Source organism: Rhodococcus pseudokoreensis, assembly GCF_017068395.1.
Taxonomy (GTDB): Bacteria; Actinomycetota; Actinomycetes; order Mycobacteriales; family Mycobacteriaceae; genus Rhodococcus_F; species Rhodococcus_F pseudokoreensis.
Genome location: NZ_CP070619.1, coordinates 4870080 through 4925888, shown reverse-complemented (window position 1 = coordinate 4925888; position 55809 = coordinate 4870080). Strand labels below are relative to the sequence as shown.

Below are 55809 nucleotides of genomic sequence, written 5' to 3'. Positions count from 1 at the left end.
ACGCTGGCAAATCCCCAGACGTCCTCGCTGCGCTGGTCCCACAGGGCACCGGAGACCATCGCCGAGGCCTCGATCCGCAGATCGCTGCGGTCGCCGCGGTCGCCGCCGACGATGGCGGCGCCGGCCCCGTCGCTGGTCGGGCAGCACTGCAGGAACGTCAACGGTTCGGCGATCATGCGGGAGTCGAGCACCTCCTGAACCGTGGGCACCGTGTCACGCAACTGGGCGCGGGGGTTGTCCATCCCGTTGGTCTTGTTCTTGACCGCGATCGCCGCGAGTTGTTCCGGGGTGACCCCGAATTCGCCGACGTACCGCTGCGCCTGCAGAGCGTAGAGCCCCGGCAACGGCAGCGATGCAGCGCCTTCCGGGTCGGTCGCCTCCGGCACGATGGCCCCGGAGAACAGGGTCGACATCTGATCGACCCCGAGAACCAGAACGCATTTGAATCGGCCGTGCCGCACGGCCTCCACTGCTTCGTGGTAGGCCGCGGTGCCGCTGGCGCAGGCATTTTCGACTGTCCACATGGGCACGGAGGGAATGCCGAGTCCGCGTTGGATGCGGGTGGCCACCCCGGGCGGGCCGAACACCGACCCGACTATGATCGCGTCGATCTCGTCGGGCCGGATGCCGGCGTCCTGGACTGCTTCGGCGACCGCGGTCCAGGCGAGTGACTCGACTCGCTGGTCGGGGAATCGGCCGTAGGACGAGGTTCCGACGCCCCACAACATGGCCTGGTTCATCACTGCACCTCCGTAGTGGCGACGAGGTCGCCGTCGTCTGTTCCGGTGATCTCGAGGCGAGTACCGAGCGCGAGTACCGCGGGTTCGTCGAGATGAGCGAGTACCCTTGGGCCGTCGTCGAGATCGACATACGCCAGCCCGAACGGCGGACGGCGGGTGCCCACGGGGATCGCAACCACGGTCGATGACCAGGTCTTGCCCGTGCGGGCGAAGCGGGCCGGTTCGGTGGCGCCGTAGCACACCGGGCACCACGGCAGATGCTGCTGCGCGGTCGGGTACCGGCACACCGTGCACCGGGACCCGAGTACGGCATCGCCGTCGAGGACAGGACGCGAGTCTGCGACGGGCAGCCCCCCGACGGCGGACCCGGCGCGGCGCTTGGTCGGCCGCCCCACCCCCAGCTCACTCATCGGTGATCGCCTTCCAAAGTCAGGGAGAAGTCGTCCGCCTCGATGTGCAGGTAGGCACCCACGGATGTCTCGACCAGGTCCCTGATGTACTTCATCTGCTTGCTGGTCGGGGCGAAGTCGCGGTTGCGTTGCGGGGTCGCGCGCATGACATCGATGTCGTTCTCCGGGACGAGGAGTCGCAGAAGCAGTTCGTCGTCGCTGATCGACCCACCGAACTTCTTGCGCAGTTCGTCCAGGCTCGGCTGCGGGGGCTCCCAGTTCTGGTAGCTCTTGGCCTTGGGTGAGCTCATGATGGTGTCGAGCACGTTCGGGTCCATCGGCGCGGCCGGTTGGCCGTAGAAGCCGTGCGCGTAGATCATCACCTCGTCCGGCACCACCGAGTACCGCGACCCGGTCACCACGTTCAGCACCGCCTGGGTGCCGACCAGCTGGGAGAACGGGGTGGCCATGACGGGGTAGCCGAGTTCTTCTCGCACCCGGGACATCTCGTCGAGGACCTCTTCGAAACGATCCTCCATGCCGCGGTCCCGCAGCTGCGCCTTGAACGTGCCCGCCATGCCGCCGGGAAGCTGGTGCCGGTACTGGAACAGGGAGTACTCGGCCGGCTGGCCGACGGGCAGGTCCTCGTACTCCGCGACCCGCAGCAGGTGCTGTTCGACTGCGGCGAAGCGGGACTCGTCGACGTCGACGTCGAATCCGGCGTAGCGCAGGTTCGCGACGGTGTTCTCCGTCGAGGGCAGCGACACCCCGGCGGCGAGCGGGCGGCTTGCCGTGTGGACACGATCTGCGCCGGCGAGGATGCCTTCGAGATAGTTCAGGGGTGCGAGGGCGTTGTTGCTGTGGAAGTGGATCTCCACCGGCAGGTTTCCGGCCGCGCCCTTGATGGCCGCGACGAGGGAACGGGTGCGTTCGGGGGTGAGTAGTCCGGCGGCGTCTTCGAGTTCGATGCCGTCGGCGCCGAGACCGACCAGCTCCCGTGTGCGGGCGGCGTAGTACTCGTCGGTGTGGTACGGGGTGTCAGCGAAGAGGATGCAGGGCAGTGCCTTCGCGCCCTCGGCCTGCACGGTCTTGACCAGACGGCCGATCTTGTCGATGTTGAACAGGCCGTCGTAGATCCAGAAGCTGCCGATGCCGTGGGCGATCAGTCGCTGCACCCACAGGTCCATCACGCTGTCGGCAGTGAGGCCGAACGTGACGATGCCGTTGCTGCGGGTACCGGCGCGAACCGTCGTCTCCGGCATCGACTTCGACAGCGAGATCAGCTGCTCCCACGGATCTTCCTTGCAGTGCCGCACGAGCACCTCGAAGAGTGAGCTTCCGGCGAGGTCGATGGTGTGGAAGCCGGTGCGGTCCAGCTCGGACGCCATGGGCAGACCCATGTCCTTGCGCAGCCGCATGCCCCACCAACTCTGGGGGCCGTCGCGCAGCGTCTGGTCGACGATGTCGATCTTGCGCTTGCTGCCGTCGGCGTTACGCGGGGCACAGTCGAGGTAACTCATGAGATCTTCTCCAAGTAGTCGGGGAGGCCCCGAGAGGCGATCCAGTCGGTGGTGACGGTGCCGGCCCGGAAGTCCGGATGGTCCAGGGCCACCCGGGCGAAATCCGCGGTGGTGGGAACTCCGGTCACCCCCAGTCGGCCCAGGGCAGCGACCATCCGGTCCGCTGCGACGTCACGGTCGGTCCCGTGTGCCACGATCTTGGCGAGCAGGGAGTCGTAGTAGGGCGTGACGACGTAGCCGGTTTCGCAGTGGCTGTCGACGCGAATGCCCTCCCCCTCCGGGGGATCCCACGTCTGCACCGTGCCCGGGTTGGGGATGAAACCGCGGGCCGGATCCTCGGTGGTGATGCGAACCTCGATGGCGTGCCCGGTCAGGGCGATGTCGTCCTGGGTGAAGCGGAGCGGTTCGCCGGCCGCCGAACGCAGTTGCTCGGCGACCAGGTCCACGCCGGTGACCATCTCGGTCACGGGGTGTTCGACCTGGATTCGGGCGTTGAACTCGAGGAAAGCGAACTCGTGGGTGTCTGCGTCGTAGATGAATTCGACGGTTCCGGCGCTGTCGAGCCCGAGCGCCTCGGCGAACAGAACTCCGCTGCGTCGGATGTCCTGACGAATCGTCTCGGGCAGGTTGGGTGCCGGCGATTCCTCGACGACCTTCTGGTGACGCCGTTGCAGGGTGCAGTCGCGTTCGCCGAGGTGGATGACGGAGCCGTGTTTGTCCCCGAGCACCTGGACCTCGATGTGGCGGGCGTTGCGGATGAATCGCTCGACGTACAGTCGTCCGTCGCCGAACGCCGACTGGGCCTCCGCCGCAGCCGACGACCAGCGGGCCCTCAGCTCGGACTCGTTCTCGACCACCGACATTCCCCGGCCGCCGCCGCCGGCGGCGGCCTTGACCAACACGGGATAGCCGAGCTCGGCGGCCGCGGCGACCGCGGCCTCGGTCGAGTCGATCACCGGCGATCCCGACAGCACGGGGATACCGGCCGAACGGGCGAGTTCGCGGGCGCGGGCCTTGTCGCCGGCCTGGGCGACCGCTTCCGGCCGCGGTCCGACGAAGGTGAGGCCCTCGGCGACGCAGGCGGCGGCGAATTCCGGGTTCTCCGACAGGAACCCGTAGCCGGGGTGCACGGCGTCGCAGCCGGCGCCGAGCGCGGCGCTGAGCACTGCGGGGATCGCCAGGTAGCTCTGCGCTGCCGGGGCGGGGCCGATGCACACCGCGCGGTCCGCCATCCGGGCGGCCAGTCCGTCGCGGTCCACGGTCGAGGTCACCGCGACCGTTTCGATGCCGAGGGCGCGGCAGGCCTTGATCACGCGGACCGCGATCTCCCCGCGGTTGGCGACCAGGACCCGCCGCAGCGGGGTGCGGCGCGGTGACTCGGTGGTCAGGGTCGACGGGCTAGCCATCGGTCGGCCTGATCAGGAACAGCACCTGGTCGAATTCGACCAGGTCCGCGTTGGTGGCGCAGATCTGCACGATCTCCCCGCCGTGGGGGGTGACCACCGGGTTCATCAGCTTCATGACCTCGACGATGGCGATCTGCTGCCCGGCCTCGACGATCTGCCCGACCTGCACGAACGGCGGCTCACCGGGGCCGGGGGCCACCCAGAAGGCGCCGACGGTCTGGGATCGAACCTCGATGCAGCCGGCGGTGTCCACGTCGGCGGCCGGTGCGGGCGGTGCAGGCGCGGCAGGGGCGCTCGCGGCCGGAGGCACGGCGGTGGCGGGGGCGGCAGCAGGCATCGGGGTCGAGGCCAGGGCCGGGACCGGGGCCGGGGCCGCCGACTGGCCCGCTGTGGCCGGAGGGCCGTCCTTGCCGACGGTGATACGCATGCCGTCGAGTTCGAGGGTCATGGCGGCCCATCCGGAGTCCTGGAAGGTGCGCAGGATCTCCCGCACCTCGCGGTGGGTCACCCGTTCCGGCGTGGTCATGAGGTTCTCCTTTGGTGTGCGATGGCGGCGAGCAGCACCGGCAGCCGGTGTGCGGTGACGATCGCGTCGACGCCGGCGTCCAGTGCGGCGCGCACGCCGTCGGGGGCGCAGAACACCGCGCCGCGTACGGTTTTGGTGCCGGTCGGGATGTCGGGCAATTGCTCACCGAGGTCCTCGGCGGCGAGGGTTTCCGCGTCGAAGATCGGTGGGGCGGCGACGTCGGGACCCACCCGCACCGGGGTGGCGCTCTCGGCCCACCGGGTGAGGCGGCGCAGGTCCTCGTCGTCGCTCTCGTCGATCGCCGACGTCGGCAGTGCGCCGGCGTAGACGTGGCCGGTGGTCGCGTCGACGGTGACGGTGCGGCCGACCAGGCCTGCCACTGTGTCGGTGCCGCAGCCGACGACGCAGGGGGTGTCGAGGGCTCGGCTGACGACGGCTGCGTGTGAGGTTGCGCCGCCTTGCTCGGTGACCACTGCGGCGGCCGCGATCATGCCGTGGACGTCGTCCGGGCTGGTCGATTTGCGGACCAGGATGCTTCCCGGGTTCGCCTGTGCCGCTTCGGGAGTATCGACGACAACACCGGTGGCGACGCCCGGGCTTGCGGCCACCCCGGTCACCAGTACGTCCGCGGTGTCGGCGGCGCCGGGTGCGATCTCCGGGCGCAGGAGAGTGCGGATCTGCTCTGCGGTGACCCGGGACAGCGCCTCCTCCGGTTCGAGTACACCCTCGTCGACGAGTTCGACGGCGATCCGCACGGCGGCGCGGGCGGTGCGCTTCGCCGGGCGGGACTGCAGCAGGAACAGCTCGCCGCTCTGCACGGTGAACTCGATGTCCTGTGCGTCGCGACCCTCACGGTCGAGTTGCTCGGCGGCGTCGAGCAATTCGGCGTGCACGGTCGGCCAGCGCTCTTCCAGGTCGGTCAGCGGTTTCGGGGTGATCCGGCCGGACACGACGTCCTCGCCCTGCCCGCGCTGCAGATATTCGCCGTAGGGTTCGCGGGCGCCATCGACCGGGTTGCGGGTGAACAGCACCCCGGTGCCGGAGTCGTCGTCGAGGTTGCCGAACACCATCGCCTGCACGGTGACCGCGGTGCCGAGATCGTCCGGGATGCCGTAGTGCTTGCGGTAGGCGAGGGCGCGCCGGGATCGGCTCGATGCGAACACCGCGGCCACCGCGGCGCGGAGCTGCTCCCACGGGTCGGCCGGCACGGCGTCACCGACGTCGGACGAGATCGCGGCCCGGACCGACGCGGTGTCGGGCAGGTCCTCGAGTTCCTCGGTGCAGCCGAGGACGAGGCGGCCGTAGAAGCCGGTGAAGCGGCGATGCACCTCGGCGGCGAAGTCGCGGTCACCGCTTTCTGCGGCGAGGGCGGCCTCGACCTCGTCGTTGCAGCCCAGGTCGAGGATGGTGTCCATCATGCCGGGCATGCTGATCGCGGCGCCGGAGCGGACCGACACCAGCAGCGGGCGTTCGGTGCCGCCGAACGTGCGGCCGAGTTGCTTCTCCAGCAACCGGATTCCGGTGATCAGTTCGTCGGCCAGGCCCTCGGGCAGGCCGCCGTCGGCGAAGTATGCCTCGCAGGCCGCGGTGGTGACGACGAACGCCGGTGGCACCCGCAGGCCCAGGGACCGCATCCGCCACAGGCTCCATGCCTTCCCGCCGACCAGATCGCGGCTCGGCTCGGCGGCGTCCTCGTCGGGGACGACCAGCCAGCGAAAACCCGTTGCGGTGCTCATTCGGGGCGCTCCCGTCCGGTGAGGCGGAGGATGTGTTCGTGCATCTGGAACCACACGGTGTGGACGGAGTCGACGCGGACGCCGCTGACGTAGTCGGTCTCGCCGCCCTCGGCGCGGATCAGCGCCGCGCCGATCCGGTCGAGGAATCGATCGACCAGCGGGTTCTGCTGGGCCAGGGGCTGCAGGACCTTCTGGGTCTTCTCGTGCACGCGGCCGAGTTTCTCGACGATCTTGGCGTCGTAGTCGGCGTCGGCGTGATCGTTGCTCACGCGGGCGCCGTCGACCTCGATGGTCTGCCAGTCGGTGGTCAGGCTGAGGACCTGCTTGTTGACGCCGGTCTCGAAGGAGTCCATCGCGTCGGTGACGGCGGGGTCCGCGCGCAGACCGGCGAAGGCGCGGAGGTACACCTCGTCGAGGAACTCGCGGCCGGCCGGGGTGATCATGTAGTTGCCGCGTGCGGCCATCACCGCGCCGTCCGCGACGGCCTTTTCCAGCGCCGCCTCGACGTCGGCGATCGGGAGGGCGTTGATCTCGGCGAGCTGTTCGGCGGATCCGAGCTGACGCAGGGTCAGGGTGTGAACGGTGAGTTCGTTGGGGTCGAGCATGATTGGTCCTTTCGGTGTCTCGGTCACACCTGCGCGGCGACCATGCGGTCGCGCACTTCGCGGCGCAGGGATTTCCCGACCGGACTGGTGGGGATGTTCGGCCAGATCTCCAGGGAACGGGGTCGTTTGAAACCGGCCAGCCGATCGGCGCAGAACTCGAGGATCTCGTCGGGTTCGGCGGTGGTGCGGGTGACCACAGCGGCGGCGACCCGTTCGCCCCACTTCTCGTCGGGCAGGCCCACCACCGCGGCCTCGACGACCGCGGGGTGTGTGAGCAGGGCGTCTTCGACCTCGCGGGGGTAGACGTTGAAGCCGCCCGAGATGATGACGTCGTGCCTGCGGTCGAGCAGGTGCAGGTATCCGTCGTCGTCCCAGCGTCCGATGTCTCCGGTGTGCAACCAGCCGTCCGGTTCGATCGTCTCGGCGGTGGCGTCCGGGCGACGCCAGTACCGGCTCATCGTGTGCGGTCCCCGGGTCAGGACCTCCCCGACCTCGTCCGGTCCGAGCACCGTGCCGTCGGCGGCCCGGACCTGCACCTCGACGAACGTGTAGGGCTTGCCGGCGGAGGTCAGCCGTTCCGGGGTGTGCTCCCACGGCTGCAGGCACGTGATCGCCAGTGGCGCCTCCGCCTGACCGTAGAGCTGCGCGAAAACCGGTCCGAGGATGTCGATTCCGCGTTGGAGCACACTGGTCGCGATCGGGGCGCCGCCGTAGCACAACCGCTCGAGGGCGAGATCCGCTGTTGCCGTGGCGGGATCCTCGAGTAGCATCGCGATCATCGTCGGCACCATGAACGTCGACGTGGCCCGGTACTTCTGCGCGGCGTCGAGGAAGGCGCCGGGCGAGAACTTCGACACGATGACGTTCGGGGCGCCCTTGACCAGGTGCGGCAGGAAGAACGCGCCGCTGCCGTGGGTGATCGGTGCGGCGTGCAGCATCACCGAGTCCGGTCGCAGGTTGGGCAGCAGGTCGACCAGGAAATTCGCCACTTCGGCGAGCTCGCTGCGCGTGGTGAGGACCACCGCCTTGGGCTTGCCGGTCGTGCCGCCGGTGTAGGCCAGCCGCAGCGGTTCGTCCTGGTCGCGCCGGACGTCGCACGGGCCGTCGGGGGTGCCGGCGACGAGTCCGGGCAGCTCGTCGGCAGTGATCATCAACTCGACCCGGGCGGGGGGCTCCCCTGCGTAGACCAGGGCCCGCGCCTGCGAGTCCTCGACCTTGTAGGCATGCTCGTGGGCCGTCTCACGCACGTTGAGCGGGACCCGGACCAGCCCGGCCTTCGCGAGGGCGTAATAGACGACGACGCCGTCGATGCCGTTCGGCATGAGCACCGCGACACGGTCACCGGCGTCGAGGCCGCGGGCCAGCAGTGCGTGGCCGAGCCGGTCGGTGAGTTCGTCGAACTCGGCGAAGCTGACCACTCGATCGCCGTCGATGAGCGCGGGTGCGGTGCCGAACTGACGCCCGGCGCGGCGGATCAGGTCACCGATCTGCATCGTCGGTTCCCTTCGTGCCATCGGCGGCGGGCAGGTCGGCGCGACGCAGCCCGGACCCGCGGCCCTCGATGTTCCGTGAGCCTCGCTGCGCGAGGCGGTACAGCTCGTCCGCCTGCGGGGTCCCGTGGTTCCACTTCACCCATTCCTCGTCGAGGTAGCGGTTGCCGCCGTCGAGCACGGCGGGCGTGAATCCCTGTGCGCGCGTGTTGTAGTCGTCGATGTCGATGCGGCCTGCGCTGGTGGTCCACAAACCGGTCTTGCCGGGCAGGCTCGACGATCCGGTGAACCGGTCACCGGCGGTCGGTGCGTAGTCGTCGTCGGTGAGCACCGAGAAGGGGATGCCGGTGAGCATGTTGCGGTTCAGGTCGGAATAGCGGGCCATGGTGTACTCGTTGCTCGTCTGGTGGGGCAATCCCAGTAGACCCACCATCTCGCCGAGGTTGTCGCGTCCGTATTCGTCGTTGAGCAGGGGCTTGAATCGCTGCACTCGTTCGTCGACCTGAAACCAGTCGTCCTGCCGGTAGGTTCCGGCGAGATGAGCGAAATCCTTGCCGACCGAGGAGTAGACCAGGGCGCCGGCGTCGATCATCTGCTCGCGTGACCAGGTCGCGGTCCGCTTCCACAGGTCGGTGGTCGCCTCGTTGAGGATCTCGCGGTACTGCTCCATGGTGTCGGCCAGGGTGTCGGCGTTGTCCATGCCGACCGGAATGTATCCGTCGGTCAGCGCATCCGAGGTGTACATCCCGACCGCTTCGATGTTGGCGGCGTTGTATCCGGGTTCGGCCTCGAAGGACGCCCAGTCGTCCATCAAGTGGAAGTTGGTGCCCTTGAAGACGATCGGAATCGTGAGATTATTGAACGGCAACTGGGTGGCGATGCCGTCGAGCCACGGGTAATCGCCCTCGGTCAGGTCGAAGAAGTCCCGCATGATCATCTGCCGGTTGTTGCCGAAGTCGTAGGGGCCGCTGTTGTGCAGACCGATGCGGCACTCACAGTGCGCAAGGAACGCGTACTGCGACAGCTGGGCGACGAGTTTGGTTGCGGCGGTGTGCAGCCGGTCACCGGGCACCACACCGTGCAGGTCGGATTCGAAGACCTGCAGGGTTCGTTCGGGCAGGAACTGGCTGCGGTCACCGAATTCCTTGTTCGTCAGGTGTCCGTCGTTGCGGTGGTAGGCCAGATTGAACCGCCGGGAGAAGTCGAGCACGTCGACGACGTCGTCGACCGCGTCGGTGGGCCGCAGGAGCCCCCAGTTCATCAGCATTTCCCGGCCGATGAGGTAGAACGCGGGCATGCCCCACGCCGCGTTGACCGTGTCCACCTTCAGGCTGACCTCGCGGGCGCGGTCTCCGAGTTCCTCGGCCGGCGTCGCCGCGTCGATCTCGCGCAACAGGGTCGGCAACCGGTAGAAGCTGTTGAGATAGCTCACCAGCATGTACGGGTTCATGGGGAACAGCTTCGATTCCTGCACCGTGCGCGTGATGCACAGCCAGTAGGTGGTGTCGGACAGACTCCGCAGGTAGTTGTTGGTCTCCAGCAGGGTCCGGTAGTTCAGATTCGCCATGGTCTCAGCTCTCGCTTTCGATCAGCCAGATCCGGGCATGCCCGGTGTCACCCGTCTCGTAGGCATCCGCTGCCGGGGGCGCCGCGGTCACTTCGAGTTCGACCACGTCGCCGTTCTTCAGGTCGTTGATCTTGCAGTTCATCAGCGTGGGGACGTCGTACTCCCGGGCGAGGATGCCCAGGTGCGAGCGCACGGTGCCGCCGAGGCAGATGACACCGGCGAACCCTTCGATGATCGGCGCCGTCAAGGTGCCGCCCGAGTCGTCGATCACGGCGATCGTGCCGGGTGGGATGCCGTCGGTGAGCAATTCCATGACCTGCTCGACCGCGGAGATCAATGCGACCGGTCCGATGACCGTCTGGGACTTCTTGATCACGTTGTCGCCGATACCCACGTGACGGCGACCGTCCGAGTCCCGGTCTTCCGAGAACGCCCGCGCCTCTCGGTCGGTTCGCTTGTACTTGTGCGGCTCGGATTCGAGGGAGACCGTCGCGGAGTATTCGAACCGGTACCCGGAATCCAGGGCCTCCTGCTCGATCGCTCGCGCATCCTCCACCGAGAAAATATCGAACTGACGTTCGAATACGCTGTCTTTCCATTGCTCTCCGGTGGCGGAGAATCGTTGTGCCGCCAACGACCGAACAGCGGTGTTGAATCGGCCCGGCAATGGGAGCATTTCGGTCGATCCCCATTTGGGGGGCGTAACCACGGAGTCGGACATGTCACCTCACGTTTCCTAGGGACTGACGCAGCCGCCATCGCGGCCGGAAACAGGTGGCTACCTGGTATTTTTTTCTCCGGCTTCTTGGCGTTGTGACATAAAACTAGCTACGCTCCGTGGTGTGACCCAGTCCACGTTGGGGGACACTTCCGGGACAACGCCGACTGCAAAGTCCTCGTCCCGAAACCGCTCCCCGTTCCGAGCCAACCTGAGCAAGGCCGACTACGAGCGCGCGTTCGACATCCTCGAACAGTGCTCCGGCGCGGCCTGCCTTCCCGACTTCAAGGAACGGGCCGTCGAAGCGATCAGTGAGCACTTCGCCCTGAGACACGTCTCGTTCTTCGCCGGCGCGACCTTCCACACCGTGTTCGAGGATTCGGCACCCCTGACCGCGGGCAAAACCGCCAAGATGCTGCCCGAATACCAGGACAGGTGGGCCCGCTACGACATCTTCGGCACGCCGGCGGCGATGCGGCAACTCGTCTCCAGCGGCGTGTCCTCACTGGACGAACTGCAGTCGATGGGCCAGATGCCCGCGGCGGCCGACGCCTACGTCCGATACTTCCTCTCCTCCACGTGGCGCATGCAGACCGCTGCCGCATTGCGCCTGGAGTTGAGCGCGGGACACACGGCACTGCTGGGGATGTTCGACCCGGAGCCCGGCAAGATCGGTGCCTCCGAGGCGGCCACGCTGCGGCTGCTGAGCCAGCAGATGTCGGCCATGGCCCGCGGCCTGCCCGCGTCGAAGTCGCAGGCGGCCCTCGCACGACTCTCCGTGCGCCAGCGGCAGGTTGTCCGACTCGTCGCCGACGGATTGTCGAATGCGCAGATCGCCGAGATCCTCTCGCTCGCCGAGGACAGCGTGAAGAAGTACGTCACCCGAATCCTCACGACCACCGGTTGCCAGTCACGGATGGAACTGGCGCTGCTGGCGCGGGCGCAGCGGATATGACAAAGGGGCCGCAGACTGTTCGTCCGCGGCCCCGTCACGCTCCGGTCAGAGGAAGGAACTCTCCTTCGTCAGCCCGTAGCGGGGATGTTCACCGATCACCATCGATTCGAAGATGCCGTAGCCGACGGCGTCGCCTTCACGAACCCTGATCACACAGTCACGCAGTTGATGCACCTCGCGTGCCGTATTCTCCTCGGAGACATCGGCATACCGCTCACCGTCCAGGTGGGACGGACCGTGCCACTGCCCGTGGCGGTGCCCCTTGAAGCCGAAATACAGGCCGGTACCGAGATGGAAACCGGTGTCGCCGATCGGTTCGATCTCGAGGGTCCGGGTCTCGCCCCAACCGGAGTCGAACGTCATCTTGCCCCCGAGGAGGCGGCGGTTGACGGGATCGTACTTGAGTTCGTCCCGCATGCCGTGAAGCTGCCGCTGAGTGCCGTCCGGCAGGTTCTCGAAACCCGAGAAGTAGGTCACGGCGCCGTCGACCCACTGCAGGTAGTGATGGATTTCGTAGCTACTTCCATCGGGACGTTGCATCCACATCGGACTCCAGGTGAGGATGAAGTCGCCATCGAGGCGCTGCGGCTTGAAGACGTCGGGCGCCGTCTCGCCGACGTCCATCCGCACTCCCCAGGAGTGGTCGCGGAAGCCGAACCATTCCTCGTCCCGGACCTCGATCCGCTCGCCGTCGATCCAGATCTCGCCGCTGATCGTCGACGCCTGGTGGTAGCGGAGGAGGTCGGACTGCACCCGGAAGCCCTGCGGCTCACGCTGGACGTCCTTCTGTTCCAGGAACGGCGGCAGCACTCCGGTGATGGTGAGGTCGAATCGCAGTGGGACCACGTCGTTCTCCTGCAGGACCCAGCGCACCTGACGGAGAGGCTCGATGACCTCGTAGTCCAAGGGCCCCACGCCGATCCGCTCGCCATCGAGATCGAGCTGCCTGCTGGCACGGACCGTCAGCTGCTCCTTCCCTCGCGAAACGCCGGCGAACATGTCCATCACGTTCCGGTTGTGGTATTTCCCGAGGCCGATGTCGACCTGAATGGACCCGTCGCGGGCGAACAGCGACGCCCAGAGTTTCTCCGTCCAGGACGTGTCGGCGTGGCTGATGGTCGCGAAGGTTTCGGGCGTCTGGTGACACAACAGCTCGTCGGCGTGAATGAGTTTCTGCATCGATTGGCGCATGTGGGCGCCTCCTCTCAGGAGTTCGGGCGGATGGGCGAGAAGGATCCGGGCATGTCGTGTGCCACCAGGGCACCTCCGAAGATGGCCGCGGCCTTGTCGTCGTCATCGAATGGATCGGGGTAGAGCGCAAGGGTCTTCGGCGACATCTCCCAGTCGACGTGGTCGGTCACCCCGGCCTGGGCGGCGAAGGGGCGAAGACCTGAGGTGTACATGGTGGTGGCGGCCAAAATTCGGTCGCTCCGGTCCATGGTGGCGAACTTCTGATACAGGCCCATGTGGCATCGGCTGAGATCCGCGGCAACACTCGGCCAGTCTTCCGGCGCGATCAGTTCACGGGTGCCGTCGGCGCGGTACCCGTACACGGCAGCTTCGTCGACGACGGCGAGAAGTTGATCGGGTTCGGTGAACGTTGTTCCCCAGTCGTTGATTTCGAACTCGGTGAACTTCGAGCGGTCGAATGTCAGGACCATCGTCAACCCGGTGTAGGGCGGGTCCAGATCGTCCGTCCATGGATACGCCCACGAGCTGGGGCCGAGGGAGAGATAGTCCCGCACGATCGTCTGCCGGTTTCCCGTCGGCCGCGGATACGGACCGGAGTCGCAGATACCGACCCGTGAGTCACAGAAGTACAGGAACGAGTATCCCGAGACCGTCGCGTTCAGCCGCTTGAGGCTCTTCGCAGTGGTCGCGTCCAACACCGTTGCCGCGCCGACCAGCTCCTCGACGACTGCTGTCGACAGGTAGCGGTTGGTGAATCCGGCGTCCTTGTAGTCGAGTGTGCCGTCACCACGGTGCGCCAGGGTGAGCCGGCGCCAGAAGTCCACGACGGTGCGAATATCCTCCCGGTGGTCACCGGGCTCGATGGTGCCCATCTGTATCAGGCACTCTCGACCGCAGAGGAAGTGGTAGCCGATCATCCAGATCCACAGCGGGCTGACCTTGTTCGGCCCCTCACGCAACCGGCGACCCAACTCTTCAGCCGGCACAGCCGCCTCGATCACGCGTATCCGATCCACGTAGCTGTGGAAGTCCTCGATGACCGACAGCGACATGTAGGGCAGCATCGGAAACAGTTCGGAGGTGAAACCGGAGCGGCGCGTCAATTCGGGTTTGAATGCCCGGCCCATGTGCTGGACGAGGTCGTCGAGGCGGTCGTCGGTGAGTTCCTCGGAGATGAGTGCCTCGAGCGCAGCGCCCGTCACGTCGACCATGAAGTCCTTGACGGCGATCTCGTCTCCCACGCGCCGGATGTATTCCCACCACGCGGCGCTCACATCCGATCCGGTTTCAGTATCCGGGGAAGCCACGACCCCCGTCTGCTCCTCGATACGGAGCGTGACCTCGGTACCGTCGGGGATGTCCTCGGACAGTTCGGTACCGACCAGGCACGGGACCTCGAACTCTCGTGACACGATCGCCAGGTGCGAGCGGAGTGTTCCATCCAGGCAGACGATTCCCCCGAGCCGACCCAGGATCGGCGAAAGGAATGTCGTGCCGCCCGACGCGACGAGCGCGATCGTGGACTCGAGGTCGCTGTCGAGGGAGGCGATCACGTCGTCCGGCGACCGGAAATGGTGCACTGTTCCGGTGACCGGCGCGAAGGAGTACGACGGATTTCCCTTGCCGAGAATGGACATGACCTAGCCTCCCAGTGGACGGAAGCAACCGTCGCGGTTCTGCGGAACGAAGACGCCGCCGATCAACTGCAGCGCGAGGTCCGGGTCGCTGAACTTCTGGAAGGATTCGGCGATCCGCGGCGTGATGGCCCAATCGATCTCGTCGTAGCAGCCGGCGAGTCGTGCCCACGCCTTGAGCTTCCATGCGTACATCTCGGTGGCGTACAGGTTGCGTTCTTCGGCGTCGGTCTCGGCCAACCGCTGGTACAGCGCTCGGTGCGCCTTCCGGATCGCCTTGGTGGCCTCCTCGACCTCGTCGGCGCCGAGTGGGCGGAGGGTGCCGCCGTCGGTGCAGAACACTCGGGTTTCGATGATGTCGGCCTGGTAGTCGCTCGGCGTGAACCAGGCTGTGCCCCAGACGTTGTTGTCCATCTTCACCGTGGCGGGCAGCCGGTGGGCGATGACGAAATGGTGGTAGGGCAGCGTTTCGCGGATGCCGTCGACCCAGGGGAAGTCTCCGTCACCGTCCGTGCAGGTCTCGCGCAGCGCCAGGAACGTGCCGTCCTCGAGTTGATAGGGCCCGGTGTCGCACACCGCGGTGCGTGCGTCGCAGTTCTCCAGGAACGCGTACGCGGTCAGCCGCGCACCGAACTTGCGAATCCCCGCCTTGACCTCGTCGTCCGCGGGAACCAGGTGGGACCGGATCTCCGCCAGCAAGTCGCCGCCGATTACATGGGAACTGTTCTGCGGCTCCGCGTCCATGTTGAACAGGACGTTGTCGGTGCGGATGGCGATGGTCGCCTCGCGCCAGAAGCGCAGCACCTCGAGCTGGTCCTCCAGACCGTCCGACAGGGTGTTCTCGCCGAGGTCGACGAACAGTTCACGACCGGTGAGGTAGTGCAGCGGGGTGGCCGCGAGGTTGATGAAGCTGCGCTTGTTGCCGATGGGCAGAGCCTTGCGCACCAGTTCGGTGGGGGTGGCGTGCTGTCGGATGGTGCGGATGCGCTCCGGCACCCGGAGGTAGTCCTCCATCATCGACATCAGAATGTAGGTGTTCATGCCGAACAGTTCCGACTCGAACACGGTCCGCGCCGACAGTTCGGACTTGTAGGCCGCACCCGCGGCGTGCACAAGCCAGTTCCATTCCTCGAGTGTGGGCTCGTAGGCCGGGTCGGTGTACAGGGCCTCCACGTTCACGGGAGTGGTCAGTTGTGCGGTCACGCCGTCACCGCCCCGGCAGCGACGGCCACGCGTGCGGTCTCGGTATCCGACAGGTCCAGGACCACGGTGTCGCCGTCTGCGACGGCTCCGGTCAGGTCGGCGGCGAGCACGCAGGGGACGTCGGACTCTCGCGACAGGATCGCGAGGTGCGACTCCCGGCTACCGGCCGTACAGACGATCGCGCGCAGGTCCGGCAGGATCGGCGACAGGAACGTCATTCCGCCCTTGCTGACGAACGCGATAGTGTCCTCGAGGTCGTCGTCGTCGATCGACAGCACGTCGGCCGTGTCGTTGAACCACCTCGCAGTACCGCGAACCTCCCCTGCGGTGAATAGGTTGACACCGGTCCCGACCTCGTTCAGGTCTCCGCTCATCACATACTCCGTTCGGCCCATTCGTGGGCGTGGGATTGTCTTGAACACGCACTTTCGTCGGTGCCAGGAACGCTACGAGCCGCTGTGTCGTGCGCCACAGTCCACTTTGGGGGACAGTCTCGATGCCCCGTCGGCCGGTCGTCGAAAATGGATCCATGGCAGGGGACGCAACGGAAATCGTTCTGAGTAATCAGGATCTGCGGGAGGTCGCCGCGTTCGCCGCGGGGTGCGCGGAGGGGGTGCTCGAGATATTCGAGGCCGATCGGCCGGACGACCCCCGGCCCCGCGGCGCGATCACTACCGCGTGGGAGTTCGCTCGGGGTGGTGAGCGCGGGAAACCTCTCCGCGACGCGGCGTGGGCGGCGCTCGCGGCCGCCAAGGGCACGGACACCGAGGCTGCGCGCGAGGCGGCGTGGGCAGCGATGGCCGCGGCAGGCGCCGCCTACCTGCATCCCTTGGCGAAGGCCACCCAGGTCAAGCACATTCTCGGAGCGGCCGCGTATGCGGCCAGGGCGGCCGAACTCGTCGCCGGGGACGATCGGACCGTCGGCGCCGAACACGTCGGGCTGGCGGTCCAGCGTGCGACACCGGTCGTCGTCGACGTACTCGGACGTTTTCCGGCGGCACCGGGTGGCGGCGGACGGGTCGGCGAACTGATCCGCATGCTGGACGCCGCCCTTCGCCGCTGACGGACGACTGATCTCCGGCACGGCGTGTAATTCATCAACTGTTGACCCAGGTCACTGGGCGTGCCTAGCATCGAATATGCGCGCCATGATTCTCAAGGAATTTCGCGAACTTCGGCGGGACCCCCGCACATTGGCGATGTTGATTGCGCTGCCGCTTCTCCTGCTCGTGATCTTCGGCTACGCCGCCAACTTCTATGTCTCCTCGGTCGAAACTGCCGTCATGGGCCCCTCGGCTCAACAGGTGAGCACGTCGTTGCCGCCATTCTTCGATGTGACACAGACAGACGTCGACGGCTCGACCGCGCAGGCGACGGATTTGTTGCGGGAGAACAAGGTCGACGTCGTCGTGGTGACCGGATCGACCCCGGCCGAGCAGTCGACGGCACTGGTCGACGGCTCGAATCTGTTCGCTGCCCAGTCGACGGTGTCGATCCTGAACAAACTCGGCGACCAGGTCCGCACCGAGGTGCTGTTCAATCCCGAACTGAAGACGTCGTGGGTGATGGTGCCGGCGATCATCGGCCTGATCCTGACCTTCATCGGCACGATCGTCACCAGCATCGGTCTGGTCCGGGAACGTGAGGCCGGGACCCTCGAACAACTCGCGGTCATGCCCATCCGGCCGAGCCAGGTGATCTTGGGCAAGATCGTGCCGTATTTTCTGCTCGCCGCGCTGGACATGACCGTGGTGACGGTGCTGGGCATGGTGCTGTTCGGGGTGCCGTTCAACGGCAACGTGCTCGTGTTCGCGCTGGGCGCCGCGCTCTTCCTGTTCGTCGTCCTCGGTCTCGGTGTGCTGATATCGACGATCTCGCAGACCACCGGACAAGCGATCCAGACCGCATTCTTGTTCCTGATGCCGCAGATTTTGTTGTCCGGCATGATTTTTCCGCTCGACGCGATGGCGGCGGGGGTTCGCTGGATCGGTTACCTGCTTCCGCTGACCTACTTCACGATGATCTCGCAGGGCGTGATGTTGCGTGATGCGCCGATTTCGTCGCTGTGGCTGCCGTTGGTCGTGCTGGCCGTGATGGCGATCGTGGTCTTCACCGGGTCGACGCTTCGTTTCCGGCGAGATCTCGCGCCCGACGTCTCGAAGGCGGGCAGGCCCGAGGGGTCGAAGTCGGTCGATCCGACCGGTGCGGACGCCTCGTGATCGCCGCGACCGAGTCCGTCGTCGTCCGGTTCGGCGACCGGACAGCCCTCGACGGAGTGAGCATCGACGTACCGGCCGGCCAGGTGGTGGCCTTGGTCGGAGGAGACGGGGCGGGGAAGTCGACCCTGCTGCGGACGTTCGTGGGGGAGGTCCTCCCCGACAGTGGGACCGTTCACGCCCCGGGCAAGCACGAAATCGGGTTCCTCTGTGCGGGCCCGGGTAGCTGGGCGGCGCTGACGGTTCGGCAGAACATGGATTTCGTCGGCGGCATCTACGGCCTGAGCGGCAACGAATTGGCCGAGCGGCGCGAGGAACTCATCGACCGGGCCGGGCTGGGTGACGCGGCGGACCGACTCGCCTCGGCATTGTCCGGAGGGATGCGGCGCAAGCTGGGCACGGCGATGGCCATGCTGCACCGACCCAAGATGCTGATCCTGGACGAACCGAGCACCGGCGTCGACCCCGTGAGCCGCATCGACCTGTGGCGGTTGATCTCGGAGGCCGCCGCGGACGGTGCGGCCGTGGTGATGTCGACGACATATCTCGACGAGGCCGAACGCGCCGGGCATCTCGTCGTCCTGGACTCCGGCCGAATCCTGACCCAGGGCTCCTATGACGAGGTGCGGGCCGGATTCACCGGCGCCATCACCTCGGCAGCCGATCCCGTGCGACCCGAGTGGTCGTGGCGCCGCGGCCGGGAGCGTCACGAGTACTGGGAGGACGGACACCCCGGCACCGACGCCGCGACCATCACGCCAGATCTCGAAGACATCGTCATCGCGCTGTCTCTTTCACGTCGGCGGGAGGTCGGGGCATCATGACCGCTGAGGTACTGCGGGCACGCTCGGTGACCCGGAAGTTCGGTGACTTCACTGCCGTCGACTCGATGTCGATGACCGTCGCCCCCGGCGAGGTGGTCGGCCTTCTCGGCGCCAACGGGGCAGGGAAGACCACGCTGATCCGGATGCTCCTGGGTCTGCTCGCGGCGACGGAGGGCGCGGTCGAGTTGCTCGGCGGCCCGCCGGACCGAACGCGCCGCGCGCGCATGGGCTACGTGCCCCAGAACCTGGGCCTCTACCGCGATCTGACCGTCGAAGAGAACCTGGCCTTCAGCGCGGAGGCCTACGGTGTCCCCGTGCCCGCGGTTCCGGCCGAACTCCACGACGCGCGCAACACCCTCGTCCGTGAACTGGCCCTGGGCTCGCAACGACAGGTCGCGTTCGTCGTGGCTCTGGCACACGAACCCAACGTGCTGGTGTTGGACGAGCCGACGTCCGGCGTGGACGCACTGTCCCGGGCACGGCTGTGGGACACGATCCGGCAGCAGGCCGACAACGGCGTCGGCATCCTCGTCACCACCCACTACATGGAAGAAGCGCAGCAATGTGATCGCCTGTTGCTGATGTCGTCCGGGCAACTCGTCGGCGCCGGCAGCGAGGACGACATCATCGGCGACACCCGCGCGGTCGCGGTGCACACGCAGGAATGGGCACAGGCATTCGCGGCACTGAACGATGCCGGAATCCCCGTGATCCTGGACGGCCGTGCGATCCGAGTCCCGGACACGGATCCGGCGACGATCGATTCTGTACTCGACTCAGCCGGCATCGCCGCCGACATCCGGCCCGTGCGCGCCACCATCGAAGAGCGCATGCTGGTCCTCGCGCGTGCCGGAGCACATGGATAGTCGCGCTCCCGGCAGGCCGAAGGTCGTCGCAGATTCCGCCGACAAGCGCGACACCATTCTGAGGTCGGCGCGAGAGCTGTTCTCCGATCGAGGATTCGACCGAACGACGATGCGCGCCATCGCCGCCCGGGCCGGAGTCGACCCGGCGCTGATTCATCACTACTTCGGCAACAAGAACATGCTGCTGGTGGCCGCCCTCCAGCCGGAGGTCGACGCGAAGACCGTGTTCTCCGGAATCACCCCCGAGACCGACTCGCCGGGTGAGATCTTCGTCCGACGCGTACTCGAATTCTGGGAGACGAACCCCCAACAGCGAGCACGGGCAATCGCGCTGCTGCGGGTCGCCGTCACGCACGACGAGATCGCCTTGCGGGTACGAGATTTCTTCCTCGGACTCGTGCAGCGTGCACTCGGCGGTGTCATCCGCAGCGATCACCAGGACGAGCGCTACGCACTGGTGGTCAGCCAAACGGCCGGGTTGGCGATATCGAAATACATCCTCCTGCTACCCGACGTCGCGAATGCCCCCATCGACACCCTCGCTCAGCGCGTGGGGCCGAACATCGACAACTACCTTTTCAGCGACTTCGACGAGTAACTATTCGCGGCGTTCGACCACTGCATGCTCCTTCGCTGCTTCTTCCCGGTCGATGCGGGCGAACACGAGATGCTGCTGACCGTAGGTCCAGATGTTGTTGCTCACCCAATACAGCAGAATCGCGATCATCAGGAACGGGCCGCCGGCCAGAACGCCGAGGGGGAAGACCCACAACATCAACTTGTTCATCATCGCGGACTGGGGATTCGCGGCTGCCTCCGGACTCTGCCTCGCCAGCGACGCCCGCGCGTTGAAGTGGGTGGCCAGGCCGGCGATCACCATCAGGGGAATCGCCACCGCGGCGATCGTGGCCACCGTCGGGATTCCCCCGTGCGAGGCGAACGACGCCAGGGTGCTCTGCGGGCTGGTGATCGCCACCGAGATCGGCGCCCCGAACAGGCGAGCGCTGAGGAACGACTGCACGTCGGCGGCACTGAAGATGTAGTTCGCGGTGTGCGCGTTGGCCTCGGGTGACATGCCGAGCTGGCCGAGGCCGGTTCCGGTGCGGTTGAACGAGCGCAGCACGTGATACAGGCCGATGAACACCGGCGCCTGCACCAATGCCGGCAGGCAGCCCATCAACGGATTGAACCCGTGCTCCTTCTGCAGCTTCTGCATCTCGGTGGCCTGACGCGCCCGATCGCCGGAGTACTTCTTCTGCAGTGCCTTGATCTGTGGCCCGAGTTCCTGCATCAGGCGGGTCGTGCGAACCTGTTTGATCGCGGGTTTGAGCAGGAGGATCCGGAGAGTGAAGACCAGGAAGACCACCGCCAGGGCCCAGGCGACGCCGTTGTCCGGGCCGAGTACCGCGCCGAACACTGTGTGCCAGAACCACAGGATCGCGGACACGGGGTAATAGATGAAGTCGAGCATGGGAGCACCTCTTTGCTGCACGGCGCGGCGAGACCGCGGCATCGTGCGAGTCGGAGTTTCACGCCTGATTCGAGGACCAGGGACGTGAATGGGGACTGAGTCGACGAGGCAGCCGACGCAATACCCGAAGGTGCTACGCGGCGGCGGCCAGGACCCGTCCGGGTGCTCGGGGAAGGCGAGGGCGGCCGGGGGTGTCCGGGGCGCTCTGACGACGGAACGCGCCACGCAGGCGCTGCTCCTCACGGGGTGGACCGGTCGCCGGCTCCGCCAGCAGGTGCAACGGCGACCGCGCATGACCGGCGACGGCGAGCAGGAAAACGATCGCCACCGCGGCGCCCACGATTGCAGTCGGCCCGTCGATCGCGAGCGTCGCGGCAATCACCAATGTCAGCACGGCAACCCACGCGAGCTGAACGATGTTCAGCCCCTGCGCGAGAACAGACCGGATCCGTGCCATGCGTGCAGCATACCGAGCACGCCGACCCTTGCGAAGCCCGCAGCCGATCAACAGGTCGCGGGGGATTCCGGGCCCGAAGGTAGTCGATCAGAACTGTCGAGCGTCACGCTCGATTAGGCACACCTCCGTCCGTGGGCGGGGCGCGAAAGTCTGGTGATGCAGCCCGCGAGTCATGCGGCGATTAACCTGGCGTGATGGCTGCAATCCCGGATTCCACCGTGGGCACGAACACCGCGGTGTCCGGCCTCGAAAGCACCTTCGCCGACGAACTGGGCGCCCTGACGGTGCCGTGGCAAGGCGCTCCCGCACCTGACCCCAAGCTGCTGGTGCTCAACGAGCAGCTCGCGGCGGCGCTGCGGTTGGACGTACAGGCACTGCGAAGCGAGGACGGGGTCGGGGTCCTGTCCGGTTCGACGGCACCGACCGGGGCCAAGCCGGTCGCGATGGCGTATGCGGGCCATCAGTTCGGCGGGTACGTCCCGCTCCTCGGGGATGGTCGGGCGTTGCTGCTCGGCGAACTGACCAGCAGTGATGGGCAGCGCGTCGATCTGCATCTCAAGGGCTCGGGGCGAACGCCGTTCTCACGGGGCGGCGACGGGTTCGCCGTAGTCGGCCCGATGCTGCGTGAATACCTCGTCAGCGAGGCAATGTACGCCCTCGGCATCCCCACCACCCGCGCACTGTCGGTGGTCGCGACGGGCGGGCACGTGCACCGAGACGGCACCGAACCCGGCGCCGTGCTCGCCCGGGTCGCGGCCAGTCACCTCCGGGTCGGCACCTTCGAATACGCCGCGCGGCAGGGCGGGCTGTTGCAACCGCTCGCCGACTACGCGATCGCCCGCCACTACCCGGAGCTGACCGACCTGCCGACGACGGGCGCCGGCAACCGTTACCTGAGATTCTTCGAGTCGGCGGTCGAGGCGCAAGCGTCACTGGTGGCACGGTGGATGCTCACCGGTTTCGTGCACGGGGTGATGAACACCGACAACACGACCATTTCCGGGGAGACCATCGACTACGGTCCGTGCGCCTTCCTCGACGCATTCGACCCGGCAGCGGTGTTCAGTTCGATCGACCACGGCGGCCGCTACGCGTTCGGCAACCAACCCGCCGTGCTGAAATGGAATCTGGCGCGCTTCGCCGAAACGCTGCTCACGCTGATCGATTCCACACCGGACGACGCGATCACCGCGGCGTCGGCAGCCCTCGATACCTTCGACGAGCGTTACGACGGCCACTACGCGGCCGGCATGGCGGCAAAGCTCGGTCTGGCCGGCGCACCCCTCGACCGAACACTGATCGACGACCTCCTGGCGCTGATGAAAGACCACGGCGTCGACTGGACAAGCGGTTTCCGTGCTCTCGCCGACGAACTACGCGGAAACTCGACACCACTCGACGCCCTCGCACCGCGCGAACACACCGGGCCGTGGTTGCAACGCTGGCGGGGCGCCCTGACCACACATGGGCGCGAGGCAGCAGAGACCGCAGACGCAATGGACCGCGTCAACCCGATATACATCCCACGCAACCATCAACTCGACGCAGCATTGCGGGCCGCTACTGACAGTGATCTCGCTCCATTCGAGAAGCTACTGGAGGTCGTCACCCATCCGTTCGACCGCCGGGACGAATGGTCCGACTACACGACACCCGCCCCGCAATCATTCAGCCGAACATTCCAAACCTTCTGCGGCACATAAATTTCGCACGAGGATCAGGGTCGTCGCACTCTCCATCGGCGAACGCGTCCGGCATCCGGCGTTCCGGTTCGACGAGACCCCGCCGGCGATCGCCGACACAGCCTGTCGCTGTTACTGCACTTGTAGCAAGTAGCTACACCTCGTGGGAGGGCAGCAATGGCAAGTAGTGCAGACAAGGTCACCCGCACGGCAGCAGACCTGGTGGCCAGAGCCAAGGCCGAAGGAGAACGGCAGCAGCCGAGTGAAACGACGGTCACACAGCAGCGCCGGGACCCTGAAGTAGTTCGACGTCACCGGCGTGCATCGACTCGCCGCAGTGTGTGCAGCGAAGGTCGACGTTACTGACCTCGCCGCAGGCGTGGTGGCGGTAGAGGACCGGTGAGCCCGCCTCCCCCGCGAGCCAGTTGTCGCCCCAGTTGGCCATTGCCATCAGAACGTCGAGGAGTTGGATGCCTTTCTCCGTCAGGACGTATTCGTACCGCGGCCGCCGGTCGTAGGGCCGGCGCTCGAGCACTCCACGCTCCACGAGGTGGTTGAGCCGTTCAGTCAGGACCTTGCGCGAGATGCCGAGGTCGGCCTGAATCTGCTCGAATCGGGTGAATCCGGCCCACACGTCACGCAGGATCAGCGGCGACCAGGGCTCACCGATGACGTCGAGTGTTCGCGCGATCGAGCACGCCATCCCACTGAAATCTGTGCGTTGCATGGATCCAGCCTACCAATTGGGGTTCCCTCAAGGAACTCACGCTGTTACGCTCATGGAGTCTCCTGAAGGAACCCCGAAAGGAACACGACGATGAGCAAGGTCATCAGCGCCCACGCAGTCTCGGTCGACGGCTACGTCACCGGCCGCAATCCCGGACCCGGTCGCGGAATCGGTGACGGGACTTCCCTGTTCGACTGGTACGGCGACGGCAACACCCCCAGCGTGTTGTTCGACGGGTTCAGCCTGAGCGAGCCCAGTGCCCAGATCTTCGACACCCTCGCCGGACGCGTCGGTGCGGTCGTTACAGGACGCAACACATACGAGGATTCCGGTCGTTTCGGCGGCGGCAGCCCCCACCCGACCGCTCCCGTGTTCGTCCTCAGCCATCGGCCTGCGCCCGAGATGTCCGAGCAACAGACGCTCGTCACCAGCGGCATCGAGGACGCGGTCGCGGCGGCGCGCGAAGCCGCCGGCGACAAGGACGTCAGCCTCATGGGCGGCGGAGTCCTGACCGCGGCCTTGAAGGCCGGGCTCGTCGACGAGGTGGTCCTGCACCAGGTGCCCGTCCTGTTGGGCGCCGGTCGCCGTTTCTTCCAGGAACTCCCGGAGCACGTGCAACTCCGCCTTCTGGAGGCCGTCCCGGCGCCCGGCGTGACCCATCTCCGCTACGCGGTGGTCCGATGACCCTCCCCACTGGCGGGCCCACCCCACGACACCGGCCTCGCGCCGGCACCCCCGATGAAGGAGCAGACCCATGCTTGACCCCGACGTGCGCCGAGTACTCGACGGCACCTCGATCGCTCACCTCGCCACCGCCCTCCCGGACGGCTCGCCCCACACCGTTCCCCTCTGGATCGGCACCCACGACAACCGAATCGTCTTCCTCACCGGTCCCGGCTCACGCAAGGCACGCAACCTGCGCCGCGACCCGCGGATGGCGCTGTCCATCGCGCCCGTCGACAACCCGTTCGAACCCGTAGTCGTCCGCGGGCGGGTCGTCGAATGGCTCGACGGCGATGCCGCGTGGGAGATCATCGACCAGCTGTCCACGAAATACACCGGCGCGCCCTACCCCCGAGACGAAGAGCGCGTCGTGGCCGTGATCGAGCCCGAGCGACAGACCGTCGGCGTCGGCTGAGCCGATCGCTGCTTGTTCATTCCGGAGGTGAGCCGTCCCGGCGCTTCAGCGTCGCGGTCAGGCCCGCCAGGAGGATGTCGACTCCGCGTTCGAGTTCGGCGGCGCCGTCGTAGGACGCCAGCACCGGCGCCAGACCACGCAGGAGCGGGAACTCACCGATCGGCAGGCGGTGCAGACCGAGGCGCAGGAGGTCGTCGGATTCGTCGGGGCGCTCGACGAGCTCCTGCAGTTCGTTGAGGACGTGCCCGTAGAGGAAACCGAACAACGCCCGATAGACGTGCAAGGCGTCGGCGTCGGTGAAACCCGCCCGGGTCAGCAGGGTCAGGATGTCCTCGAGGGGGCGCAGGGTGCCGAGCGGCCTGAGCCCGAGCGGGGTCGACAGCGGCCGGGTAACCAGGAGCGGCACCACCTGAGGATGGGCGAGGGCCAGCCGGCGGAAACCCCGCGCAACCTCCCGAAGTTGGGTGGCCCAGTCGCCGTCACCGGTATCGACCTCCAGTTCGTCGAGCACGCGCTCCGCGAGACCGTCGAGCAGCGCTGCCTTGTTGGGGGCGTGACGGTAGAGAGTCATCGGGTCGCGGTCGAGTGCCTTGCCGAGGCGGCGCATGGACAGCCCGTCGATTCCGTCCCGGTCGACGATCTCGAGCGCAGTTTCGAGTATCCGCTCCCGGGTGATCGGGCCGCCGTCGGAGTGGATCGAACGACGTTCGGGCTCATCGGCCATCACGACACCTCCACCAACACTGTAGGCCTGAACTGTAGATCTACAGTGTTGACAGCCTGAGGAATGCAGCGTTCACTTCAGGGTGAAGCATGGCGCGGGCCGGAAATCGGGAGTCGAATATGGCGATATCCGACATCAAGGAATACGCACATCTCACCGAGGAGGATGTCGAGGCGCTCCGCTCCGAACTCGACGCCATCCGGCGGGACATCACCGATTCGCTCGGTGAACGCGATGCCACGTACATCCGTCGCACGATCGCGTTCCAGCGTGCGCTGGATGCCGCTGCGCGCCTGCTGATCCACTGCAGCCGGGCGCGAATCGGGTGGATCCTCGGGACGACGGCCCTGGCTCTGGCCAAAAGCGTCGAGAACATGGAGATCGGGCACAACGTGTCCCACGGCCAGTGGGACTGGATGAACGACCCGGAAATCCACTCCAGCACGTGGGAGTGGGACATGGCAGGCGTGTCGTCCCAGTGGCAGTACTCGCACAACTATCGCCATCACGTGTTCAGCAACGTGGTCGGGATGGACGACGACCTCGGGTTCGGCGTCATCCGCATCACCCGCGACCAGCCGTGGAAGCCCGACAATCTGCTGCAGCCGCTGCGGAACCTTTTGCTGGCATCTACATTCGAATGGGGCATCGCCTTGCACGGCCTGTATTCCGAACGGGACCGCGTCGACACCGCCGCCGAGAAAAGCGCCCACACCCGCGCACTGCTCGGCAAGATCGCTCGACAGGCCGGCAAGGACTACGTGCTCTTCCCCGCCGTCAGCGGGCGGCGGTGGCGACGGACGCTGACCGCGAACCTCTCGGCCAACCTGCTGCGAAACCTGTGGGCGTACGTCGTGATCTTCTGCGGGCACTTCCCGGACGGCGCAGAGAAGTTCACGCCCGCGGAACTGGAACACGAGACCCGGGCCGAATGGTATCTACGCCAGATGCTGGGCACCGCCAACTTCCGGGCCGGAGCGGTGCTGGCGTTCCTGAGCGGCAACCTCTGCTACCAGATCGAGCATCACCTGTTCCCCGACCTTCCCAGCAACCGCTACGCGGAAATCGCAACGAGGGTCCGTGATCTGTGCGAGAAATACGATCTGCCGTACACCACCGGTTCGCTTGCCAAGCAATACTTCCTGACCCTGCGCACCATCCACAAGCTGGCGTTCCCGGACCGGTTTCTGTCCGCGACCGCCGACGACGCTCCCGAGACCGCGTCCGAACTGAAATTCCGGACCGCCCTCACCGAGCCCGCCGACGGAGGCACCGGACGGCGGGCGGGACTGCGCACCGCGTTGCGCGAGGCGACAGCGAACCGCCGACGACACGCGAAAGGGCGCCGACGGACCTGACGCCCCCGCCTGCTCCCACAAGGGGGTGGGAAAGGCGCACCCTTGGGTGGCTGTCGACCGACTCCTTCCAGGGGCAGTGTTGGTGTGGTCAAGGAACACTCGACCACACACCAGCAAGGACTCCGCATGTTTCGCCACACCGCCATTCGCGCCGGCCTGATGTTCGCCGCAGTCGCATTCTCCGTCACCGGCGCGGCCGGAATCGCGCACGCCATGCCCGCTTCGACGGGCGGCGGTGACGTCGCCGTCACCTCCCAGTCGGACCGTGACAATCGCGACCGGGATCGGCGCGACCGTTTCGACGACGACGCGCAGGGCGCGATGTGCCAGGGTCAAGCCATCGTCGACCACCCCAGCTGCTCCTCGCTGCCGTACTGATCCCCTCGACCAGGGTGGCTCAACGCCGCTGCCGCGTTCAGTGCGGCAGCGGCGTATCGTCTGCCGCAAGGTAACCCCGCGCCCGATGGCTTCGCCCATCGACCCGCCGACTGCGCGGGGCATGACAATGCTCGTCCAGACACTCACGGTCTTCGTCGACGACGAGCCCGTCCCCACGCACCGTCTCTGGCACCCCGGTGACACCGTGACCGCCACACTCTCGTGGCTCGACGAACAGGAGCTTCCCGCCGAGATCCGATCACTGGCCGAGGAGGGGCCGAACGATTCCGGCAGAGGCGCCTTCTACGTCGACAGGTACCCGGGGTTCACGACCGTGCCCGCAATGTCCGTGCGCGGCGTGGTCGCGTCGATCGAGGTCGTCGCGAACCTCGCACTGAGTACCGACGACGGCTGGAACATCCTGCCCGGCACCGTGCAGATGTGGTGCGTGCCCGACACCGGCACGTGGCGGATGCCGAATCTGCAGTGCTCGATACCCAGCACCGCCCGCGACTTCCGGTTCATCGAACAGCACGAATACTTCGAGCGGTACGGTCTCGCCACACCGACGTTCCGTCGGGATTCCCGGTACTTCAGGGTGGTTCTCTACCTGACCGGGTGAGCGCTACCGGGCACGTGACGGCCCCTCGAAGAGATCCGACCAACGGACATGGGGATGCGCCTCGAGCAGTGCCCGGCGCTGACGCTCGGTCATCCCACCCCAGATGCCGAATTCGACACGATTGTCGAGCGCATACGCGCCGCATTCCATCAGCACCGGGCAGTGCCGGCACAGCGCGGCGGCCTTGCGCTGCGCGGCGCCTCGCACGAACAGCCGATCCGGGTCTCCGTCTCGGCACCGGCCTCGCGTTATCCAGTGGAGTTCCGACATGTGAAGTCATTCCCCTCTCGAACACCGAACACGGTCAGGGCACTGGGAATGCGGGCACAGCCCGATGAAACAAGTGAAAGATTCAGCTGCGGACAGGTTTTCGCAACACATCGGCTCCGGCGACGAGGCGCGATCGACAATCGCACCGATGACAGATTAACTGCACCCCGTGCCGATCGCGCGTCGAAGCCTGGATCAGGCGCTTGGATCAGGTGCTTGGATCAGGAACGACGCGATGAGCGGATCGCGTAGATCACGGCCCCGAGCGCGAGGGCGATCACACCCGGAATCACCGAGGTCAGGGGAAGGAACGCGGCGAGGACGATGCATCCGGTGGCGCCGACGACCGCCACCAGGCGCGGCCACGGTTTCTCGGACAGGGTCCAGGCGGACGCGTTGGCGATCAGGTAGTAGACCAGCACGGCGAACGAGGAGAACCCGATGACACCGCGCAGGTCGGCTGTCGCGGCGAGGAGCGCCACCACCACACCCACCGCCAACTCCGCCCGGTAGGGCACCGCGAACCGGGGGTGGACGGCGGCGAGCAGGCGCGGCAGGTGGCCGTCGCGCGCCATCGCGAATGTCGTCCGCGACACCCCGAGGATCAGGGCGAGCAGCGAGCCGAGCGAGGCGATCACCGCGGCCACCCGGACGACCGGCTCGAGGCTCCCGAATCCCGCAGCGGCAACCGCCTGGGCGAGCGGATCCGTCGCGGCCGCGAGGGCGTCGGCACCGAGCGCGTTCAGGACGGCGACCGCCACGCACAGGTACACGACGAGGGTGATCGCCAGGGCGAGGGGAATCGCCCGGGAGATGGTCCGGGCCGGGTCCTTCACCTCTTCGCCGAGCGTGGCGATCCTGGCGTACCCGGCGAACGCGAAGAACAGCAGACCGGCAGCCTGCAGAATCCCGGTCACGCCGTGGCCGGACGTGATCTCCAGGCCGTCGAACCCGGTGTCGGGGCCGGTCAGGCACACGACGACGACCGCGGCGAGGACGGCGAGCACCGTAAACACGATGAGCCGGGTGGCCAGGGCCGACTTCTGCACACCGAAGTAATTCACGGCGGTGATGGCGACGACGGCGACCACCGCGACGAGATGCTCGCGCCCGGGCCAGGCGTAGGCGCCGACGGTCAGGGCCATCGCGGCACACGACGCGGTCTTGCCGACCACGAAGCCCCAGCCCGCCAGATACCCGAAGAAAGGTCCGAGGCGTTCACGCCCGTAGACGTAGGTGCCACCGGACTGCGGATACAACGCGGCGAGCCGGGCCGACGAATTGGCATTGCAGTAGGCGATCACCGCGGCCACCGCCAACCCGACGAGCAGTGCGCCGCCGGCAGCGGACGCAGCAGGCCCCAGCGCGGCGAAGATCCCCGCCCCGATCATCGACCCGAGACCGATCATCACCGAGTCGAACACACCCAACCGCCGCCGCAACTGCGGAGTCGCAGCCGGGTGCGCGTCGTTGCCGTCCGAAATCTCGTCACCGGTCATGCGTGGCAGTTTCCCCTTCGAACGTGCGGATGTCTGGCCGCCCAACGCTAGCGCCCTCCGGTACGCAGACGTGAACTCCACGGGGTCAATCGGTTTCGCTACTGCGGCATACTCGCGGCCACGAGCAGGACCCCGACGGCCGGGTGTGGACTTCGCATTCGAATTGTCGGTAACCACGCGAAGGGGTGATTTCTGCCAACCGCCCGGACCATAATTGGTCCATCGGGAAACAGACACTCCGGACATTGTCTGCAACCCGAGACTCATCGGCCGGTGGCAGCCGGGCGACAATCGAATCAAAGGTGAGATCAGATGAACACGTTCGCATTGCGCACGGCGGTTACATCGGCCGCGATCGCCACCGCTTTTGCACTCGGTTCCGGCGTCGCAGCGGCGGCACCGGGATTTCATGGAGACCCGAACACACCCGGCGCGCAACTCCACGTCCACAGCGAACCGAACGACATGAACAGCTATCAGTGCGGGGCGATCGGCGTCGGGGGTGCCGGAGTCGGATCGAACTCCCCCGGAGGCAGCGGGCAACTCAACGGCGTCTTCTTCGGCAGCGGCCCGGTTCAGGGCGGTTGCATCGGCAACGACGGATCGGTGCATTTCCCGTCCGGACGCGCCGAGTAGTAAGAGCCCGAACTGAAGGCGCCTGACGCGATCACTGATATCGAGTCGGGTGGAGATCCCGTCCGACGATGACCGTGCCGCGGCCGCACGGTGAGCGTCGCTGCGCGTCACCATCGAACTCACGGCTATATCATCATTTGACTGCAACCGCTAGAGTCGCATGGATGCAAATACGACTCCGTGCTCGTCGAGCGCACCAGACCGGACAGACTTCCCGTGGCCGTTGACAGCGCTGATGCCGTACTTGACGGTGACCAGAACGACGAGCGCCTCGCCCGCGCGGTGATCGAGGCCCTCCAGGCGGGCAGGTCGTGGGAGCACATCGCCACGCATCTCGGGGTTCCACCTCCAGCCATCCGCGACGGGCTCGGCATGACCGATCGGGACTGGCAGGAGGCAATCGTCGCCCACGAGAATGCCTGCGCGGCCCGGCTCGGCGACTGTCCTGGTCCGGGCGCTCGTAGACGAGACCGCAGTCTCGACCGCCCGCCGCTGACCCACGATTCTGGGGCAGAACCGACTGCCCGGCAAATGTCGGGCAGCGGAATTTGCTAGAAAATGAGGCGTGGATTCTGAACAGGTCTTCGGTGGCGGTGAGCCGCAACGGGTGGGCAGCTTCCGCTTCTTCCTGGACGGGCAACGGTGGGAATGGTCCGAGGCCGTCGCACAGATGCACGGCTACCGGCCCGGCGAGGTCACTCCGACCACCGAACTGCTGCTCTCCCACAAACACCCCGAGGACCACCCGCACGTCGCACGGGTCTTGGACCGGATGATCAATGACGCCGAACCGTTCTCCAGCAAACACCGCATCATCACCGCCACCGGCAAGGTCCGCCAGGTCGTGGTCGTCGGCGACCGCATGCACGACGACGCCGGCGCCGTGATCGGCACGAGCGGGTTCTACATCGACATCACCGACTCCCACCGCAGCGACGTCAAAGACTCGGTCGACGAAACCGTCGCCGAACTCGAGCAATCGAGGGCGGTGATCGAACAGGCCAAGGGGGCGTTGATGCTGGTCTACGGTATCCCCGCCGACCGCGCGTTCGACATCCTCACCTGGCGCTCACAGGAAACCAACACCCGGCTCCGCACGATCGCCGAACACATCGTCGCCGCATTCGACGAACTCGAACCCGACACCGGCCTGCGCACCCGATTCGACCACCTACTGCTCACCGCCCACCAACCATCCCACCGACCGCAGTAGCGGAAAGGCCCGCGGGCTGTTCAGCGCGCCGACCCCCCCCTACCCGGTGTGACGCCCGCTGTACGCGCACAACGTGCCCCATGCCGCGGCGACGCCGGCGGCCTTGGCCTTGGTCGCCGCATCGGGAAGCGTGAGCCCGAAGACCGCGGCATCACCGAAATCGGAGACCACCCGGACCGCGACTGCGGCGCGTAGCGCCGCCCCGGCAGGTGCCGTGACCAGGGCCAAGCCGCTCGCCGCATCACGCACCCCCACCGCCCGGATCACCGTCGCGACCTCGGGAGGGACGACGCCGTCGACGCGGGTGAGTTTGCAGGGCTTCGCGAGAAGTTTCGGTGAGACGATGATCGCAACACTGTATGCGGCGGTCAGGACACCCAGAACCCGGGGAAGAACACGCGCGGCGGAAGTCGACATAGCGGCCGTATACCCCGCACCGGCGTGGCCCACGCTCCCACCGCTCACCCGGACCGGCTCATCGCCGCCCGCGCCTGCCCCTGGGCCAGCAGCGTCACCATCGTGCGGCGCCTGCTCGGGCTGGAAGAAGCTCTGACGGGCTCACCGGATGTGACGGCAGTTACTTTCCAGCGATTCTCTTCAGCGCCGAGCGCCGGGTCATTACCCTTGACTGCACACCCTGCACCCGCCCCTTCCGGGCGACACAGGGCGTGAAGCATCCGGGGTGACTCCCGGTATCACCGATGTCGAGCCCAGGCATCGACGCACCCAGGCACCTACTGCTGTGGATGTGGCGGCGAACCGAATTGCCGTCCCGGATCCCCGGACCACAGCAGGCGGGGGCGTAAACCCTCCATTGCACGCGATTGTCGAGGAGATCCCACCAACCCAGGCCGCCCATGTCATTGATGTGCCGTCACGCCACCGACGACCGTCCGCCCGACCGCGGCCCCGGATGAACACCCGCACCTCCCGGGAAGATCGCTCCCCGTTCGACTTTCGAAAGCGACCCACTCCACCATGCTCGACCATTCGCACCACCCCACCGATCAGGACTGGCAGCATGTCGCCTCCTGCCGCGGCACCGACACCGACATGTTCTTCTCGCCCGACGGAGAACGCGGCAGCGTCCGCGCCCGACGCGAGCACGCCGCCAAACAGATCTGCCACAACTGCCCCGTCCTCGCCGAATGCCGCGACCACGCCCTCACTACCACCGAGGCCTACGGCATTTGGGGCGGCATGTCCGAAACCGAACGCACCCGTCACACCCGACGCACCCGCCACGCCGCCCGACCCCCACGCGCGTGGGAGCGACGAACCCACTAACAGGGTCGATCGCTGCCGTGTGGGAGCGTCGTCGCTCTACTCGCGGTGGGCGAAGGCCTTTGAGCTGTCCATTGTCCAAGAACCGGCTCCGCATCCAGTTGGCGTGTCGTGGGCTCGGCAACGTCGGGACCAGCGTGGTGTCCGCTCTCGGGGCCACCCCGCACGTAGAGACTGTGATGGCAGTCGCCCGCAGGCCCACCGCCTGGACCACCTCGAAGACCACCTTTGTCACCACCGATATCGCGACCGGTGACCTGCGCGCTGTTGTCCGTGGCGCGGACGCCGTGATCCATCTCGCCTGGTTGTTCCAGCCGACCAGAAAGCCCGCTGCGACGTGGCGCAACAACGTGCTGGGCGCCATCGGCGTGTTCGACGCCGTCGCCGCCGAACGAGTACACGCCCTGGTATATGCGTCGTCCGTGGCCGCCGACTCCCCGGGACCCTCCGACCGGGAAGTCAGCGAGAACTGGCCCACCCACGGGTGGCCCGGAGCCGCGTATCCCCGAGAGAAGGCCTATCTCGAACGTTGGTTCGACGCGTATGAGATCCGCAATTCCGCAGTCCGGGTGGTGCGGAGGCGGCCAGGGTTCATCTTCAAACGCGAGTCCGCGACCTCACAGCGCCGACTGTTCGGCGGCCCATTCGTTCCGGGTTCGTTGGCCCGCCGCGCAGCTGTGCCCGCCGTGCCGCTACCGGACCAGCTCCGGGTACAGATCCTGCACACCGACGATGCCGCAGCCGCATACGTACAAGCAGTCCTCCCGCCGGTACACGGCGCATACAACCTCGCCACCGACCCTCCCGTCGATCGGCGGTTCCTGGCCGACTACTTTGGGGTCTCCGAGCGGGAAGCGGCCTGCCCACCGCACCCCTGGCTGCAGACACCGCCCGCCGCCGATGCAACGAAATCACCACCGGCGTCGGACGCACACCCTGAATAGCGCTGTTGTGCCCGCTCGCCGTTCGGCGATGACCAGCGCCCCGGCCGGCCGGTCTCACAGCGTTCCGGTTCGCTGCTCGGCCGCGTCACCCGCAATGAAGCCGGCAATAGCGAGACTTCAGCACGCAGATGCCTACGCGAGTTCCACGATCGCGGCCCCGAACCCGCCGGTGGTGCCACGACCTGCGCTGTGCCGTCGCATCGGTTAACCCAGTCCGCCCCTGGGCGTTCGGACAACATGGCTACCTATCGAGTACTCGATCCCACCGGCAACGTCGTCGAGACCGAGACCAAGGACATCGAAAGCGCGGAAGATGCACACGCCTGGTTCGTCGACGTCCGTGCCGACAACAGCGAACTCGGCTGGCGGATGGAAGTCCGGCACACCGACGGCTGGTCGTTCTTCGACGACACCGAAGGCGCTCGCTAGGACGATCGGACCGTAGCGGACGAGCGGCAGGCTGGGGCCGGGGCCCGCCAATCTATGGACGCGACCGGAACCGCAATCCGACCGCGCGCTGTCCTCGACAAGCCCCTCCGGCGAGTCGTATCCCGGACTGCCAAATCTCGACCCGACGGGATACGGCCCGCACCCTCCAGATTAAGTCGTCCCCGAACAGACCTCAACGGCCAATTCGATACGATGCCACGCCGCGGCCCTCCGGGTGCCGGTGCGCGCGAAGTAGGGAAGTAGCACAACATATTTCGTCGATCAGGCCAGCCGATCCTCGGCAGGCAGCCCTGCGAGCGTGTTCCGCATGCGACTTGATTCGATTCGTCAATATAGACGCATGTCGAATCAAAACGAGCTGGACGGCGGCGAGTGCTGCTCGCCGCTCGCGCGTGAACCACTGACCGAGGACTGGGCCGGCGACCTGGCCCGGATGTTTTCGGCCCTCGGCGATCCGGTGCGCCTGCGCTTGCTCAGCCTGATCGCCAGCCATCCCGGCGGCGAAGCCTGCGGCTGCGACATCTCCGCGTCGTTCGACCTGTCGCAGCCGACGAGCTCGCACCACCTGAAGGTGCTCCGCGTCGCCGGGCTGCTGGCTGCGAACGCCGCGGCACCTGGGTGTACTACTGGGTGATCCCGTCGGCGTTGCAACAACTGTCCGCCGTGCTGCTGACCGAGGGCGGCGATCTCGCGCCAGCACGTTGCCGGACTCGGTGACGGTGTCGACACCGTGGCTCATGGCGGTGTCGACGACCTGGTCGGTGGCGTTCATCGTGAACGCCACCTGGACGATGCTCGCGATCTCCTCCTCTAAAGGTAGCCTCAAACTCGCAGTTCAAGCGCATAAAAGGGCAAGAAGTTCAGCTCGAGCGAGGCCGCGACCACCGACCAACAACGACACGGTTACGCGATATCGGTCCGTCGCGCGCACTGTGATGAGACCACCTCGTTCCGCGAGCACGGGCCCGCGCGAAGGTGTCACCACGGTGCACTTCACCAGCACAGCCATTTGGCCTCGATGGCCGCCGGCCCGCGAGCGCATCTCAAAGCGTCGCCCGACGGTGCCAGGAGAGCAGCGCTCAACCAGACGCACTCCTGTCGGGGGCGACGTGGCATTACGCCGGACAAGGTGAGATGTTTACCAGCATGAGTGTGCGCCCGGCCGGCAACCTGCCTGTGGAGTTGACCAGCTTCGTCGGCCGCCGGGACGACCTCACACAGGCCAAGAACCTGTTTGCCTCCGCTCGGATGCTGACCTTGACCGGCATGGGTGGAGTCGGCAAGACACGGTTCGCACTCAGGCTCGCAAGCGAGGTCCGGCGCCAGTTCCCCGACGGGGTGTGGCTGGTGGAACTGGCGGATCTCCGTCAAGGCGACCTGCTCACACGAACCATCAGCACCGCGCTGCGAATTCGCAACGAGTCGTCCGACCCTCTGAGCATCCTGGTCGACCATCTTCGGGAACGACGGCTTCTCGTCATCCTCGACAACTGTGAACACCTGGCCGAGGCCTGCGCGGTGTTGATCAGCGGACTTCTTCAGGTGGCACCGGACCTCAAAGTGCTGGGGACGAGTAGACATGTGCTGGGGGTCGTGGGTGAGCAGGTCTTCCCCGTACCCCCACTCACACACGAGTCCACCGCAACCGGGCTCAGCGAGGCGATGGTGTTGTTCGAGGAACGCGCATCTGCAGCAGACCCGCGGTTCCGGATCACCGAGGAAAACCGCGAGGCGGTCGCGAAGCTGTGCCGAGCGCTCGAGGGCCTACCCTTGGCCGTCGAACTCGCCGCAGCCCACGTCCGGACCTTCAGCGCGGCCGAGATCGCAGAGCGGCTCGCGCATACGGAGGTTCTGACAGCCACCGAGCGGACGCGACACCCACGCCATCGCACGTTGGATGCCGCGGTCGACTGGAGCTACCGGTTGTGCACACCGGAGGAACGTCGACTGTGGGAGCAGCTCTCCGTCTTCTCCGGAGGGTTTACGATCGAAACCGCGGGAGGGGTTTGCCTGGCCGCCGAGCCGGAACCCACTGTCGTGGGTGCGCTGATAGGTCTGGTCGACAAATCGGTCATCGTCCGCATCAACGGCACTCACGGGTTGCGTGGCCGCTACCGGATGCTGGAACCTGTGCGCCAGTACGCCCGCGAGAAGTTGGCGTCGTCCCCGGACGAACTGCTCGTGCGGCGTCGTCACCGCGACTACTTCTTCCGCCTCGCCCAGCTCGGCCTCACCGACTACTGCAGCAGCAGCGACGTCGAGTGGTACGCCACGACGCGAAGCGAGCAGGCAAATATTCGCGAAGCACTCGAGTTCAGCTTGTCCGACCCTGACGCCGTCGACACCACGATCGAGATGGCAACGGCACTGCGTCCATTCTGGCAGCAATCCGGTTCCATGATTGAGGGATGTCAATGGCTCCGTCGCGCTCTCGACCGAACTACCGAGCCCACGGTGGACCGCGCCGCGGGGCTCGTTGCCGCGAGCATTCTCGGGTTCCTGGCCGGACAGACCGGTGAAGCCCGGACACTACTTCGCGAATATCGCGAGCTGATCACGCGACCGGGATTCGACGACTTCAGCGTGATCACCCCCTTCGCCTCAGCCTTGGAGGCGTTTGCGGACGGGCACGCGCATCTCGCTTTCGAGCAGGCCGAAAAGACAGTCGAACTGGGGATCGACAGAGAGCGCACAGTCCTCGTGGCGGAAGCGATGGCGCTTTCCGCTCTATGCGTTTTTATCACGAATCACGAACGGGCAGAAGAGATAACACTCCGTTTCGTACACTTCGCGGAGAAACTTGGCGTGCATCTACTCCATGCAATAGCTCTGTACCCACTCGGTGCAGTCCGGTGGCGCCAAGGAGACGTCGTCTCCGCCACAGCGCTCATGAGGAAAGCGATCCACCTCTACCAGATGTTCGAGCAGCCAGGCATGGTGGCCGTCTGTATCGAGGGGCTCGCGTGGTCGGACGCAGAACGCGATCCACACCGCGCCGCCATGCTTCTGGGCGCGGCCAAATCGATCTGGCGCTACAGCCAGATGCGGTTGCCTCAGGCCGCCGTACAGGGCGTCACCAGCGGAATCGAAGCACAGTTGCGTCAGCACCTAGGCGACCCGGAGTTCGCGCAGATCTTCGCTACCGGTCAGGAACTCTCATTCGAAGAATCGGTGGCGCTCGCCTTGGGATCCGGGGCAGAACCGAAACCCCGAGCCCGAAAGCCTGCTGCTCACGCCGGCCTTACACGGCGTGAGCAGCAGATCGCGGCTCTGGTGGCCCAAGGACTCACCAACAGGGAGATCGCTGCCAAGCTGGTGATCTCGCCCAGGACCGTCGACGCTCATGTCGAGCACGCCCTCGTCAAACTCGGCTTCCGCTCGCGAACGCAGATCGCGCGATGGTTCAGCACGTCCGAACACTCGGACTGACCACCGAAACGACTCACGCGGTAGCCGCGAGGTAGGCGAGCGCTTCCACGCCCGCGTGCGTCAGAATGACGTCGCCGGTGCTTCGCCCAGCCGCGCCGAATGCGATGAGACCCAGATCTTCGAGTCGTCCAAGCGCCTGATCCTCGGCAACGGAACTTCCGCGGCGGACGTCGATCTGCGCACTGTCAGACCCACACCACCTGTGTGAATGCGCCACCAACTCCCTCACCGCAACCTGCTCGAGCACACCCAACTCCTCTGTGTTCATGTGACCTCCTTGTCCAGGTCCAAGCCTGGCCGGAGACGCCCCTGGAATCTATTCGGCAAACTACCTACGTAGGTACCTATGTCCTGGATCACACTTCTATAGCAAAGTTGGAGCAGACCGCGTTCCTCACGACCGACACCGGCCGCCGCCGGCCTCGGTCAGTGGAGGCGTCCCAGCCCCGCCCGCCCCGGCTCCGCCCCTCCGTCGACGAGGAGGCGGTCGCCTTCTGCGATCCGGGTGGTGCCGTCCTGAGTTCCGCCAGGGCGTGGGCCCGCTTCCAGCCGTCACACCACTCACCGGATAAGGGACGACGCGGTCCAAATCGAAGCGCCCGACCGAGGCCACTTCAGACTGCCAGGGCCATTCGGCGGCTTCTAGGTGGGTTACAGGTGGCCCCAGGTTGACGCCGCATTGCACGAAGAAGTCAATGGTGAAGCACTGAGTGCCCGATGAGCGACCGGTCGCACTACGCGACCGGTCGCTCAGCTGTTCGTGGGCAGTACCGCGTGGCGCGGTGACAACCGGAGCGGACGCAGGTGCGACGTCTCGTTCATGCTGATCAGTTCGCGGCGTCCGCTCGAATCGGCCAACACTCGCGCGAAGCCGGTGTGAGCCGGCTTATGAATCGACAACCGATCGGCGCCAAGAATAGGTCCCAGATGGCAGTTTGCCACTCCGCCATGGGATACCACCGCGACACGTTGTCCGTGGTGGTCTTCCACGATGCGATCGAACTCGATTGTGACGCGCCGTCGAAACGTCTCGAGATCCGTACCCCAGGGGCTCAGGTCGCCACGAGTGAACGCCGCGTATCGTGGATCCCCGTCCGCGGCCAATTTCGCGAAGTCCAGGTACTCGGGCGCGTCACGGTCGAACTCCGCGAGGTCGTCACGTACGACGGGCGTGTGGCCCAGAATCGATCCGATGATCTCCGCGGTCTGCGCGGCCCTCCGCAGCGGTGACGTGTACACCGCTGCGATGTCTTCGTCGACGAGATATGTACCGAGTAGACCAGCCTGCTCGACACCTAGCGACGTCAACTCGGGGTCGTGGAGCGTCGCAGACGCGAGATCTGGTTCACCATGGCGAATGAGCAGTAACTCCACCGATGAACGACCCCTTCTAGCTGGTGACCGGGACCATGAACGAAGCACGCACGGACGTGAGGTCCATGTCGGGACTCACTCCCTGCGATTGATCCTTGGTTTGTTCCAACCGCTGGGCGATTGCTTCGACGTCTTCGACGGTCTCCGCCTCGATCTCGTATACGCATGCGTATTCTTGCCCGGGTTCCGGAATGCCCTTGCCGAGCGGTACGCCCGAGGACTTGAACCTTCGGAAGGACACCGCCGCGCCTCGTTGAACGATCTCCGGCGCATGAACCTCGTTGTACCAGCGGTTGAACTCCTCTTCGTTACCGGTTTCGGTGGCGTTGCTGAGAACTAGGAGAATGCCCTTGGCCATGTTTGTTGTCCTTCGTATGTCGGATTTGTGGCGTCAGTAGTCGACGAGTTCACAGATGGCCGCGGCGACCGTGTCGGATGTCGGGTGGAAGTCCAGTCCCGACGGCGCGTATGGCGCGGGACTGAAACCGGTGCCGACTCGTCGGACCGGGCCTTTCAGCTCGCCGAACAAGTCGTTTGCGATCTGCGCAGCGATCTCCGCACCGGGGCCGAGGAAGGTATGTGCGTCATGCACGATGAGCGCTCGGCCCGTTCGCGACGCCGAAGCCAGAACGGTGTCCATATCAAGTGGCATGAGAGTGCGGAGGTCGATCACCTCGACCTCGACTCCCTCTGCGGCCAACACCTCTGCGGCAGCGACCGCAGTGTGGACGGCGGGGCCGTAGGTGATCACTGTGACATCACGTCCGGCGCGGGTGACTGCAGCTTCTCCCAACGGCGTGAAATACTCCTTGACCGGTACCTCGTCCTTCTGGCTGTAGGCCAGCGAGATGTTCTCGATGTACAGGCACGGGTCGTTGTCCGCGATGCACGACGCCAACAAGCCCTTCGCATCGATCGGGTTCGACGGCATCACGACCTTGATGCCCGGAGTGTGCATGAACCACGTTTCGAGCGACTGCGTGTGTTGCGCTCCGAACCGCTGCTCTCCCACAGTCGTTCGTATCGTGAGAGGAACCGACGAGTGACCGCCCGACATATACCGGAGTTTTGCTGCATGGTTGGTGATCTGGTCGAGACATACCGTCACGAAGTCCATGAACATGATTTCCGCGACGGGGCGCATTCCCGCAAGCGCGGCGCCGACTGCGGCGCCGATGATCGCGGTCTCGGATATCGGTGTTGCACGGACACGACCCGTGCCGTACTTCGTCGACAGGCCTTTCGTCACCTTGAAGACACCACCGGCAGGGTCGGCGATGTCCTCCCCCAGGAGGAGGACCGAATCATCACGGTCCATCGCGAGGTCGAGCGCGGAGTTCATCGCCACCGCCATTGTCATGCGCTTGGTCGACGATGTGCCGAGTTCGGGTTCCACTGTCGCGGTCATGATTTCGGTACCTGCCTTTCGTCTGCGAACACGTCCGTGTATCGCTCGCTCGCGTTGGGTTGCGGAGCGTTCTGCGCGAACTCGAAGGCGTCGTCCACTTCCGCCGCGACCTGCTTGTCGATTTCTTCGAGTGCCGTCTCGTCCACGATTTCCGCGTCTAGCAACCATCTGCGGAAGGCGGGTGCGGGGTCGCGTTCCGTCGCCGCCGCGAGTTGATCCTTGGGCATGTAGGAATAGTCGGAAGATCCGGAATGTCCGGTCAAACGATAGGTCACGACCTCGACGAACGACGGTCCCTCTCCAGCGCGCGCTCGGGCAGTCGCCTCCGAGAGCACGCGGGCCGTTCGAATCGGATCGAATCCGTCGACCTTGGCTGTCGTCATTCCATACGCCCGCGCGCGCGATTCGAGGTCGGTGACCGCGGCGTACTCATCGATGGGGGTGTGCTCCGCCCATTGATTGTTCTGGCAGACGAACACGACGGGAAGTTTCCACAATCCCGCGAGATTCATGGCCTCGTGCCATGCGCCGATGGACGTCGAACCGTCCCCGAACGTTGCGACGACAGCGCGCTTCTCACCGCGAATGGAAGCGGCGAGCGCCAGCCCGACAGCTATCGGCAGACCTGCTCCGACGACGCCGGTGCTGGTGATGAACCCCGCCTCCTGGTCGTGGAGGTGCATCGCTCCGCCCTTACCCTTGGACGTGCCGTCGGCCTTGCCGTAGATCTCTGCGATGATGCGGCGCAGGGACGATCTCTTCGCCAGGGCGTCGCCGAGACTGCGATATGTCGATACGATCTGATCTTCGGGTCGCATCGCCGAACCGAGTGCGGCGCAGGAGCCTTCGAGTCCTCGCACGGGATAGAAGGCCGACTTCAGCCGACCCGCCTTGACCTCGACTACCGCACGCTCTCCGGTGACGGTGATGAGCCGCATCGTCTTGTACATCTCGCGTAAGTCGTCGGTCGACAGATCGCCGACGTCAACCTGCTCCGTGGTGGGAGACTGCGTCATGACTCACTTCCTTTCTTCGATCGCGAACTCGACCGCTCGGGTGTCGCGTCGACCGCAACACCCGATTTGATGAGATCGAGTAATCGAAACTTTTGAATCTTGCCGCCCGGGTTGGTCGGCATTCGATCGAGCAAGTACCACAGTCTCGGGACCTTGGCACCGGCGAGATGCGCGCGTGCGTAGTCGGCCCATTCTTCTGCGTTCGCGGTCGCGACACCCGGCGCGACTCGGACGACTGCGGCGACCTGTTCACCCCAGTAGTCATCGGGAACACCGATCACCGCCACTTCGCTGATGTCCGGATGCTTGTCGAGCGAGTCCTCGATCTCGCGCGGGTAGATGTTCTCCCCTCCCCGAATGATCATGTCCTTCAATCGACCGACCACCTGCACATAACCTCGATCGTCCATGAATCCGAGGTCACCGGTGTGCAGCCATCCGTCTACGTCGATTGTCGCTGTTGTTTCCTCGGGCATGCCGAAGTACTCGCGCATCGTGGTGTACCCCCGGAGGCAGAACTGCCCGACCTCACCGCACGGCACGATCTCGGCAGTGACGGGATCGATCACCTTGAGGTCTATCTGCTCGAGAGCCTGCCCCGCACGTCCCGACTTGTCCTCCGCGGAGTCCGAGCGGTGTGCCTGAGCTATGACTCCGCTGGCTTCGGTCTGGCCGAAGCACGGTACGAAGGCACATCCGAACTCGGCTTCGACGCGGCGGACGATCTCGGGGGAAACCGTCGTGGAGCCCGCCATGATGACGTCGACCGACGAGAGATCGCGGCCGGTGAAACTGGGGTGCTCCATCATTGCGAGAACCATCGTCGGCACGAGCGGTACGAAGGCCGGCTTCAAGTCTTCGATGAGATCCAGCATGCCCGCCGGATCGAACGTCGTGACGATGTGTGCGGATCGACTCCACATCGAACCGATCGCACCGAACGACGAACCGCCGATGTGGAACATCGGCATGCAGTTGAGCCATACCGACTGGTCGGGCAGCGCGAGCCTGCGTCCGAACAACCGTGAGTTGTTGCACAGTGCGCGGTGCGTCAGAACGACGCCCTTCGGTTTCCCGGTGGTGCCCGATGTGTACTGCATCATGAGCGGATCGTCGGGATCTACGTTCGGAAGCTCACCGCGAGACGTTGGAAACTCCCACAGCGGCGACGACGCGTCCATCGACAGCACTTCTCGTAGATGCGGAAGCGTATGGCGAATACTGTCGACGACGCCGATGAGATCGACCCCCCGGTGCTCCCGGGCCACCACGATTCCGGCAGCTTCGGACTGTGCAAGCACGTATTGAAGTTCGACGGCGGTGTAGGCAGGGTTGACCGCCACGATCACCAGGCCTGCCATCGCGGCACCGAATTGCACCATTTCCCATTCGGGCATGTTCGGCGCCCATACCGCCAACCGCTCGCCCTGCTGATATCGAGAACCGAGAACCGCGGCGACTCCTTCGGCCACCTCGAGGAACTGGCTGTAGGTCCATGTGCGCCTGCCCTCGGCACCGACGGTTCCGTCCACGAGCGCGACGCTGTCGGGTACCGCCGCGACGGCGTCGCGCAACACCTGGCCGGCGGTCACGTCGAGGATCTCGACCGATCGGTCCTTTTCCCACGAAGAACGAGTGAGACGGGCACGTGCGGGCGCATTCATACTGGTTTCCTTGTCGCGAGGGGGGATTCGAGAACCCCGAAAGGGTCGTAGGCGTATCCCAGGGCGGTGCGGAACGTCCCCCACACCTCGGCGCTGGTCGCATCGAGAACGAATGCGTCGATCATGGCGTCCATGCAGTTGTCGCCCCGCGACGCGGTCTCGTGGATGGTGCGGAGTGCCTCGTGCAGGTCTTGAACGTTTCGTGTGTCTTTTCGTGCGGTGAACGATGCAATGTGAGCGGCGATTCCCTTGGTGTCAAACGTAAATCGGGGTGGTCTCGCTCCACTTTCACCGGCGAAAGCATTGACTCCTACTACGATTCGTCCATGGTCGGACAGTTCGCGCTCGACACGCTCGTTGTTCTCGTCCATCAGGGACTCGAGCCAGCCCGATTCGGCCGCTTCGAGCAGGCCCCTCTGTTCGAGCTCCTCGAGCAATTGCAGAGCCTCCGATTCAACCCTGTCAGTGAGTTCCTCGACGTACCAGCTACCACCGAGCGGGTCGGCGGTTCGCGCCGCACCGACCTCGTGCGCAAGGATTTGCTGTGTGCGGATTGCGAGTTCGCGCGCTTCGTGCGTCGGGATCGATATGGGTTCGTCGTAGGTACACGTTTCGACCGACTGGACGCCGCCGAGAATTGCAGCCAATGTCTGAATGGTAGCTCGCGGCACGTTGTTGTAGGGCTGTTGAAACGTCAGCGACCGCCCGGATGTGTGACACGCAATGCGCAACCGAAGGCTGCGAGTGTCTTCGGCACCGAACCGATCTGCGAGTGTTCGAGCCCAGATGCGCCGCAAAGCGCGATATTTTGCGACTTCTTCGAAGAGGTCTATGTCGGATGTGGAAACCCAGGCCAGACATGGAGCGACATCGTCGACATTTACACCTCGCTCGGCCAGATCGGACAACGTCTGATTGACGATCGCCATTCCGACCGCGATTTCACCCGCGGGCGTCAGTCCGCGCTCGCGCATGTTGTACGCCTGCGGGAATCCACAGGCCCACCGGGGGCTGTGCCGTGACACGAACTCGAGACAGTCGACTGTCGCTCGTTGAGCAAGCCGGGCGGGCATGATGCGCTCGCCGTACCCGGTGAGGTTGAGCTGCAGGTGATCCGGCATGTGCGAACCTTGCAGTTCTTCCAGCGGAATTCCCTGTCGTCGGGCATATGCTGCGAGCATGGGGTACAACAGAACCGTCATGTGCCACGCGATGTCGCTCTCGGTGACGTCGATGCCCTTCAGGAGCTCCTCGAGGTCCGACACGCAGGCGATGGTGCACCCTTCCATCCCCACCTCGAACGGAAAGGATGGATGATTGGGATCGATGGCTTCCTGGCTGAGTGTGTCGACGACGACGTCGATGCCGGGAGATCCTGAAGCCCGAGCTTTCTCGATGCCGTCGCGGGTATCGGCCGGGGTACCATAGCCGACGATGTTGCGCAGAGTCCACATTCGGCTGCGATACATCTTGGGGTAGGCGCCACGCGCATACGGGAAGGTTCCCGGGTCGCCGAGATTCGACTCGTACTCCTCCGTTGGCTGCGCGGGGCCGTAGCTGGCCTCGGTTTCGAGTCCTCCCCACGTCGCCGTTCGAGACAGCTTGACCGACGCCTGGTCGGCGGTGAAATCGCCGGCACCTGACTCGTTCATCGTCGGGAGCTTTCGAGGAAGTCGACGATCGCGTCGATCGTCGATCCGGGTCCAAATATCGCACTCACACCGAGCTCCTTCAATGCGGGTTCGTCGTCCGGATGGATCAACCCTCCGACCATCACCGGTATGTCGGCCACGTCGACGCGCTTCATCTCGGCCATCAGCGCGGTGACCTGATGAAGATAAGTGCTTGTACTGAAGCTCAGCCCGACCACGTCGGGGTCCTCCGTGATCATGGCTTGCACAAGACCCGCGGCGGTGTTGTGCTCACCGAGGTAGATGACCTCGACACCACGATCCCGTAGCAGTCGAGCCAGGGTGCGGAGCCCCTTGGAATGCACGTCCACCCCGAGCATGGCCAGCATGCATCGAGTTCCGGAGTCATTCGTAGCTTTCGCACCAACTCGAGTCACTCGCGTGCCTTCCTATGGTTCTCGCGGCCTGAATAGTCGCATACTAGACATTACATAGCTGGAGGATTGGTTGTCCAGGTCACACTTCGCGGGTGTTTGCGGTGTCGATCACGTCAAATGCTTTATCTTCGGACTATATAGCGTTAGACTGTTTCGGTGGCAGATGCGCAGATTTCGCGAGACCGCAGCGATGTGAATTCGACCAAACATCATGTTGTACAGGTACTTCCGATCAACGAAGACATAGAGGTCGAGGTCGGCGAGTCGCTGATGGCTGCCGCACAGCGCAGCGGTTACAAGTGGCCGACGATCTGCGGCGGCCAGGGAACGTGCCGCACGTGTTACGTGGAGCTGCGCGACGGCGTTGACCAGTGCGCGACCATCGGAGCCCTCGAACAGGAGGGAATACGGGCACTGAAGAAGCCCGTCGACGGGTGGACCCGCCTTGCGTGCCAGCTGCGAATATCGGGTGACGGCGTCGTCGTCATGAAGCGCGGTGTGCGCTTGAAGAAGAACTGATGTCGACCGCAACGAGCGTCCGATGAGGACGTTCACATCCGCGGAAGTCGACGCGATGGTCAGTCGACTCCACTACCGTGACCGACGCAATTTGGCTCACATCCTGTCTCTGATCGACTCTGGCACCCCCGACGTGCGTCGACGCGTCGCCGCCGGTGCGTTGCGCCCCCAGGGTGCCGCACACATCCTCGGCGTCACCGGGCCGCCGGGGGCCGGCAAATCGTCCCTAATTGGCACTCTCTGTATGCGTTTTCGCGAGTCCGGCAAGACGGTGGCCGTCCTCGCGATCGATCCGTCGTCCCCGTTCTCCGGCGGTGCCGTGCTGGGCGACAGTTTGCGAATGCAACAACAGTTCCTCGACCCCGGCGTCTTCATCAGGTCGATGGCGGCACGCAAACAACTGGGCGGGTTGTCCGCTGTTGCGGGACAGGCAATTCGCGTCCTGGACGCTGCGGGATTCGATATCGTCGTCATCGAAACCGCCGGTGTCGGCCAGAGCGAGGTCGAAATCGCTACGACTGCGGACACCACCTTGGTCGTAATGGCGCCCGGCATGGGAGACAGTGTTCAAGCCACCAAGGCGGGGATACTCGAGATTGCCGACATATTCGTCGTCAACAAATCCGACCACCCCGGCGCCGGGAGGCTGCTCTCAGAACTTCGCTCGATCTCGACCATGGCCGACGACCCGGGTGCCTGGGTGACCGGAATCATCGCCACCAATTCGTCGAACGGTGAGGGGTCCGAGCGCCTCGCCGCCGAGATCGAACGTCATCGCACACACCTCGAGAACACCGGCGCCGGTTCTGCCCGACGCAATTCGCGGATTGCTGCGACGGTTCGTGAGATCGCACTAGCCGAACTGCGCCGCCGGTACTCGAGCGCCACGACCGAGAGTCAGGTCCTGGACGAGCTGGCTCGTGCGGTCGCCGAAAGGCGACTCGATCCCTACACAGCTGCCGAAGAACTCATCGGCCCAGGCAACTCTTCCCACGCGCTCGCCGCACTCACACCATGACAAGGAACCGACCATGAAGCAGTGGATCACTGATACACCGTCGAGCACACGCTTTCCACTGTATACGCGGGCGAACGCGGACGAGGTTGGCCCAGCCCCCTTCCCCCCACTCACATGGACGCTGGCGTGGGAACAAGGTGCGATTCCTGGCACGGTCGATGCCTGGGTCCATCTCGGAGGGTTCCGCCGTGAGGAGTTTCGCGAGCCGATCGCCGAGGTCTACGGCTGCTGGGGTGGCTACTTCTACAACCAGGTCAGCGTCGGACGGGTGTTCGGTGTTCGAGCTCCAGGAGCGCAGCCCGGTGACATCGACCGAACATACTTCGGTTCGGACCCCGATGTTCCCCCGTATGTGGCTGACCCGAGGGACACCGACGAGGATCGGACCGAGGCGCTCGGAGCCACGATGAACGCAGCGCTCACGCAGGACCGAATTTCGTACGCAGAGAGTTTTTTGAATGAAGTACGGGGGTGGCGGTCGTCGCGGCCAGACCTGCATGCGCTGACGGACCTCGAACTTCTCGCGCATGCGCGAATGGCGTGTGCCACCTATTTGCGCCGCGCGTGGGATGTCTACATACAGGTCACGATCAGCGCGTCGGTCGGGCCCGGTGTCACGCACGCGATCGCTTCGGCTCTGGGCCGCCCGGATGCCGCAGTTGCCGCCTTCACGTCTCTGGGTGACGTAGAGTCGGCCGACACGAGTCGCCGCGTCTGGGAACTGTCACGGATGGTGTCTCGGTCCCCCTCGCTCACCGCGGCATTCGACGCCGGCCCTGCAGATCTGCCGAAGCGCATGGCGAATGAGTCCGGTCCCGATCTCGATGCGTTCCGACACTCGTTCGACGATTTCCTAGTCGACTACGGTCATCGCAGTCCCAATGAGTACGACCTCGCTTCGCAGTCCTGGGAAATGCGCCCCGAAGTCGTACTCGAGATGATCGACCGCATTCGTCACCAGGATGACGAGCATTCACCGGAGTCGAGGTCGTCCAGTGGCAGCCTTCTACGGGAGCACGCGGTTGCAGAGTTGATCCGAATGGCCTCGGACGAGGATACGGCTGCCACTCTCACTGCGGCCATCTCGTCGGGGCAGCGCTTCTTCCGGATGCGTGAATCCATCAAGGACGCACTCGTCCGCGCTGTTCACGAAGTGCGGCTCCCGCTCGTGGAGCTGGGCCAGCGACTCGCAACCCGGCACGCACTGTCTTCGCCCCTCGACATTTTCTACGCACTCGACGCCGAGCTGGACGAGATCGTCACCGGTGAAGCAGACCTCAACGCGGAGTTGCGTGTTCGCGCCGACGAATTCGACGACCTTCGTCGTCGTGTACCACCGCCCATCGTCATGAACGGCACACCGATCGCCCCGATCGACACCTGGCCGCTCCGGGCCGCCGCGTCGGCGGCCACCGGTTCGGTACCCGGAACATCGCTGGCGGGGATCGGAGCGGCTCCCGGTGTCGCCGAGGGCCCCGCGCGCGTCGTCGCCGATCTGGCCGAGGTCGAAGACCTCGACCCCGGAGAGATTCTGGTGTGTGCGGTCACCGATCCGTCGTGGACACCGTTGTTGATGGTCGCCGGAGCGGTGGTTTGCCAGGTCGGCGCGGAGGGCAGCCACGCGGCGGTGATCAGTCGCGAACTCGGCATTGCCTGCGTCATGTCCGTGCGAAACGTGTTACAGAAGATCGTCACCGGGCAACGACTTCGAGTAGATGGAGCGGCCGGAACGGTCGAAATTCTCACGTAGAGGCTCGTATCTGCGCACTTCGCGTAGCGACCGGCAAAAGTCTCTTGACTGATAGTCGAGCCCGCGAGTAATTTGAATCACAGAGTTTTGAACCAACCTGTCCAGAGGAGAAAACGTGACCGCAGTAGCCGGCTCGCCCCGCTCGGAGGGCCCCAGCGCTCAGGACTATCTGGACCGAGACAGCAGGCCCGTTCCGGAATCGTTGCGATACAACCGCAACGATCAGCTCGATCCCACCGACATCCATATCGAGCGCTACATCTCGGCCGACTTCGCACGCGTCGAGATGGAGAAGATGTGGTATCGCGTATGGCAGATGGCGTGCGTGGAAGGGGACATTCCGGAAGTCGGCGACCATGTCGTCTACGAGATCGGCGACCGCTCCTACATCGTCATTCGAACGGAAACCGGAATTCGCGCGTTCGTCAACGCATGCTTGCACCGGGCGCGGTTGATCCGCGAGCGCGGAGGCAACGTCCCGGAACTTCGGTGCACATTCCACGGATTCACCTGGAATCTGGACGGCACCATGAAAACTTTGCCGTGTGCATGGGATTTCCCGCACGTCGATCCGACAGAACTGACGCTCCCGGAAGCGGAGGTCGACACCTGGCGTGGGTTCGTCTTCATCAACCCCGACCCGGATGCCGGGTCGTTGAGCGATTTCCTCGGCAACTTCGTCGACCAGTGGATCTGGCCCATCGAAACGCGATACAAGGCTGTTCACGTGGCGAAAAAACTTCCTCTCAACTGGAAGGCTGCGCAGGAAGCCTTCATGGAGACTTACCACGTCATCGCTACGCACCCGCAGATTCTCACATGGACCGGCGACTCGAACTCACAATATGACGCGACCAGCGACCAGCCGCACTGGAACCGCATGATCAACGTCCAGGGCGTACCCAGCCCCCACGTGGCCGACTTCGTCGATGAGCAGGATGTGCTCGAATCCTTCTACGCCGCGCGGACGTTCTACTCCGCGGACACCGGCCGCGATCTTCAATCGGACGGTGACCTCCCCGAAATCCCGGAGGGGTCGACCGCTCGTGCCATCCTCGCGGAGGAGATGCGCAAGCAGCTCACCAAAGTATCCGGGCGTGACTATTCTCAGTACTCGGATAGCGAGCTGCTCGATACCGTTCAACACACCGTCTTTCCCAACTTTCATCCGTGGGGCGGCTTCAAGAGCAACATCGTCTACCGGTGGCGCCCGAACGGTTTCGATCCGGACTCGTGCATCTTCGAGACGCTCATCATGGCGGATCCCCCCCAAGGACAGCCGGCTCCCCCATCAGCACCGGTCCGGTGGGTGGCCGATGACGAGCAGTTCACCGATGTGGCAGAACTAGGACTGCTCGGCCCTGTATTCGACCAGGACATCGACAACATGCTGTGGGTGCAGCGCGGCATGAAGGCCACGTTGAAGAAGGGCCTCACCCTGGCCCAATACCAGGAGAGTCGCATCCGTCAGATGCATCAGACGCTGTCCACCTACATCGAGGAATGAGCGAGAGCGTGGTCGAAATGAACCAACCGATAGAAGCGTCGCCGCCAGAAGCGAAGAACGAGAAGAGGCTCGTCGACCCGTTGACACACGAGGTGTACACGGCGACCGACGACGGCCTGGTGAAGGTTCACGACCCGGACACAGGCCGCGAGGGGATCTTTTCCGAAACAGGTGAGTGGCGCTCCGGCGAGCTGCGCTACGCCAATCGCCAATTGCTGGGCTGGATGGGGCGAATGTCTTCCCGCCAGGCACGTAAGGCCTGACTGATCTCTCTATGCCAGCTGATCCTGTGTCCAGTGACGCCGGGTCGAACTCCGGCGCCGTCGCCGGGGAAAGTGAAATGCCATGAATTCGGGTTCGACATCAATTCCCGCCGGGTGCCCCGCACATGCAACATCGGTCGATTCGGCTGTAGCCGAGCTGATGTCGCTGGATCCGGATCGCTTGCGATGCCCGTATCCGGTGTACGAGCAATTACGGCAGGAAGCTCCGGTCTACTGGTCGGAACGCCTGCAGTCGTATGTCGTCAGCCGCTACGCCGACATCGCAGCAATCCTGACCAAACCGAAACTGTTCTCCTCGATTCGTCAGAGTGGCCCGTCTTCGGTAACCGCGCTCGCGCAGCGCCTCATCGAGGACACGGACACGCCGGAACTATTGAAGAAGCAGGCCGCACGGCGTTTGGACATTAGCGGAAAGCCGACGTTGATCAACGCCGACCCGCCGATACATGTTCGTCAACGCAAGTTGGTCAGCCAAGGATTCAGTCCTCGGCGAGTTGCATCGATGGAGCCCGAGGTACGCCAGATCGCAAGCGATCTTTTCGACAAGTTCGAGACTCGCGGTTCGATGGACTTCGTCGCCGACTTCGCACTTCCGCTGCCGATGACGGTCATTGCGAATGTGCTGGGCGTCCCACCCTCTCGAATGGCGGACTTCAAGCGTTGGTCGGATGCGTTCACACGGGGCGTTGGAGCGCTGGATTTGTCCATCGCCCAGATTCAGCAAATCTTCGGTGCGGTGGACGAGTTCTACGACTACTTCACCGCACAGATCGAGGAGCGACGGACCCAGCCTCGCGATGATCTCCTCACCGACATCGTGGCCGCGCGACTCGACGGCGAACAGCCGCTGTTGTTGAACGAGATGCTGCACATGTTGTCGGTGTTTCTCGTCGGTGGCAACGAGACCACGACCAACCTCCTGACGGCGATAACGTTGCGTCTACTCACGGACAACGAACTGGTGACCCGAATCCGCAACGACACGTCGCTGATTCCTAAGCTCGTGGAGGAAGTGGTGCGCCTCGAATCACCGGTGCAAGGCTTGTTCCGCACCGCCACCGAGGACACCGACGTGGGCGGGACGCCCATCCCCGAGGGATCGATGATCTGGATAGTATTTGCGTCCGGCAACCGCGACCCGGAAGCGATCACCACCCCCGAGGACATCGAACTGGACGGCCCGAACGGTCTGAACCACCTTGCATTCGGCAAAGGCGAACATGTGTGCATGGGCGCTTCCGTTGCACGACTCGAAGCGCGCATCGGAATCGAGATGATGCTAGAACGGTTCCCGAACCTACGTCTGGCGTCCGACGAGGTGCCTCCGGTCCACAACAGTTTCATTCTGCACGGTCTCCAGCGGCTGGACGTCGTCAATACACCTCGGTGAGTAAGCGTTGGTTGATTACCGGTGGTGCGCGTGGGCTCGGTCGCGCGTTCGCGGAGGCTGCCCTGGGTCGTGGCGACCGAGTGGCCGCTTCCGCCCGCCGAATGGACGATCTGAAGACCCTGAAGGATCGCCATGGTGACCAGTTCATACCGGTCACCTTCGACGTGACCGATCGGCGTGCGGTCGGTGTCGGCGTGCAAATCGCACTCGAGCAGCTCGGCGGCATCGACATCGTGGTCAACAACGCCGGATATGGGCATGTGGGGGCATTCGAGGAGGTCACCGATGCCGAATTGCGGCGCCAGCTCGACGTGAACTTGTTCGGAGCGCTCCGTGTCACCCAGGCAGTCCTCCCCACCATGCGTGATCAAGGATCAGGACACATCATCCAGATCTCGAGTATCGGTGGAGTTGTTGCCTTCCCGAACTTGTCGGCGTATCACGCGTCGAAATGGGCGCTCGAAGGGATGAGCGAATCGCTGGCGGTCGAGGTTCGAAAATTCGGAATCTCGGTCACCCTGGTGGAACCAGGAGCGTTCGCCACCGATTCCGAAGGCCCCTCGTCGACACGTTCCGAGCCCAACCCGGCCTACGATTCCCTCCGTGCGGCGAGGTCAGCCCCGTACGGAGGGCAAAATCCGGACGATCCACACCTCGCCGGGCAGGCCATGTTGCGCATCGTCGATGCCGAGAGCCCGCCGTTGCGCGCGTTGCTCGGACCGACTGCAACCGATCTCGCGTACAGAATGCACGAACGTAGGTTGAACACCTGGAAAGAGTGGGATTCGCTCTCGCGCTTCATGTTCTGAAACCGAGCACGACGCCCGCAGTGTCCCCGGATACGACGTCGTGACGGTCGACTTTGACGGAATGTCGGCCTGCCGACGGCTCTGGACATCCGCAACACTGCGGCTGCCCGGTCCCTCGCGCGACCCTTCTTCCCTGTGTTGATGCGCTTGTGAACAACGCCGGCATCTTTCCGCTGTCCGCAGTTGCAAACAGGCAACCAGCATCAACTTCGCCGCGAATGCCGCGACCATCTCCGCGACGACGCTGCTTGCAGTCGAACCCGACAACGTATCCGCAAGTTCACGAACGGAATCAGGCGTCGCCCGTCCAGCGGCAGACACCTGATTCCGTTCGCAGTAACAAATTCAGGCCAGATTCAATTCTCGACCGATATCCCGTTCGAGCACCTTGACCACAGCTGTTGTGCCGTCGACGAGAATGCGGTCACCTTCACGCAGGACGCGGGTGCCGTTTCCGGTTCCGATGACGAACGGAATGCCGAGTTCACGGGCGACGACCGCACCGTGGCTCGCGGAGGTTCCGATATCGATGACGAGCGCGTCGGCCAGTGCCATCAGCGGCGCCCAACCGGGATCGGTGAACCGGCACACGAGAACGTCACCGGGATCGAGATCGATATCGTCGTCGGCCTCCTCGATAATTCGAGCTCGGCCCTCGATAATGCCGCCGCCACTCGCTGCGCCGGTGACCTCGAGAATGTCGGGGGCGGACCAGTCGGACTTTTGTGTCAATGTCGGCATTCCGACGAACGACAGTGGCAAGTCCATGTTCTTGTACTCCATCCGAGTCGCACGCCGTACGCTCACGATCTCACGGACGTTCAGGAGTTCACCCGCGGCCAGTTGCTGGCACTCCTCGACCGTCAAGAAGAACGCGTCGTCCGGCTCGTCGAACTGGCCGAGCTGGACCCGCTCGGCGCCAAAGGCCTTCACGGCCGCGCGAGCCTCGTCGAGCGCCATGAGGTACCCGGCCTTGCCGATCTGGAGTGTCCGGATGGTGTTCTGCATCCGCCTCAGAAGCCACCGGATCGCAGGTCGCTGTAGTACAGGGGTCCCGGCGAGGAGTCGCTGTTCTGCCTTTTTGGCTGCGGCATTCGATCGCGCAGCTCGGTCGTTGGGCCGCTCCCTGACCGCCGACGCCGCAGCCAAGTAACGAATCGGAGTGGGGTCCTCGCGCCACGACGTCGTGTACGGATTCCCCTCATTCGGGCCGTGGTAGCCCCACTTCCGTAGGAAGTCGTCCTCCGAGATCTCGTGATTGCCCAGCCGCCACAGGTCGTCCGTCATGGTCGTCTCGAGAACGCCACCCACCCCCGCGAGTAGATCGGCAGTGAGAGCCGCGTCGCCTGCTTTCGCCGCCGCAGCAGCGATTCCACTCTGTCCGCCCTGGAACAGGAAGCGCACAACACAGTGAACCGAGAAGACGTCGACAAAGTCTTGCCGCGCTTCGAGCAGCCGCTCGATCGCGGGACGTTCCTGCGACACTGGATCGCTTTCGTACACGACCTTGACCCACTTGGCATACATTCGGTTGTGCAGCTTTCGGATCCGCTTACCGGTAAGGATGGCCGTGCCCGGCGCCTTGGCCAGCACCACCGGCAGCCGACGGTTCGAACTTTCGATCTTCTTGGCGTCGGGCCGCACGCTGCCCATGAGGTCACGCTCGAAGTCATCCGGACTGACACCGGGCAGCGACGACATGGTCTCTTTGATCGCGTCGACATTGAATGCCTGCCGCCCGTAGAAGCACGAGAGGCCACGGTCGTTCATGTCGGGAGAAACCACGAGCGCCTTCTTCGGGATGACCCCGAACGCATACATCGAGTAGAGCCATGACCACTCCGCCGAGTCTCCCCAGATACTCCAGCACATCGGCGACATGACATCCGGGCATGCTTCACCGAGGTTCGTGCATGTCCAGTACCGATCTGGCTCCGAAGTTCCGCGAATCGGGTCGGAAACTGTAGCTGACACGTATATCGCTCCTCGCTTGCTCGATCCGCTGCGCTCGACGCAGCGGATTGCCGATCGCAGAATAGGATGTGATCGGCAACACATTCAGCAAACTCTACCAAGTGACTATTTGGCAATAGATAAATTGAACCAAGCCGAAAATCGAAGCTTGTCAACGTCCTCGAGACAGATCGAGATTCCTGTCAATCGAGTATCCCTCCTGGCGTAGCCGCGATCTTCGCGATCGCCGACCGGGACCGGGACCGGGACCGGGACAGCCAACTCTTTCACGTTTGGTCATCCAGCCGGCTACCGCAGACGACTCCGTCCTTATCGCCAACGCCGCCTCCCTGCTCGAATGCGCGATCGCAACAACGATCTGGTCGCCTTGTCGGGCATTCATGGATTCGCCACCGCCAACGACATCGAGTCACTCGCATTCCGCGGCGACCCGGGTTCGCGAGCGACCTCGACGGCATCGATAATCTCCGAGGCACCTGCGACCGCTCAGGTCTTCCTGGGGGGACTGTCGCCGAGATTCGTCGCGCGGTCGACGATCGTCACCAGCCCACGGGTGCCGTCAACTCGAATTCGGTCACCAGAGCGAATAACCTTCGAGCCGCTGCCGGTGTTGATAACACACGGAATACCGAGTTCTCTCGCAACGATGGCGCCGTGGCTCGCAGTGCTGCCGATGTCGATCACGACTGCATCGACGAGAGTGAACAGAGGGGTCCAACTAGGGTTGGTCGTGCGGCATACGAGGATGTCGCCCGCCTCCTCGAAGAGGCCCTCGGTGTCAGCGTCGTTGACGACCCGTGCGCGTCCCTCCACGACGCCGTTGCTGGCACCGATTCCCTCGATTTCCGTGACGTCTACATCGATCGGCGATGTCGACGCCGGCTCGGGTACGCCGTGGAAGGTCATCGGCAACTCGATTGCGGCGTACTCCTTTCGACGCTGTCGACGGAAGGCGATGAGTTCCCTCGCGCGTAGCGGGGGCTCCGCCAGTTCTTCGATACTGAGGAAGAACACATCTTCGGGATCGTCGATGACGCCTCGGCCCCTAAGGTCGTCTCCTACTCGGCGCGCTGCGGCGCGGCAGCCATCGAGCGCGATATGGTAGGTGGCCTTTCCGAGTTCCAGGTTGCGCACCTGAGTGGCGGCCTGGCGAAACAGGA

The 55809-nt window shown here is 65.1% G+C and carries 56 protein-coding genes and 3 pseudogenes (2 of these 59 running past the window's edge); 27 read left to right on the top strand and 32 right to left on the bottom strand.

Translation table 11 applies throughout. The features are described from left to right. The 10 genes in view from JWS13_RS27670 to JWS13_RS27625 are tightly spaced (at most 23 nt apart) and all read right to left on the bottom strand, a layout consistent with a single transcriptional unit that may run on beyond the window. Window positions 1-740, bottom strand: partial view of a thiolase family protein gene (locus tag JWS13_RS27670; protein ID WP_206008553.1) — the 5' portion only. Its footprint begins 400 nt before the window's first position; 740 of the gene's 1140 nt are visible here — the first part of the coding sequence; the start codon lies at window positions 738-740; the stop codon falls past the left edge of the window. After that, a complete protein-coding gene (locus tag JWS13_RS27665) occupies window positions 740-1150 on the bottom strand; it encodes a Zn-ribbon domain-containing OB-fold protein (protein WP_206008552.1) in 411 nt (136 codons plus the stop codon). Before JWS13_RS27665 ends, JWS13_RS27670 begins: the two co-directional genes overlap by 1 nt. Then, window positions 1147-2649, bottom strand: coding sequence for a carboxyltransferase (locus tag JWS13_RS27660; protein ID WP_206008549.1), 1503 nt, complete (start codon window positions 2647-2649; stop codon window positions 1147-1149). The genes JWS13_RS27665 and JWS13_RS27660 overlap by 4 nt, the downstream gene beginning before the upstream one ends. Then, window positions 2646-4055, bottom strand: coding sequence for an acetyl-CoA carboxylase biotin carboxylase subunit (locus JWS13_RS27655; RefSeq protein WP_206008547.1), 1410 nt, complete (start codon window positions 4053-4055; stop codon window positions 2646-2648). The genes JWS13_RS27660 and JWS13_RS27655 overlap by 4 nt, the downstream gene beginning before the upstream one ends. Further along, window positions 4048-4581 carry an acetyl-CoA carboxylase biotin carboxyl carrier protein gene (locus JWS13_RS27650; RefSeq protein ID WP_206008545.1) on the bottom strand — a complete coding sequence of 178 codons (534 nt, stop codon included), beginning with the start codon at window positions 4579-4581 and terminating at the stop codon, window positions 4048-4050. The genes JWS13_RS27655 and JWS13_RS27650 overlap by 8 nt, the downstream gene beginning before the upstream one ends. After that, entirely contained in the window at window positions 4578-6317 is a 1740-nt protein-coding gene (locus JWS13_RS27645; protein WP_206008544.1) for a pyruvate, phosphate dikinase, read from the bottom strand. The genes JWS13_RS27650 and JWS13_RS27645 overlap by 4 nt, the downstream gene beginning before the upstream one ends. Next, a complete protein-coding gene (locus tag JWS13_RS27640; RefSeq protein ID WP_206008542.1) occupies window positions 6314-6922 on the bottom strand; it encodes a hypothetical protein in 609 nt (202 codons plus the stop codon). The genes JWS13_RS27645 and JWS13_RS27640 overlap by 4 nt, the downstream gene beginning before the upstream one ends. Window positions 6923-6945: 23 nt before the next feature. Next, window positions 6946-8415 carry an AMP-binding protein gene (locus JWS13_RS27635; RefSeq protein WP_206008540.1) on the bottom strand — a complete coding sequence of 490 codons (1470 nt, stop codon included), beginning with the start codon at window positions 8413-8415 and terminating at the stop codon, window positions 6946-6948. After that, complete coding sequence (locus tag JWS13_RS27630; protein ID WP_206008537.1) at window positions 8402-9979, bottom strand: hypothetical protein; 1578 nt, start codon at window positions 9977-9979, stop codon at window positions 8402-8404. Before JWS13_RS27630 ends, JWS13_RS27635 begins: the two co-directional genes overlap by 14 nt. 4 nt (window positions 9980-9983) lie before the next feature. Further along, on the bottom strand, window positions 9984-10535 hold the full coding sequence (locus JWS13_RS27625) for a PEP-utilizing enzyme (RefSeq protein ID WP_241032340.1): 552 nt from the start codon (window positions 10533-10535) through the stop codon (window positions 9984-9986). Window positions 10536-10821: 286 nt separating this feature from the next. Here JWS13_RS27625 and JWS13_RS27620 point away from each other — a divergent pair, with 286 nt between their 5' ends. Then, complete coding sequence (locus JWS13_RS27620) at window positions 10822-11652, top strand: helix-turn-helix transcriptional regulator (protein ID WP_206008533.1); 831 nt, start codon at window positions 10822-10824, stop codon at window positions 11650-11652. 45 nt (window positions 11653-11697) lie between these two features. On the opposite strand, the gene JWS13_RS27615 is transcribed toward JWS13_RS27620, so the two are convergent. From JWS13_RS27615 to JWS13_RS27600, 4 genes are read right to left on the bottom strand one after another with little or no spacing between them, the layout of a single operon-like run. Continuing rightward, entirely contained in the window at window positions 11698-12843 is a 1146-nt protein-coding gene (locus tag JWS13_RS27615) for an Rv3169 family protein (protein WP_241032339.1), read from the bottom strand. Window positions 12844-12857: 14 nt separating this feature from the next. Beyond that, the gene (locus tag JWS13_RS27610; RefSeq protein ID WP_206008531.1) at window positions 12858-14480 is read right to left on the bottom strand and encodes a PEP-utilizing enzyme; all 1623 of its coding nucleotides are present in this window, start codon (window positions 14478-14480) and stop codon (window positions 12858-12860) included. A gap of 3 nt (window positions 14481-14483) precedes the next feature. Beyond that, window positions 14484-15680: a hypothetical protein gene (locus JWS13_RS27605; RefSeq protein ID WP_241032338.1), complete on the bottom strand. Its 1197-nt coding sequence runs from the start codon at window positions 15678-15680 to the stop codon at window positions 14484-14486. Beyond that, window positions 15677-16054 (bottom strand): PEP-utilizing enzyme, encoded by a 378-nt coding sequence (locus JWS13_RS27600; protein WP_206008529.1) that lies wholly within the window; start codon window positions 16052-16054, stop codon window positions 15677-15679. Before JWS13_RS27600 ends, JWS13_RS27605 begins: the two co-directional genes overlap by 4 nt. Before the next feature lie 155 nt (window positions 16055-16209). Here JWS13_RS27600 and JWS13_RS27595 point away from each other — a divergent pair, with 155 nt between their 5' ends. The 5 genes from JWS13_RS27595 (at window position 16210) to JWS13_RS27575 (ending at window position 20184) form a co-directional block, all read left to right on the top strand. Further along, window positions 16210-16743, top strand: a complete 534-nt coding sequence (locus tag JWS13_RS27595; RefSeq protein WP_206008527.1) for a putative immunity protein — start codon at window positions 16210-16212, stop codon at window positions 16741-16743. A gap of 76 nt (window positions 16744-16819) precedes the next feature. After that, the gene (locus JWS13_RS27590; RefSeq protein WP_206008525.1) at window positions 16820-17899 is read left to right on the top strand and encodes an ABC transporter permease; all 1080 of its coding nucleotides are present in this window, start codon (window positions 16820-16822) and stop codon (window positions 17897-17899) included. Beyond that, complete coding sequence (locus tag JWS13_RS27585) at window positions 17896-18720, top strand: ABC transporter ATP-binding protein (RefSeq protein WP_206008523.1); 825 nt, start codon at window positions 17896-17898, stop codon at window positions 18718-18720. The genes JWS13_RS27590 and JWS13_RS27585 overlap by 4 nt, the downstream gene beginning before the upstream one ends. Further along, window positions 18717-19586 (top strand): ABC transporter ATP-binding protein, encoded by an 870-nt coding sequence (locus JWS13_RS27580; RefSeq protein ID WP_206008522.1) that lies wholly within the window; start codon window positions 18717-18719, stop codon window positions 19584-19586. Before JWS13_RS27585 ends, JWS13_RS27580 begins: the two co-directional genes overlap by 4 nt. Next, window positions 19579-20184 (top strand): TetR/AcrR family transcriptional regulator, encoded by a 606-nt coding sequence (locus JWS13_RS27575; RefSeq protein WP_206008520.1) that lies wholly within the window; start codon window positions 19579-19581, stop codon window positions 20182-20184. Before JWS13_RS27580 ends, JWS13_RS27575 begins: the two co-directional genes overlap by 8 nt. Before the next feature lie 6 nt (window positions 20185-20190). On the opposite strand, the pseudogene yidC reads toward JWS13_RS27575, so the two are convergent. Continuing rightward, a pseudogene (gene yidC, locus JWS13_RS27570) lies at window positions 20191-21057 on the bottom strand (membrane protein insertase YidC); the annotation flags it as partial. A gap of 133 nt (window positions 21058-21190) precedes the next feature. Then, window positions 21191-21514, bottom strand: coding sequence for a DUF6412 domain-containing protein (locus tag JWS13_RS27565; protein WP_206011968.1), 324 nt, complete (start codon window positions 21512-21514; stop codon window positions 21191-21193). A gap of 194 nt (window positions 21515-21708) precedes the next feature. Between JWS13_RS27565 and JWS13_RS27560 the strand changes: the two genes are divergently transcribed. Further along, complete coding sequence (locus JWS13_RS27560; protein ID WP_206008518.1) at window positions 21709-23217, top strand: protein adenylyltransferase SelO; 1509 nt, start codon at window positions 21709-21711, stop codon at window positions 23215-23217. A 253-nt stretch (window positions 23218-23470) separates the two neighbouring features. Here the strand turns inward: JWS13_RS27560 and JWS13_RS27555 are convergent, their stop codons facing one another. Next, window positions 23471-23923, bottom strand: a complete 453-nt coding sequence (locus JWS13_RS27555) for a winged helix-turn-helix transcriptional regulator (RefSeq protein ID WP_206008517.1) — start codon at window positions 23921-23923, stop codon at window positions 23471-23473. 90 nt (window positions 23924-24013) lie between these two features. On the opposite strand from JWS13_RS27555, the gene JWS13_RS27550 reads away from it, so the two are divergent. Both JWS13_RS27550 and JWS13_RS27545 read left to right on the top strand, forming a co-directional pair. Further along, window positions 24014-24607 carry a dihydrofolate reductase family protein gene (locus JWS13_RS27550; RefSeq protein ID WP_206008516.1) on the top strand — a complete coding sequence of 198 codons (594 nt, stop codon included), beginning with the start codon at window positions 24014-24016 and terminating at the stop codon, window positions 24605-24607. Window positions 24608-24677: 70 nt separating this feature from the next. Beyond that, window positions 24678-25061 (top strand): PPOX class F420-dependent oxidoreductase, encoded by a 384-nt coding sequence (locus JWS13_RS27545; protein WP_206008515.1) that lies wholly within the window; start codon window positions 24678-24680, stop codon window positions 25059-25061. A gap of 16 nt (window positions 25062-25077) precedes the next feature. Here JWS13_RS27545 and JWS13_RS27540 read toward each other — a convergent pair whose 3' ends face one another. Next, entirely contained in the window at window positions 25078-25785 is a 708-nt protein-coding gene (locus JWS13_RS27540) for a TetR/AcrR family transcriptional regulator C-terminal domain-containing protein (RefSeq protein ID WP_206008514.1), read from the bottom strand. Window positions 25786-25904: 119 nt separating this feature from the next. Between JWS13_RS27540 and JWS13_RS27535 the strand changes: the two genes are divergently transcribed. The 3 genes from JWS13_RS27535 (at window position 25905) to JWS13_RS27525 (ending at window position 28143) form a co-directional block, all read left to right on the top strand. Then, window positions 25905-27143, top strand: coding sequence for a fatty acid desaturase family protein (locus JWS13_RS27535; protein ID WP_206008512.1), 1239 nt, complete (start codon window positions 25905-25907; stop codon window positions 27141-27143). A gap of 126 nt (window positions 27144-27269) precedes the next feature. Further along, entirely contained in the window at window positions 27270-27521 is a 252-nt protein-coding gene (locus tag JWS13_RS27530; RefSeq protein WP_206008511.1) for a hypothetical protein, read from the top strand. Window positions 27522-27606: 85 nt separating this feature from the next. Next, window positions 27607-28143, top strand: a complete 537-nt coding sequence (locus JWS13_RS27525; protein ID WP_206008509.1) for a hypothetical protein — start codon at window positions 27607-27609, stop codon at window positions 28141-28143. A 3-nt stretch (window positions 28144-28146) separates the two neighbouring features. Here JWS13_RS27525 and JWS13_RS27520 read toward each other — a convergent pair whose 3' ends face one another. Then, the gene (locus JWS13_RS27520; protein WP_206008507.1) at window positions 28147-28413 is read right to left on the bottom strand and encodes a WhiB family transcriptional regulator; all 267 of its coding nucleotides are present in this window, start codon (window positions 28411-28413) and stop codon (window positions 28147-28149) included. Between the two features lie 221 nt (window positions 28414-28634). Next, window positions 28635-29912: an APC family permease gene (locus JWS13_RS27515; RefSeq protein WP_206008505.1), complete on the bottom strand. Its 1278-nt coding sequence runs from the start codon at window positions 29910-29912 to the stop codon at window positions 28635-28637. Between the two features lie 312 nt (window positions 29913-30224). On the opposite strand from JWS13_RS27515, the gene JWS13_RS27510 reads away from it, so the two are divergent. After that, the gene (locus JWS13_RS27510) at window positions 30225-30548 is read left to right on the top strand and encodes a hypothetical protein (RefSeq protein WP_206008503.1); all 324 of its coding nucleotides are present in this window, start codon (window positions 30225-30227) and stop codon (window positions 30546-30548) included. Between the two features lie 150 nt (window positions 30549-30698). Here the strand turns inward: JWS13_RS27510 and JWS13_RS27505 are convergent, their stop codons facing one another. Next, window positions 30699-30881 (bottom strand): hypothetical protein, encoded by a 183-nt coding sequence (locus JWS13_RS27505; protein ID WP_206008501.1) that lies wholly within the window; start codon window positions 30879-30881, stop codon window positions 30699-30701. 232 nt (window positions 30882-31113) lie between these two features. Here JWS13_RS27505 and JWS13_RS27500 point away from each other — a divergent pair, with 232 nt between their 5' ends. After that, the gene (locus JWS13_RS27500; RefSeq protein ID WP_206008494.1) at window positions 31114-31761 is read left to right on the top strand and encodes a PAS and ANTAR domain-containing protein; all 648 of its coding nucleotides are present in this window, start codon (window positions 31114-31116) and stop codon (window positions 31759-31761) included. Between the two features lie 39 nt (window positions 31762-31800). On the opposite strand, the gene JWS13_RS27495 is transcribed toward JWS13_RS27500, so the two are convergent. After that, window positions 31801-32178: a hypothetical protein gene (locus JWS13_RS27495; RefSeq protein ID WP_206008487.1), complete on the bottom strand. Its 378-nt coding sequence runs from the start codon at window positions 32176-32178 to the stop codon at window positions 31801-31803. A gap of 561 nt (window positions 32179-32739) precedes the next feature. Between JWS13_RS27495 and JWS13_RS27490 the strand changes: the two genes are divergently transcribed. The 6 genes and pseudogenes from JWS13_RS27490 to JWS13_RS27470 all read left to right on the top strand — a co-directional run bounded on the left by JWS13_RS27490 (window position 32740) and on the right by JWS13_RS27470 (window position 37868). Next, window positions 32740-33048 carry a WhiB family transcriptional regulator gene (locus JWS13_RS27490; protein ID WP_206008485.1) on the top strand — a complete coding sequence of 103 codons (309 nt, stop codon included), beginning with the start codon at window positions 32740-32742 and terminating at the stop codon, window positions 33046-33048. Between the two features lie 71 nt (window positions 33049-33119). After that, window positions 33120-33989 (top strand): NAD-dependent epimerase/dehydratase family protein, encoded by an 870-nt coding sequence (locus JWS13_RS27485; protein ID WP_241032337.1) that lies wholly within the window; start codon window positions 33120-33122, stop codon window positions 33987-33989. 237 nt (window positions 33990-34226) lie between these two features. Then, window positions 34227-34418: a hypothetical protein gene (locus JWS13_RS27480; protein WP_206008484.1), complete on the top strand. Its 192-nt coding sequence runs from the start codon at window positions 34227-34229 to the stop codon at window positions 34416-34418. 361 nt (window positions 34419-34779) lie between these two features. Then, a pseudogene (locus JWS13_RS27475) lies at window positions 34780-35156 on the top strand (ArsR/SmtB family transcription factor). A 417-nt stretch (window positions 35157-35573) separates the two neighbouring features. After that, window positions 35574-35942 (top strand): annotated as a pseudogene (locus JWS13_RS46620) (AAA family ATPase); the annotation flags it as partial. Between the two features lie 165 nt (window positions 35943-36107). Next, window positions 36108-37868, top strand: coding sequence for an ATP-binding protein (locus JWS13_RS27470; RefSeq protein ID WP_476748557.1), 1761 nt, complete (start codon window positions 36108-36110; stop codon window positions 37866-37868). A gap of 13 nt (window positions 37869-37881) precedes the next feature. On the opposite strand, the gene JWS13_RS27465 is transcribed toward JWS13_RS27470, so the two are convergent. The 8 genes from JWS13_RS27465 to JWS13_RS27430 all read right to left on the bottom strand — a co-directional run bounded on the left by JWS13_RS27465 (window position 37882) and on the right by JWS13_RS27430 (window position 45350). Continuing rightward, the gene (locus JWS13_RS27465) at window positions 37882-38136 is read right to left on the bottom strand and encodes a hypothetical protein (RefSeq protein ID WP_206008479.1); all 255 of its coding nucleotides are present in this window, start codon (window positions 38134-38136) and stop codon (window positions 37882-37884) included. Between the two features lie 482 nt (window positions 38137-38618). Then, window positions 38619-39242 (bottom strand): histidine phosphatase family protein, encoded by a 624-nt coding sequence (locus JWS13_RS27460; protein WP_206008477.1) that lies wholly within the window; start codon window positions 39240-39242, stop codon window positions 38619-38621. Window positions 39243-39258: 16 nt separating this feature from the next. Beyond that, the gene (locus JWS13_RS27455) at window positions 39259-39600 is read right to left on the bottom strand and encodes an EthD domain-containing protein (protein ID WP_206008475.1); all 342 of its coding nucleotides are present in this window, start codon (window positions 39598-39600) and stop codon (window positions 39259-39261) included. A 33-nt stretch (window positions 39601-39633) separates the two neighbouring features. Further along, entirely contained in the window at window positions 39634-40650 is a 1017-nt protein-coding gene (locus JWS13_RS27450; RefSeq protein WP_206008473.1) for an alpha-ketoacid dehydrogenase subunit beta, read from the bottom strand. Continuing rightward, window positions 40647-41666, bottom strand: coding sequence for a thiamine pyrophosphate-dependent dehydrogenase E1 component subunit alpha (locus tag JWS13_RS27445; RefSeq protein WP_206008471.1), 1020 nt, complete (start codon window positions 41664-41666; stop codon window positions 40647-40649). The genes JWS13_RS27450 and JWS13_RS27445 overlap by 4 nt, the downstream gene beginning before the upstream one ends. Further along, the gene (locus JWS13_RS27440) at window positions 41663-43330 is read right to left on the bottom strand and encodes an AMP-binding protein (protein WP_206008469.1); all 1668 of its coding nucleotides are present in this window, start codon (window positions 43328-43330) and stop codon (window positions 41663-41665) included. The genes JWS13_RS27445 and JWS13_RS27440 overlap by 4 nt, the downstream gene beginning before the upstream one ends. Continuing rightward, on the bottom strand, window positions 43327-44982 hold the full coding sequence (locus JWS13_RS27435) for an acyl-CoA mutase large subunit family protein (RefSeq protein ID WP_206008468.1): 1656 nt from the start codon (window positions 44980-44982) through the stop codon (window positions 43327-43329). The genes JWS13_RS27440 and JWS13_RS27435 overlap by 4 nt, the downstream gene beginning before the upstream one ends. After that, complete coding sequence (locus tag JWS13_RS27430; RefSeq protein ID WP_206008467.1) at window positions 44979-45350, bottom strand: cobalamin B12-binding domain-containing protein; 372 nt, start codon at window positions 45348-45350, stop codon at window positions 44979-44981. Before JWS13_RS27430 ends, JWS13_RS27435 begins: the two co-directional genes overlap by 4 nt. Before the next feature lie 204 nt (window positions 45351-45554). Between JWS13_RS27430 and JWS13_RS27425 the strand changes: the two genes are divergently transcribed. The 7 genes from JWS13_RS27425 (at window position 45555) to JWS13_RS27395 (ending at window position 52675) form a co-directional block, all read left to right on the top strand. Continuing rightward, entirely contained in the window at window positions 45555-45917 is a 363-nt protein-coding gene (locus JWS13_RS27425) for a 2Fe-2S iron-sulfur cluster-binding protein (RefSeq protein WP_206008466.1), read from the top strand. A gap of 22 nt (window positions 45918-45939) precedes the next feature. Further along, on the top strand, window positions 45940-46935 hold the full coding sequence (gene meaB / locus JWS13_RS27420) for a methylmalonyl Co-A mutase-associated GTPase MeaB (protein ID WP_206008465.1): 996 nt from the start codon (window positions 45940-45942) through the stop codon (window positions 46933-46935). A gap of 1039 nt (window positions 46936-47974) precedes the next feature. Further along, on the top strand, window positions 47975-48685 hold the full coding sequence (locus tag JWS13_RS27415) for a PEP-utilizing enzyme (protein WP_206008464.1): 711 nt from the start codon (window positions 47975-47977) through the stop codon (window positions 48683-48685). 286 nt (window positions 48686-48971) lie between these two features. Then, on the top strand, window positions 48972-50192 hold the full coding sequence (locus JWS13_RS27410) for an aromatic ring-hydroxylating oxygenase subunit alpha (protein ID WP_206008463.1): 1221 nt from the start codon (window positions 48972-48974) through the stop codon (window positions 50190-50192). After that, complete coding sequence (locus JWS13_RS27405) at window positions 50189-50455, top strand: hypothetical protein (RefSeq protein WP_206008462.1); 267 nt, start codon at window positions 50189-50191, stop codon at window positions 50453-50455. Before JWS13_RS27410 ends, JWS13_RS27405 begins: the two co-directional genes overlap by 4 nt. An 82-nt stretch (window positions 50456-50537) precedes the next feature. Continuing rightward, complete coding sequence (locus JWS13_RS27400) at window positions 50538-51866, top strand: cytochrome P450 (RefSeq protein ID WP_241032335.1); 1329 nt, start codon at window positions 50538-50540, stop codon at window positions 51864-51866. Beyond that, window positions 51863-52675, top strand: coding sequence for an SDR family NAD(P)-dependent oxidoreductase (locus tag JWS13_RS27395; protein ID WP_206008461.1), 813 nt, complete (start codon window positions 51863-51865; stop codon window positions 52673-52675). Before JWS13_RS27400 ends, JWS13_RS27395 begins: the two co-directional genes overlap by 4 nt. 345 nt (window positions 52676-53020) lie before the next feature. Here JWS13_RS27395 and JWS13_RS27390 read toward each other — a convergent pair whose 3' ends face one another. Together JWS13_RS27390 and JWS13_RS27385 are read right to left on the bottom strand one after the other, a co-directional pair. Further along, window positions 53021-54547 (bottom strand): PEP-utilizing enzyme, encoded by a 1527-nt coding sequence (locus JWS13_RS27390; RefSeq protein ID WP_241032334.1) that lies wholly within the window; start codon window positions 54545-54547, stop codon window positions 53021-53023. A 588-nt stretch (window positions 54548-55135) separates the two neighbouring features. Beyond that, window positions 55136-55809, bottom strand: partial view of a PEP-utilizing enzyme gene (locus tag JWS13_RS27385; protein WP_206008459.1) — the final stretch only. It continues 964 nt past the right edge of the window; 674 of the gene's 1638 nt are visible here — the last part of the coding sequence; the start codon falls outside the window, past its right edge; the stop codon is at window positions 55136-55138.

Excerpts from the sequence above, each read along its gene's own strand:
- JWS13_RS27665 (WP_206008552.1), bottom strand. The coding sequence starts at position 1,150 with ATGAGTGAGCTGGGGGTGGGGCGGCCGACCAAGCGCCGCGCCGGGTCC.
- JWS13_RS27660 (WP_206008549.1), bottom strand. The coding sequence starts at position 2,649 with ATGAGTTACCTCGACTGTGCCCCGCGTAACGCCGACGGCAGCAAGCGC.
- JWS13_RS27655 (WP_206008547.1), bottom strand. The coding sequence starts at position 4,055 with ATGGCTAGCCCGTCGACCCTGACCACCGAGTCACCGCGCCGCACCCCG.
- JWS13_RS27650 (WP_206008545.1), bottom strand. The coding sequence starts at position 4,581 with ATGACCACGCCGGAACGGGTGACCCACCGCGAGGTGCGGGAGATCCTG.
- JWS13_RS27645 (WP_206008544.1), bottom strand. The coding sequence starts at position 6,317 with ATGAGCACCGCAACGGGTTTTCGCTGGCTGGTCGTCCCCGACGAGGAC.
- JWS13_RS27640 (WP_206008542.1), bottom strand. The coding sequence starts at position 6,922 with ATGCTCGACCCCAACGAACTCACCGTTCACACCCTGACCCTGCGTCAG.
- JWS13_RS27635 (WP_206008540.1), bottom strand. The coding sequence starts at position 8,415 with ATGCAGATCGGTGACCTGATCCGCCGCGCCGGGCGTCAGTTCGGCACC.
- JWS13_RS27630 (WP_206008537.1), bottom strand. The coding sequence starts at position 9,979 with ATGGCGAATCTGAACTACCGGACCCTGCTGGAGACCAACAACTACCTG.
- JWS13_RS27615 (WP_241032339.1), bottom strand. The coding sequence starts at position 12,843 with ATGCGCCAATCGATGCAGAAACTCATTCACGCCGACGAGCTGTTGTGT.
- JWS13_RS27610 (WP_206008531.1), bottom strand. The coding sequence starts at position 14,480 with ATGTCCATTCTCGGCAAGGGAAATCCGTCGTACTCCTTCGCGCCGGTC.
- JWS13_RS27600 (WP_206008529.1), bottom strand. The coding sequence starts at position 16,054 with ATGAGCGGAGACCTGAACGAGGTCGGGACCGGTGTCAACCTATTCACC.
- JWS13_RS27595 (WP_206008527.1), top strand. The coding sequence starts at position 16,210 with ATGGCAGGGGACGCAACGGAAATCGTTCTGAGTAATCAGGATCTGCGG.
- JWS13_RS27590 (WP_206008525.1), top strand. The coding sequence starts at position 16,820 with ATGCGCGCCATGATTCTCAAGGAATTTCGCGAACTTCGGCGGGACCCC.
- JWS13_RS27580 (WP_206008522.1), top strand. The coding sequence starts at position 18,717 with ATGACCGCTGAGGTACTGCGGGCACGCTCGGTGACCCGGAAGTTCGGT.
- JWS13_RS27575 (WP_206008520.1), top strand. The coding sequence starts at position 19,579 with ATGGATAGTCGCGCTCCCGGCAGGCCGAAGGTCGTCGCAGATTCCGCC.
- JWS13_RS27565 (WP_206011968.1), bottom strand. The coding sequence starts at position 21,514 with ATGGCACGGATCCGGTCTGTTCTCGCGCAGGGGCTGAACATCGTTCAG.
- JWS13_RS27560 (WP_206008518.1), top strand. The coding sequence starts at position 21,709 with ATGGCTGCAATCCCGGATTCCACCGTGGGCACGAACACCGCGGTGTCC.
- JWS13_RS27555 (WP_206008517.1), bottom strand. The coding sequence starts at position 23,923 with ATGCAACGCACAGATTTCAGTGGGATGGCGTGCTCGATCGCGCGAACA.
- JWS13_RS27550 (WP_206008516.1), top strand. The coding sequence starts at position 24,014 with ATGAGCAAGGTCATCAGCGCCCACGCAGTCTCGGTCGACGGCTACGTC.
- JWS13_RS27545 (WP_206008515.1), top strand. The coding sequence starts at position 24,678 with ATGCTTGACCCCGACGTGCGCCGAGTACTCGACGGCACCTCGATCGCT.
- JWS13_RS27540 (WP_206008514.1), bottom strand. The coding sequence starts at position 25,785 with ATGGCCGATGAGCCCGAACGTCGTTCGATCCACTCCGACGGCGGCCCG.
- JWS13_RS27535 (WP_206008512.1), top strand. The coding sequence starts at position 25,905 with ATGGCGATATCCGACATCAAGGAATACGCACATCTCACCGAGGAGGAT.
- JWS13_RS27530 (WP_206008511.1), top strand. The coding sequence starts at position 27,270 with ATGTTTCGCCACACCGCCATTCGCGCCGGCCTGATGTTCGCCGCAGTC.
- JWS13_RS27525 (WP_206008509.1), top strand. The coding sequence starts at position 27,607 with ATGGCTTCGCCCATCGACCCGCCGACTGCGCGGGGCATGACAATGCTC.
- JWS13_RS27520 (WP_206008507.1), bottom strand. The coding sequence starts at position 28,413 with ATGTCGGAACTCCACTGGATAACGCGAGGCCGGTGCCGAGACGGAGAC.
- JWS13_RS27515 (WP_206008505.1), bottom strand. The coding sequence starts at position 29,912 with ATGACCGGTGACGAGATTTCGGACGGCAACGACGCGCACCCGGCTGCG.
- JWS13_RS27510 (WP_206008503.1), top strand. The coding sequence starts at position 30,225 with ATGAACACGTTCGCATTGCGCACGGCGGTTACATCGGCCGCGATCGCC.
- JWS13_RS27505 (WP_206008501.1), bottom strand. The coding sequence starts at position 30,881 with ATGCGTGGCGATGTGCTCCCACGACCTGCCCGCCTGGAGGGCCTCGAT.
- JWS13_RS27495 (WP_206008487.1), bottom strand. The coding sequence starts at position 32,178 with ATGTCGACTTCCGCCGCGCGTGTTCTTCCCCGGGTTCTGGGTGTCCTG.
- JWS13_RS27490 (WP_206008485.1), top strand. The coding sequence starts at position 32,740 with ATGCTCGACCATTCGCACCACCCCACCGATCAGGACTGGCAGCATGTC.
- JWS13_RS27480 (WP_206008484.1), top strand. The coding sequence starts at position 34,227 with ATGGCTACCTATCGAGTACTCGATCCCACCGGCAACGTCGTCGAGACC.
- JWS13_RS27465 (WP_206008479.1), bottom strand. The coding sequence starts at position 38,136 with ATGAACACAGAGGAGTTGGGTGTGCTCGAGCAGGTTGCGGTGAGGGAG.
- JWS13_RS27455 (WP_206008475.1), bottom strand. The coding sequence starts at position 39,600 with ATGGCCAAGGGCATTCTCCTAGTTCTCAGCAACGCCACCGAAACCGGT.
- JWS13_RS27450 (WP_206008473.1), bottom strand. The coding sequence starts at position 40,650 with ATGACCGCGACAGTGGAACCCGAACTCGGCACATCGTCGACCAAGCGC.
- JWS13_RS27445 (WP_206008471.1), bottom strand. The coding sequence starts at position 41,666 with ATGACGCAGTCTCCCACCACGGAGCAGGTTGACGTCGGCGATCTGTCG.
- JWS13_RS27440 (WP_206008469.1), bottom strand. The coding sequence starts at position 43,330 with ATGAATGCGCCCGCACGTGCCCGTCTCACTCGTTCTTCGTGGGAAAAG.
- JWS13_RS27435 (WP_206008468.1), bottom strand. The coding sequence starts at position 44,982 with ATGAACGAGTCAGGTGCCGGCGATTTCACCGCCGACCAGGCGTCGGTC.
- JWS13_RS27430 (WP_206008467.1), bottom strand. The coding sequence starts at position 45,350 with ATGCTGGCCATGCTCGGGGTGGACGTGCATTCCAAGGGGCTCCGCACC.
- meaB (WP_206008465.1), top strand. The coding sequence starts at position 45,940 with ATGAGGACGTTCACATCCGCGGAAGTCGACGCGATGGTCAGTCGACTC.
- JWS13_RS27415 (WP_206008464.1), top strand. The coding sequence starts at position 47,975 with ATGGCCTCGGACGAGGATACGGCTGCCACTCTCACTGCGGCCATCTCG.
- JWS13_RS27410 (WP_206008463.1), top strand. The coding sequence starts at position 48,972 with ATGGAGAAGATGTGGTATCGCGTATGGCAGATGGCGTGCGTGGAAGGG.
- JWS13_RS27405 (WP_206008462.1), top strand. The coding sequence starts at position 50,189 with ATGAGCGAGAGCGTGGTCGAAATGAACCAACCGATAGAAGCGTCGCCG.
- JWS13_RS27400 (WP_241032335.1), top strand. The coding sequence starts at position 50,538 with ATGAATTCGGGTTCGACATCAATTCCCGCCGGGTGCCCCGCACATGCA.
- JWS13_RS27390 (WP_241032334.1), bottom strand. The coding sequence starts at position 54,547 with ATGTGCTGGAGTATCTGGGGAGACTCGGCGGAGTGGTCATGGCTCTAC.